58 protein-coding genes and 1 tRNA gene (2 of these 59 running past the window's edge) are annotated in these 54,849 nt (G+C 69.6%); 30 read left to right on the top strand and 29 right to left on the bottom strand.

Going from position 1 to position 54,849, the window contains the following annotated elements:
- Positions 1 to 137: the start of a GTP-binding protein gene (locus NE358_RS03010; RefSeq protein ID WP_103206694.1), read on the bottom strand. 859 nt of this gene lie to the left of the window's left edge; 137 of the gene's 996 nt are visible here — the first part of the coding sequence; its start codon is at positions 135 to 137; its stop codon lies off the left edge, out of view.
- A 79-nt stretch (positions 138 to 216) separates the two neighbouring features.
- On the opposite strand from NE358_RS03010, the gene ykgO reads away from it, so the two are divergent.
- The 3 genes from ykgO to NE358_RS03025 all read left to right on the top strand — a co-directional run bounded on the left by ykgO (position 217) and on the right by NE358_RS03025 (position 1,032).
- Entirely contained in the window at positions 217 to 339 is a 123-nt protein-coding gene (gene ykgO / locus NE358_RS03015; RefSeq protein WP_056226526.1) for a type B 50S ribosomal protein L36, read from the top strand.
- Between the two features lie 91 nt (positions 340 to 430).
- Positions 431 to 739 carry an ArsR/SmtB family transcription factor gene (locus NE358_RS03020; RefSeq protein ID WP_289941363.1) on the top strand — a complete coding sequence of 103 codons (309 nt, stop codon included), beginning with the start codon at positions 431 to 433 and terminating at the stop codon, positions 737 to 739.
- The gene (locus NE358_RS03025) at positions 736 to 1,032 is read left to right on the top strand and encodes a hypothetical protein (RefSeq protein ID WP_103206692.1); all 297 of its coding nucleotides are present in this window, start codon (positions 736 to 738) and stop codon (positions 1,030 to 1,032) included. The genes NE358_RS03020 and NE358_RS03025 overlap by 4 nt, the downstream gene beginning before the upstream one ends.
- An 89-nt stretch (positions 1,033 to 1,121) precedes the next feature.
- On the opposite strand, the gene NE358_RS03030 is transcribed toward NE358_RS03025, so the two are convergent.
- Entirely contained in the window at positions 1,122 to 1,346 is a 225-nt protein-coding gene (locus NE358_RS03030; RefSeq protein WP_115915837.1) for an RNA-binding S4 domain-containing protein, read from the bottom strand.
- A gap of 19 nt (positions 1,347 to 1,365) precedes the next feature.
- Positions 1,366 to 2,112: a DUF2071 domain-containing protein gene (locus NE358_RS03035; RefSeq protein WP_289941370.1), complete on the bottom strand. Its 747-nt coding sequence runs from the start codon at positions 2,110 to 2,112 to the stop codon at positions 1,366 to 1,368.
- A 66-nt stretch (positions 2,113 to 2,178) separates the two neighbouring features.
- Here NE358_RS03035 and NE358_RS03040 point away from each other — a divergent pair, with 66 nt between their 5' ends.
- Positions 2,179 to 2,517, top strand: coding sequence for a metalloregulator ArsR/SmtB family transcription factor (locus tag NE358_RS03040; RefSeq protein ID WP_103206690.1), 339 nt, complete (start codon positions 2,179 to 2,181; stop codon positions 2,515 to 2,517).
- A 10-nt stretch (positions 2,518 to 2,527) separates the two neighbouring features.
- On the opposite strand, the gene NE358_RS03045 is transcribed toward NE358_RS03040, so the two are convergent.
- The 6 genes from NE358_RS03045 to NE358_RS03070 all read right to left on the bottom strand — a co-directional run bounded on the left by NE358_RS03045 (position 2,528) and on the right by NE358_RS03070 (position 5,696).
- Positions 2,528 to 2,755, bottom strand: a complete 228-nt coding sequence (locus tag NE358_RS03045; RefSeq protein WP_141375124.1) for a ribonuclease HepT family protein — start codon at positions 2,753 to 2,755, stop codon at positions 2,528 to 2,530.
- 185 nt (positions 2,756 to 2,940) lie between these two features.
- Positions 2,941 to 3,411, bottom strand: coding sequence for a helix-turn-helix domain-containing protein (locus NE358_RS03050; RefSeq protein WP_218026306.1), 471 nt, complete (start codon positions 3,409 to 3,411; stop codon positions 2,941 to 2,943).
- A 55-nt stretch (positions 3,412 to 3,466) separates the two neighbouring features.
- A tRNA-Met gene (locus tag NE358_RS03055) sits at positions 3,467 to 3,539 on the bottom strand.
- 93 nt (positions 3,540 to 3,632) lie between these two features.
- A complete protein-coding gene (locus NE358_RS03060) occupies positions 3,633 to 4,334 on the bottom strand; it encodes a GntR family transcriptional regulator (RefSeq protein WP_103206688.1) in 702 nt (233 codons plus the stop codon).
- Positions 4,315 to 5,220 (bottom strand): DMT family transporter, encoded by a 906-nt coding sequence (locus NE358_RS03065; protein WP_289941376.1) that lies wholly within the window; start codon positions 5,218 to 5,220, stop codon positions 4,315 to 4,317. The genes NE358_RS03060 and NE358_RS03065 overlap by 20 nt, the downstream gene beginning before the upstream one ends.
- 38 nt (positions 5,221 to 5,258) lie before the next feature.
- Entirely contained in the window at positions 5,259 to 5,696 is a 438-nt protein-coding gene (locus tag NE358_RS03070; RefSeq protein WP_289941379.1) for a MarR family winged helix-turn-helix transcriptional regulator, read from the bottom strand.
- Positions 5,697 to 5,751: 55 nt separating this feature from the next.
- On the opposite strand from NE358_RS03070, the gene NE358_RS03075 reads away from it, so the two are divergent.
- Positions 5,752 to 6,120: a VOC family protein gene (locus NE358_RS03075; RefSeq protein ID WP_289941381.1), complete on the top strand. Its 369-nt coding sequence runs from the start codon at positions 5,752 to 5,754 to the stop codon at positions 6,118 to 6,120.
- Positions 6,121 to 6,340: 220 nt separating this feature from the next.
- On the top strand, positions 6,341 to 7,279 hold the full coding sequence (locus tag NE358_RS03080) for a hypothetical protein (protein ID WP_289941382.1): 939 nt from the start codon (positions 6,341 to 6,343) through the stop codon (positions 7,277 to 7,279).
- A gap of 3 nt (positions 7,280 to 7,282) precedes the next feature.
- Here the strand turns inward: NE358_RS03080 and NE358_RS03085 are convergent, their stop codons facing one another.
- Positions 7,283 to 7,690: a YccF domain-containing protein gene (locus tag NE358_RS03085; RefSeq protein WP_103206683.1), complete on the bottom strand. Its 408-nt coding sequence runs from the start codon at positions 7,688 to 7,690 to the stop codon at positions 7,283 to 7,285.
- Positions 7,691 to 7,828: 138 nt separating this feature from the next.
- On the opposite strand from NE358_RS03085, the gene NE358_RS03090 reads away from it, so the two are divergent.
- The 3 genes from NE358_RS03090 (at position 7,829) to NE358_RS03100 (ending at position 12,875) form a co-directional block, all read left to right on the top strand.
- A complete protein-coding gene (locus tag NE358_RS03090) occupies positions 7,829 to 8,305 on the top strand; it encodes a YflT domain-containing protein (protein WP_103206682.1) in 477 nt (158 codons plus the stop codon).
- 176 nt (positions 8,306 to 8,481) lie between these two features.
- Positions 8,482 to 10,917, top strand: a complete 2,436-nt coding sequence (locus NE358_RS03095) for an ATP-dependent helicase (protein WP_103206681.1) — start codon at positions 8,482 to 8,484, stop codon at positions 10,915 to 10,917.
- 863 nt (positions 10,918 to 11,780) lie between these two features.
- Positions 11,781 to 12,875, top strand: coding sequence for an SseB family protein (locus NE358_RS03100; protein ID WP_103206679.1), 1,095 nt, complete (start codon positions 11,781 to 11,783; stop codon positions 12,873 to 12,875).
- Between the two features lie 56 nt (positions 12,876 to 12,931).
- On the opposite strand, the gene NE358_RS03105 is transcribed toward NE358_RS03100, so the two are convergent.
- Positions 12,932 to 13,558, bottom strand: a complete 627-nt coding sequence (locus tag NE358_RS03105) for a DUF1684 domain-containing protein (protein ID WP_103206678.1) — start codon at positions 13,556 to 13,558, stop codon at positions 12,932 to 12,934.
- A 372-nt stretch (positions 13,559 to 13,930) separates the two neighbouring features.
- Positions 13,931 to 14,602 carry a LysE family translocator gene (locus NE358_RS03110; RefSeq protein WP_289941393.1) on the bottom strand — a complete coding sequence of 224 codons (672 nt, stop codon included), beginning with the start codon at positions 14,600 to 14,602 and terminating at the stop codon, positions 13,931 to 13,933.
- A 150-nt stretch (positions 14,603 to 14,752) separates the two neighbouring features.
- Between NE358_RS03110 and ligD the strand changes: the two genes are divergently transcribed.
- Entirely contained in the window at positions 14,753 to 15,778 is a 1,026-nt protein-coding gene (ligD, locus tag NE358_RS03115; protein WP_289941394.1) for a non-homologous end-joining DNA ligase, read from the top strand.
- On the opposite strand, the gene NE358_RS03120 is transcribed toward ligD, so the two are convergent.
- Positions 15,775 to 16,725 carry an ArsR/SmtB family transcription factor gene (locus NE358_RS03120; RefSeq protein WP_289941396.1) on the bottom strand — a complete coding sequence of 317 codons (951 nt, stop codon included), beginning with the start codon at positions 16,723 to 16,725 and terminating at the stop codon, positions 15,775 to 15,777. The two genes, ligD and NE358_RS03120, sit on opposite strands and share 4 nt — an antisense overlap.
- Before the next feature lie 55 nt (positions 16,726 to 16,780).
- On the opposite strand from NE358_RS03120, the gene NE358_RS03125 reads away from it, so the two are divergent.
- On the top strand, positions 16,781 to 18,058 hold the full coding sequence (locus tag NE358_RS03125) for an MFS transporter (RefSeq protein ID WP_289941398.1): 1,278 nt from the start codon (positions 16,781 to 16,783) through the stop codon (positions 18,056 to 18,058).
- A gap of 24 nt (positions 18,059 to 18,082) precedes the next feature.
- Here NE358_RS03125 and NE358_RS03130 read toward each other — a convergent pair whose 3' ends face one another.
- From NE358_RS03130 to NE358_RS03145, 4 genes are all read right to left on the bottom strand, one after another.
- Complete coding sequence (locus NE358_RS03130; RefSeq protein WP_289941400.1) at positions 18,083 to 19,126, bottom strand: ATP-dependent DNA ligase; 1,044 nt, start codon at positions 19,124 to 19,126, stop codon at positions 18,083 to 18,085.
- Between the two features lie 3 nt (positions 19,127 to 19,129).
- Positions 19,130 to 20,308, bottom strand: a complete 1,179-nt coding sequence (locus tag NE358_RS03135; RefSeq protein ID WP_289941402.1) for an AI-2E family transporter — start codon at positions 20,306 to 20,308, stop codon at positions 19,130 to 19,132.
- 262 nt (positions 20,309 to 20,570) lie between these two features.
- Positions 20,571 to 21,812, bottom strand: a complete 1,242-nt coding sequence (locus NE358_RS03140; RefSeq protein WP_141375153.1) for an acyl-CoA dehydrogenase family protein — start codon at positions 21,810 to 21,812, stop codon at positions 20,571 to 20,573.
- 504 nt (positions 21,813 to 22,316) lie between these two features.
- Positions 22,317 to 22,985 (bottom strand): TetR/AcrR family transcriptional regulator, encoded by a 669-nt coding sequence (locus NE358_RS03145; protein WP_116238625.1) that lies wholly within the window; start codon positions 22,983 to 22,985, stop codon positions 22,317 to 22,319.
- A gap of 123 nt (positions 22,986 to 23,108) precedes the next feature.
- On the opposite strand from NE358_RS03145, the gene NE358_RS03150 reads away from it, so the two are divergent.
- Positions 23,109 to 24,584, top strand: coding sequence for an FAD-dependent oxidoreductase (locus NE358_RS03150; protein WP_289941406.1), 1,476 nt, complete (start codon positions 23,109 to 23,111; stop codon positions 24,582 to 24,584).
- 139 nt (positions 24,585 to 24,723) lie between these two features.
- Here the strand turns inward: NE358_RS03150 and NE358_RS03155 are convergent, their stop codons facing one another.
- The 5 genes from NE358_RS03155 to NE358_RS03175 all read right to left on the bottom strand — a co-directional run bounded on the left by NE358_RS03155 (position 24,724) and on the right by NE358_RS03175 (position 32,542).
- The gene (locus tag NE358_RS03155; protein ID WP_289941408.1) at positions 24,724 to 25,356 is read right to left on the bottom strand and encodes a LysE family translocator; all 633 of its coding nucleotides are present in this window, start codon (positions 25,354 to 25,356) and stop codon (positions 24,724 to 24,726) included.
- Positions 25,357 to 25,739: 383 nt separating this feature from the next.
- Positions 25,740 to 27,305 (bottom strand): FAD-dependent oxidoreductase, encoded by a 1,566-nt coding sequence (locus NE358_RS03160; protein WP_289941411.1) that lies wholly within the window; start codon positions 27,303 to 27,305, stop codon positions 25,740 to 25,742.
- Complete coding sequence (locus NE358_RS03165; protein ID WP_289941413.1) at positions 27,298 to 29,541, bottom strand: molybdopterin oxidoreductase family protein; 2,244 nt, start codon at positions 29,539 to 29,541, stop codon at positions 27,298 to 27,300. Before NE358_RS03165 ends, NE358_RS03160 begins: the two co-directional genes overlap by 8 nt.
- A gap of 4 nt (positions 29,542 to 29,545) precedes the next feature.
- Positions 29,546 to 30,955 (bottom strand): MFS transporter, encoded by a 1,410-nt coding sequence (locus tag NE358_RS03170; RefSeq protein ID WP_289941414.1) that lies wholly within the window; start codon positions 30,953 to 30,955, stop codon positions 29,546 to 29,548.
- Positions 30,956 to 31,366: 411 nt separating this feature from the next.
- On the bottom strand, positions 31,367 to 32,542 hold the full coding sequence (locus tag NE358_RS03175; RefSeq protein ID WP_289941416.1) for an MFS transporter: 1,176 nt from the start codon (positions 32,540 to 32,542) through the stop codon (positions 31,367 to 31,369).
- Positions 32,543 to 32,986: 444 nt separating this feature from the next.
- On the opposite strand from NE358_RS03175, the gene NE358_RS03180 reads away from it, so the two are divergent.
- Positions 32,987 to 33,244: a nuclease gene (locus tag NE358_RS03180; RefSeq protein ID WP_115915798.1), complete on the top strand. Its 258-nt coding sequence runs from the start codon at positions 32,987 to 32,989 to the stop codon at positions 33,242 to 33,244.
- A gap of 48 nt (positions 33,245 to 33,292) precedes the next feature.
- Here NE358_RS03180 and NE358_RS03185 read toward each other — a convergent pair whose 3' ends face one another.
- Positions 33,293 to 33,619: a four-helix bundle copper-binding protein gene (locus NE358_RS03185; protein WP_258873310.1), complete on the bottom strand. Its 327-nt coding sequence runs from the start codon at positions 33,617 to 33,619 to the stop codon at positions 33,293 to 33,295.
- Positions 33,620 to 33,665: 46 nt separating this feature from the next.
- Entirely contained in the window at positions 33,666 to 34,475 is an 810-nt protein-coding gene (locus NE358_RS03190; RefSeq protein WP_116238617.1) for a hypothetical protein, read from the bottom strand.
- 784 nt (positions 34,476 to 35,259) lie between these two features.
- Here NE358_RS03190 and NE358_RS03195 point away from each other — a divergent pair.
- Positions 35,260 to 35,817, top strand: a complete 558-nt coding sequence (locus NE358_RS03195; RefSeq protein WP_116238616.1) for a type IV toxin-antitoxin system AbiEi family antitoxin domain-containing protein — start codon at positions 35,260 to 35,262, stop codon at positions 35,815 to 35,817.
- Positions 35,818 to 36,203: 386 nt separating this feature from the next.
- Here the strand turns inward: NE358_RS03195 and NE358_RS03200 are convergent, their stop codons facing one another.
- The 4 genes from NE358_RS03200 to NE358_RS03215 all read right to left on the bottom strand — a co-directional run bounded on the left by NE358_RS03200 (position 36,204) and on the right by NE358_RS03215 (position 38,315).
- Positions 36,204 to 36,842, bottom strand: coding sequence for a hypothetical protein (locus tag NE358_RS03200; protein ID WP_116238615.1), 639 nt, complete (start codon positions 36,840 to 36,842; stop codon positions 36,204 to 36,206).
- The gene (locus NE358_RS03205; protein ID WP_116238614.1) at positions 36,835 to 37,257 is read right to left on the bottom strand and encodes a RidA family protein; all 423 of its coding nucleotides are present in this window, start codon (positions 37,255 to 37,257) and stop codon (positions 36,835 to 36,837) included. The genes NE358_RS03200 and NE358_RS03205 overlap by 8 nt, the downstream gene beginning before the upstream one ends.
- A gap of 168 nt (positions 37,258 to 37,425) precedes the next feature.
- The gene (locus tag NE358_RS03210) at positions 37,426 to 37,794 is read right to left on the bottom strand and encodes a hypothetical protein (RefSeq protein WP_147301823.1); all 369 of its coding nucleotides are present in this window, start codon (positions 37,792 to 37,794) and stop codon (positions 37,426 to 37,428) included.
- 140 nt (positions 37,795 to 37,934) lie between these two features.
- The gene (locus NE358_RS03215; RefSeq protein ID WP_103206650.1) at positions 37,935 to 38,315 is read right to left on the bottom strand and encodes a nuclear transport factor 2 family protein; all 381 of its coding nucleotides are present in this window, start codon (positions 38,313 to 38,315) and stop codon (positions 37,935 to 37,937) included.
- 304 nt (positions 38,316 to 38,619) lie between these two features.
- Here NE358_RS03215 and NE358_RS03220 point away from each other — a divergent pair, with 304 nt between their 5' ends.
- From NE358_RS03220 to eno, 11 genes are all read left to right on the top strand, one after another.
- Entirely contained in the window at positions 38,620 to 40,125 is a 1,506-nt protein-coding gene (locus tag NE358_RS03220; protein WP_289941426.1) for a class I adenylate-forming enzyme family protein, read from the top strand.
- A gap of 40 nt (positions 40,126 to 40,165) precedes the next feature.
- Positions 40,166 to 41,995 carry a DUF3556 domain-containing protein gene (locus tag NE358_RS03225; RefSeq protein WP_289941429.1) on the top strand — a complete coding sequence of 610 codons (1,830 nt, stop codon included), beginning with the start codon at positions 40,166 to 40,168 and terminating at the stop codon, positions 41,993 to 41,995.
- Positions 41,992 to 43,431 (top strand): phytoene desaturase family protein, encoded by a 1,440-nt coding sequence (locus NE358_RS03230; protein ID WP_289941431.1) that lies wholly within the window; start codon positions 41,992 to 41,994, stop codon positions 43,429 to 43,431. Before NE358_RS03225 ends, NE358_RS03230 begins: the two co-directional genes overlap by 4 nt.
- Positions 43,428 to 44,717 carry a PucR family transcriptional regulator gene (locus tag NE358_RS03235; RefSeq protein WP_289941432.1) on the top strand — a complete coding sequence of 430 codons (1,290 nt, stop codon included), beginning with the start codon at positions 43,428 to 43,430 and terminating at the stop codon, positions 44,715 to 44,717. Before NE358_RS03230 ends, NE358_RS03235 begins: the two co-directional genes overlap by 4 nt.
- A 228-nt stretch (positions 44,718 to 44,945) precedes the next feature.
- Positions 44,946 to 45,152, top strand: a complete 207-nt coding sequence (locus NE358_RS03240; RefSeq protein ID WP_289941434.1) for a hypothetical protein — start codon at positions 44,946 to 44,948, stop codon at positions 45,150 to 45,152.
- Positions 45,153 to 45,415: 263 nt separating this feature from the next.
- Entirely contained in the window at positions 45,416 to 45,892 is a 477-nt protein-coding gene (locus NE358_RS03245; protein WP_289941438.1) for a universal stress protein, read from the top strand.
- A gap of 5 nt (positions 45,893 to 45,897) precedes the next feature.
- Complete coding sequence (locus tag NE358_RS03250; RefSeq protein WP_289942643.1) at positions 45,898 to 46,635, top strand: 2,3-bisphosphoglycerate-dependent phosphoglycerate mutase; 738 nt, start codon at positions 45,898 to 45,900, stop codon at positions 46,633 to 46,635.
- On the top strand, positions 46,632 to 47,135 hold the full coding sequence (locus NE358_RS03255) for a fluoride efflux transporter FluC (protein ID WP_002854165.1): 504 nt from the start codon (positions 46,632 to 46,634) through the stop codon (positions 47,133 to 47,135). The genes NE358_RS03250 and NE358_RS03255 overlap by 4 nt, the downstream gene beginning before the upstream one ends.
- Complete coding sequence (locus NE358_RS03260) at positions 47,132 to 47,503, top strand: fluoride efflux transporter FluC (RefSeq protein ID WP_289941446.1); 372 nt, start codon at positions 47,132 to 47,134, stop codon at positions 47,501 to 47,503. The genes NE358_RS03255 and NE358_RS03260 overlap by 4 nt, the downstream gene beginning before the upstream one ends.
- A 47-nt stretch (positions 47,504 to 47,550) precedes the next feature.
- A complete protein-coding gene (locus tag NE358_RS03265) occupies positions 47,551 to 48,036 on the top strand; it encodes an inorganic diphosphatase (protein WP_289941449.1) in 486 nt (161 codons plus the stop codon).
- A gap of 147 nt (positions 48,037 to 48,183) precedes the next feature.
- Positions 48,184 to 49,518, top strand: a complete 1,335-nt coding sequence (eno, locus tag NE358_RS03270) for a phosphopyruvate hydratase (RefSeq protein ID WP_289941451.1) — start codon at positions 48,184 to 48,186, stop codon at positions 49,516 to 49,518.
- On the opposite strand, the gene NE358_RS03275 is transcribed toward eno, so the two are convergent.
- The gene (locus NE358_RS03275; protein ID WP_289941453.1) at positions 49,503 to 50,429 is read right to left on the bottom strand and encodes a LysR family transcriptional regulator; all 927 of its coding nucleotides are present in this window, start codon (positions 50,427 to 50,429) and stop codon (positions 49,503 to 49,505) included. The two genes, eno and NE358_RS03275, sit on opposite strands and share 16 nt — an antisense overlap.
- A gap of 70 nt (positions 50,430 to 50,499) precedes the next feature.
- Between NE358_RS03275 and NE358_RS03280 the strand changes: the two genes are divergently transcribed.
- From NE358_RS03280 to NE358_RS03300, 5 genes are all read left to right on the top strand, one after another.
- A complete protein-coding gene (locus NE358_RS03280; protein ID WP_058749366.1) occupies positions 50,500 to 51,657 on the top strand; it encodes a TDT family transporter in 1,158 nt (385 codons plus the stop codon).
- Entirely contained in the window at positions 51,654 to 52,238 is a 585-nt protein-coding gene (locus NE358_RS03285) for a uracil-DNA glycosylase family protein (protein WP_289941459.1), read from the top strand. The genes NE358_RS03280 and NE358_RS03285 overlap by 4 nt, the downstream gene beginning before the upstream one ends.
- Before the next feature lie 140 nt (positions 52,239 to 52,378).
- Positions 52,379 to 52,981, top strand: coding sequence for a recombinase family protein (locus NE358_RS03290; RefSeq protein WP_002857200.1), 603 nt, complete (start codon positions 52,379 to 52,381; stop codon positions 52,979 to 52,981).
- 6 nt (positions 52,982 to 52,987) lie between these two features.
- Positions 52,988 to 54,382 (top strand): TnsB C-terminal domain-containing protein, encoded by a 1,395-nt coding sequence (locus NE358_RS03295; protein ID WP_289941468.1) that lies wholly within the window; start codon positions 52,988 to 52,990, stop codon positions 54,380 to 54,382.
- Positions 54,379 to 54,849 carry the 5' portion of an AAA family ATPase gene (locus NE358_RS03300; RefSeq protein WP_002857202.1) on the top strand. It continues 342 nt past the right edge of the window, so 471 of the gene's 813 nt are visible here — the first part of the coding sequence; it begins with the start codon at positions 54,379 to 54,381; its stop codon lies beyond the right edge, outside the window. Before NE358_RS03295 ends, NE358_RS03300 begins: the two co-directional genes overlap by 4 nt.

Raw genomic sequence — 54,849 nt, forward strand, 5'->3', positions numbered from 1 at the left:
AGGGGGAGGGTGTGAGACACGCGGAGGTCGGCGTAGCGCAGCAGATGGAGGGGCCGCGTCAGGGCGACGGCGGTCCGCTCCGCGTAGGTGCGGCGCTCGGGGGCGCACACGCCCATGATGGCGATCGTGCGGGGCATGGCATCCACCTCTCATTTGTCAGGGGAGTGCACACACTCTAGCTTGTTATTGATAATGCTTATCAACAAGGAGGATGCCATGAAGGTTCGAGCGTCGATCAAGTCCCTCAAGAAGCAGCCCGGCGCGCAGGTCGTGCGTCGGCGCGGCAAGGTGTTCGTCATCAACAAGCTCAATCCGAGGTTCAAGGGGCGTCAGGGGTGACGGCCGAGCCTCGGCGATAACGGAAACGAGAACCGTTCCCGAATAGGTGAACACATTGCAATCCGTGCATGTGTGTGGTGTTCTAACTGATGTGGACACGATCGCGGGGCTCGACGAAGCCGCCGAGCTGTTCAAGGTTCTCGGCAACGAGTCGCGTCTGGCGCTCGTCTGGCTGCTGAGCCGCGAACCGCTCACGGTCGGCGCGCTCGCGGAGCGCGCCGCACTCTCGCAGCCGCTGGTGTCGCAGCACCTGCGGACCCTGCGGCAGTCGGGGCTCGTCAGCTCGGAACGCGAGGGCAAAGAGATCCGCTACGCCCTCGCCGACCAGCACGTCGCTCATGTCGTGCTCGATGCGATCGCCCACGTCACCGAACCGAACGACCAGGGGAACGAACAATGAGCACCGCTGAGACCCACGCCGAGCACACCGTCGACGAGCACGCCCACGGCGACGACTGCGGCCACCAGAAGATCGAGCACGGCGACCACGTCGACTACGTGCACGGCACCCACCACCACGCTCTTCACGGCGACCACTACGACGAGCACGAGTCGAAGGCCGAGCACGGCGTCGACGAGCACCGTCACGGCGATGACTGCGGTCACGAGAAGGTCGAGCACGACGACCACGCCGACTACGTGCACGACGGCCACCGTCACGCGCTGCACGCCGATCACTACGACGAGCACTGAGTTCGAGCGGCATCCTGTGTCACGAGCTCAGGATGTCTCGAGGCCCGCTTCTCCCTCCGGGGTGGCGGGCCTCTCGCATTGCGTCGGGGTCAGGCCTGCACGCGGAACGAGCGCCCCTCGAACGTCACGACGTCGCCCACCTGCAGCTGGCGTCCGCGGCGGCGATCGACCTCGCCGTTGACCTCGACGTAGCCGTCGATGATCGCCTCTTTCACGTCTCCGCCGGAGTCGAGGATGCCGGCGAACTTCATGAACGGGCCGAGGCGGATGCCCTCACTGCCGATGGGCACATCCTGGGGCGCGGGGGAGGTCATGCTTCCAGTCTCGCAGGAGTCACGCGGCCGGCGCGGGTTCGGAAACGCTGCTCCACCGCGTCGGAACGTCGCGCATGAGGAGGGCGTGGTCGAACTCGGCGGCGCCGGCGGGGAGGGCCTCGAAGAAGGTCGACGAGAGGTCGATGACGGCGAGCGGCTCGACGCGCCAGGCGTCGGTGTCGAGCCGGAGCCCCTCGAGCATTCCCGAGCGCGTGGGCGACCAACCGACGGCATCCTTCTGGAAGAACGCCGACGAGTCCTCGAGGCTCTCGAAGAGGCGGCTGTGGAACGGGATGCCGGGACCCCGGCGGCCCGCGACGCGAACGCGCAGGTCGCTCGCGTCGACGCGGACCGCGAGGTCGTCGCGCGTGGCGTCGAAGGTGACCTCGGCGGGGGAGTGCGTGCCGGGGAAGACGCGGCCGCCGACGAGTCGCACGAGTCGGGAGGAACTGTGGCGCCGCGGGATGTAGACGCCGGTTCGCGGGCCGTCGGCGGTATCCCACTCGACCGCGATGCGGTGCGCGGCGTTGCGGCTGCGATGCCCGATGGCGGGTGCGAACCACGCGGGGCGGACGCCGGTGAGGTGGATCAGGCAGACGCCCGCGACGGCGCTGCCGGCGACGAGTTGAGGACGCAGGCTTCGGGGGAGCAGGGACCGGGTGACGTCGGGGTCGACGCGGTAGTTGACGAGGACGCGATGGGCGATCGTCGCGGCCATCGCCGGCACCGGGGTCGTGCCGCCTTCGGTGCTCGTCTGGGTGGTCATGGCGCCTCCTTCGCTATTTAGCGAAGAAGCTACACGCAATTTAGCTACAGTGCTAGATTGAATGCCGTGACCGACGCCGCATCCGACATCTTTGCCGCTCTCGCGCACCCGACGCGGCGCCAGATCCTGCAGGATCTCAAGAACGGTGAGATGGCCGCGGGCGAGATCGCCGCGCGGTTCGACGCGAGCGGGCCGACCATCTCGCGGCACCTCGGCGTGCTGCGCCAGGCCGGTCTCGTCACGGAGCGGCGCGATGCGAATCGCATCCTGTACTCGCTCGTCGGGGAACGGCTGGCGCTGTCGGTGGGCGACTTTCTATCGACGGTGTGCCCGGAGCAGATCGTGCTGCGCGAGGTGCGCAAGCGTCGGCCGGCCGTGCGCGGAGCGGTATCGGCTGAGGTGTAGTCGTGTGGGATCAGTCGGACGGGGGCTTCTCGCCGGCGCGCCGCCAGTCGGCGATGTACGGGGGGAGCTCGGTCGTCAGGGTCACCCAGAGGCGCTCATCATTCATCGCGCGATAGCCCGCGTGGGATGCGATATTGCGCATCGTCCGCAGGGCCGCGACGACCTCGGCGGGCGTGTTCGTGACGAACGGAGCGAACTCGTCGGTCTCGAAGAGCGCGGCGGCCCGGATGATCGCCATCGGGCCGGACGCGTACGAGGGGGAGGTGCGCTGGAAAGCGCTCCTCCCGCTCCCCACGGCATGGCTCAGGAACGCTTCGATGGCGTCGACGCTCTCGAGGAAGTTCGCCCGAGCATGGTCTGTGAGGGGAGGCTCTGTTCGTGGTGCCCGCGTGAAGCGCTTCGCCGGTTGTGGATCGGAAGCCCTCACAGGGCCGCCATCGCCGTCGAGTCGAGGAAAGCGGGACGCTGCTCATCGTCGACGATCACATCGACGGCGAACCCCGTGAGCTCTTCGACCGCGCTCGTGAAGGCGGCGATGTCGAAATACCCACGGCCGCCGTCGATGCGAGCGAGAAGGTCGATGTCCGACGTGAAATGGTCGGCGCCCGTCGCGATCGAGCCGAATACGCGGATGTCATGGAGTCCGTGCCGTCGTCCTGCCTCGACGATGGCCTCGGCGTTGTCTTCGAGGGCCAGGCTGGGTCGGTAGTCGGCGGCTCGAAGGAGCCGCTCGAGGGCGTCTTCGCTGGGGTTCCTCGTGCCGTTCTCTATGGCGGCGACATTCGGCTGGCTCATCCCGGCGGCGCGTGCCAGGTCGGCCTGCGACATGCCCCGGTCGAGTCGCGCGGCCCGAATGACGTGCGGGGCGCGGCTTCGATCGACGTGTCGGATCACGGGTATACCTCCGCGATATATCGTACCGACTCGGGTGCTGACCGGTCAGGCGTCGACGCGACGGCGGGAGTCGAACCCGCCACGCCTTCGGTTATGAGCCGAGGCCCGGGACCGCCCGGATCGCCGCGATGTGACCCCACGCTAACCCCGCGTGCGGCAGGGGCGAAGGGCCGTTGCGCGGCGTGACGCGATGTGTCGCCGTGTGGCATGTGCCCGGCTTGTCAGCCACGGCGCCCGTCGATGATCGCCCGCGTCGAGTGCTCGAGGTGCGCGCGGACGACCCGCTCCGGATCCTGCAGCGCGTGCTCGACGTACGCCCGGTGCTCCTGCGTCAGTGCCCCGGGTGCGTATGCCGGTCGCACGTGAGTGAGGAGCAGGCGCATCTCGCCGTCGAGACGGCGGTACTCCTCGGCGATGCGCGGCGATCCGGATGCGTCCACGAGCGCGAGGTGGACGCGCGCGTGGGCATCGAGCGTGGCGAGCCAGTCGCCCGCGGCCTCGGCTGTGGCCAGGTCGCCGAGCGCGGCGTCGATACCGGGGGGACGGATGCCGCGTTCGCGCACGATCCGCAGGGCCTCGGTCTCGAGGGCGCATCGCAACTGCTGCAGAGCGATCAGGGCGTCGTCGTCGAGCAGCGAGACGCGCACCCCGCGGTAGGGCTCGGCGGTGGCGAGCCGCTCGGCGGTGAGTGTCGCCAGGGCCGTGCGTGCGGTGTGCCGTGAGACGCCGTGCGCCGCGCTGAGCTCCTCCTCGCGCAACGCAGTGCCGGGCGCGAGTTCGCCCGACAGGATTCCGGCGCGCACGCTGTCGGCGACCGCGTCGGCGGTGCGGGGGCCGGGGGTGGAATTCGCCGAGCGGTGCGGGGCTGCACCGCCCGTGTCCGCTGCGGCGCCTTCGTTTCCGTCAGGCGTGGGCCGTGGCATCCGCAACCTCCTCACGACGACGAGACGGGACCGACACCACGGCGAGGCCCACCGCGATGAGGGCCAGGCCGATTCCGCTGACGAGCGTGAGCTGCTCGCGCAGCACGAACAGCCCCAGCAGGGTGGCGGCGAGGGGCTCGGCGAGGGTCAGCGTCGACACGGTGACGGCGCCCAGCCGCGCCAGGCCCCACCCGAAGAGCAGGTACGCGATCGCCGTCGTCACGACCCCGAGCCACAGGGCGAGTGCGAGGCCGTTCGGGGTGAGCAGCCACGACGTTCCGGCGAGAAGGAGCACGGGCAGGCTCGCGGCGGCGGCGACGCCGAACACTGCCCCCATGACGCGCGTGGAGGTCCACCCCCTCTCGATCAGCGCCTTGCCGCACACCGTATAGAGGGCGTACGACATTCCCGCGCCCGCCGAGGCGAGCAGGCCCGCCGGGGCGAGCGCGGTCGCGCCGCCGGTCACGCCCGAGACGAGAGCGACACCGAGGAGGGCGATGGCGGTCGCGACCATCCACCGCGGTGACGGGGCGCGGCGGAGGCGGATGGCATCCACGATCCCGGTCGCAATCGGTGCGGACCCGAGGGCGACGACCGTGCCGATCGCGACGCCGTTCTCGCGCGTGCCGAGGAAGAACAACGGTTGGTAGGCGAGGACTCCGGCCGCTCCGATGGCGATGAGTGCCGACGTCGACGTTCGAGAGCCGCGGTGCGGCCGCACGGGCGCGCGTTGCGCCAGGGCGAGAAGGCCCAGGATGCCACCACCCACCACGATCCGTGCCGCCCCGACCGCGAGCGGCGAGGCGTCGACGCCCGCGAGGGCCTGCGCCGTGCCCGTGGTGGAGAAACACAGCGCCGCGGCGAGGATCGCGAGGGCGGGAAGCATGCACAGATTGTTACACAATCTTCGCGTCGTCGTACGTCTCAGTCGCGGAGCGCCGTGACCATCGATCGCAACGCGTGCAGGGCGGCGGCCTGTTCGGCATCCGTCATCCCGCTCAGCATGCGCTTCTCGACGGACCGCACCGCCGCGCTCGCCGCCTCGAGCGACCGCCGGCCCTTGACGGTGAGCCGCGTGGGGAGGGCCTTGCCGACCGGCGGCGCCGCGGGACGCTCGACGATGCCGTCGCGCTCGAGGCTCTGCAGCAGCACGTTCATCGACTGTCGTGTGACGAAAGCGCCGCGCGCGAGGTCGGAGTTCGACAGGCCGGGCCGCTGGGCGAGCAGCTCGAGGCAGGAGTAGTGCGTGATCGTCATTCCGAGCGGGCGCAGCACGTCTTCCATTGCTGCGCGCAGAGCGCTCGCCGCTTCTTTCAGGAGGTAGCCGAGCGAGGTGTCCAGATCGATTGCCTCTTGCGCCATGTCAGTATTCTGACATACGCTCTTTGTCAGATAACTGACACGCAAGGAGCATGCCATGCCCGCCACCGGACCCGACTTCATCTCTCTGCAGGTGCGCGACCTCGCCGCCTCCCACGCCTTCTACGAGAAGTACCTCGGCTTGCGCCGTTCGCCCACCGGCCCTCCTCACGCCGTCGTCTTCGACACCGCACCGATCGCCTTCGCTCTGCGCGACCTCGCGCCCGGCACCGACCTCACCGGCGTGGACCAGCCGGGCGTCGGCGTCGCCGTCTGGCTCCACGCCACCGAGGTGCAGCAGATGCACGACGCCCTCGCCGCCGACGGGCACCGGATCGTCACGGCCCCGATCGACGGACCGTTCGGCCGCACCTTCACCTTCGCCGACCCCGACGGCTACCACGTCACCCTGCACGACAGGGCCTGAGCCCGGGGCGGTCCGGGACCGTCCTGCGGAGGCGAGGGGGGAACATCGCGATCGACGCGGCCGTCAGACGGCGTGTCGGCGGCACACTCCGCGGGACGGCGGGGCCCCGCCGTGAGAGGGGACCGGATGCCGGCACCCGGGGCGTGCGCCCGAATCCACCCGCCCCGATGCCCGCCGCCGGCCGGTCGGGAGCCCGGGAACGGACGGGTAACGTAGGTGCATGGCGACGACGGCGGGGCGAGGCATCCTGGCCCTCAGCATCGTCGCGATCCTCCTCGCCATCGGCACGGTTCTCGCCGTGCTGGTCGATCCGTTCACGCGCGAGCAGATGACGGTCGACCCGGCGGCGGAGTGGGTCGCCCGCGTCCTGCTCGTCCTCGGCGTGGTCTGGCTGCTGATCGGCGCGATCGCCGCTCGCACGCGTCTCGTCCGCCGACCCGGAGCGGCCGCCGCCCGCGCATCGTGGATCGCCTCCACCCGCCCCTGGCGCTCTCGAGAGTCCAGCCTCGGTCTGCTCCCGCTCGACCGTTTGCTCATGATCCTCGTGCCCGGCGCGCTTCTCGTCATGACGCGGGTCGTGCAGACGCCCCGCGACGGGCTGTGGGGGATGCTCATCGCCGTCGCCGGGTGGCTCGTGTTCGCCGCCGCCGTGCGTCTGCTGCTCGGACGCCGCTCGCCCTGGCCGATCATCGCGGCGGTGGGCGGGGCCCTCGTCCTGCGGTGCGTGGTGGCGCTGCTGGCCGTGTCGTTGTCGGGGCCGGAGGGCATCTGGTCGACGATCTGGGCGCAATCCTGGGTGCGGGTCCTTTACCTCGCGGTCGCTTTTGCTCTCGTGGCCTGGGTGTTCGTCGTGGCCGGTTGGTCGCTCTCGGCGCAGCTCGGTCGCCGTCGCGCCGCGGGCGTCGCCCTCGCCGGGATGGGCGTCGGTTACGCCCTCCCCGCGGCGACCATCGCGGTGATGGGGGCACGCGATGCCCTCCGCACCTGGAACGAGCAGATCGGCGTGCTGCCGTGGGATCTCGCGCGCTTCACCGGCGCGCGCGACGGGGCGTTCCCCCTCGAGATCATGACGACCACGGCCGTGATCGGCGGGGTCGCCCTGATCGTCGGCGTCCTGCTCGCTTTACCGCGCCGCGTGTACGTCCGCTCCGCGCGCTGAGAGTCAGCGTCCGGGGGTCTGGTCGAACGGACCGCCGCGACCGATCTCGCGTACCTCCTTGCCGAGGGGCATGAGCGACACCGGAACCAGTTTGAAGTTCGCGATTCCGAGCGGGATGCCGATGATCGTGACGCACAGCAGCAGCCCGGTGACGATGTGGCCCAGGGCGAGCCACCATCCGGCGAGGATCACCCAGACGACGTTGCCGAGGAACGATCCGACACCGGCGGAGCGCTTCGCGACGATCTCGCGGCCGAACGGCCACAGGGCGTACAGGCCGATACGGAACGAGGCGATCCCCCAGGGGATCGTGACGATGAGGATGCACAGCACGATCCCCGCGGCGAGGTAGCCGAGGAAGAGCCAGAAGCCCGAGAGGACGAGCCAGAGGACGTTGAGGATCAGGCGCATGCGTCCATCATGGCGACGTCGGCTGAACGGCATCCGAGGGTGACTCCCGGCTCTAACCCGGGCCGTCTCGGCGCGCAACCGCCTGCCTGCCGCGCGGAGTCGCCGTTAGCGTGGGCGCACCGAGGAAAGGGATTCGCCATGTCCGACATCACCCGTGCCACACCCGAACGCCGCGTCCTGTCGAGCTTCAGCGACTACACCGGGGCGCAGGCCGCCGTCGACCGGTTGTCGGACGCCGGTTTCCCCGTCGAGCACACCGCGATCGTCGGAACCGGCGTGCGCATCGTCGAGCAGGTGACCGGCCGCCTCACGCGCGGTCGCGCGGCCGGGCTCGGAGCCGCCTCCGGGGCGTGGTTCGGGCTGATGATCGGCGTACTGATCGGTCTGCTCAGCGTCGGGGGCTTCCTCGGTTTCGTCTTGCTCGGTCTCGTGCTCGGCGCCGCCTGGGGCGCCGTCTTCGGCTTCGTCGGCCACGCCTTCACGGGCGGCCGCCGCGACTTCTCGTCGGTGCAGGGGTTCGAAGCCGAGCGGTGGGATGTGACGGTGGATGCCGAGCACTTCTCCCGCGCGCAGTCGCTGCTGTCGTCGGGAGCGGCGGGCGAAGCGCGCGGCTGAGGTATCCGCGGGCGCCCGGGTGGGTGCCGGGGTCGGCGGTCCGGTCGTGTTGGGGCGTCGTGCGTGGCCCCGGGGCGTGTTCGGTTGCCCCGGGCCACGAGCGGGAGAAGCGCGACCCCCGGGTCTGACCGGCGACGGGGCCGATGTCGGAGGCCCCGCCTAGACTTGACCCCGCCATGACCGATGCCTCCACGCCCCTCATCTTCGATGGCCCTGTGCCGTCGTCGGCCCGACCCGACGCCGACCTCCTCGAGGGGCTGAACGGTCCGCAGCGCGAGGCCGTGACCTATCGCGGCCCGGCGCTGCTCATCGTCGCGGGCGCCGGTTCGGGCAAGACCAGCGTGCTCACGCGGCGCATCGCCTCACTGCTGCGCACCCGCGAGGCGTACCCCAGCCAGATCCTCGCGATCACCTTCACGAACAAGGCCGCGGGTGAGATGCGCGAGCGCGTGCACCAGCTCATCGGTCAGAAGGCGGACGGCATGTGGATCTCGACGTTCCACTCCGCGTGCGTGCGCATCCTCCGCCGCGAGGCCGAGCAGTTCGGCTTCACCAAGTCGTTCACCATCTACGACTCCGGAGACTCTCGTGCGCTCATCAAGCGCCTGGTGAAAGAGCACGAGGGAGACTCGTTCGGCCTGACCCCGGCCGGAACCCAGAGCCGCATCTCGAAGCTCAAGAACGAGCTGGCCGATGCCGAGTCCTACGCGCGGTCCGCCAACATGAGCGACCCGGCCGAGCGGGTGTTCGTCGAGATCTTCGGCTCGTACCAGCGCGAGCTGCAGCGTGCCAACGCCTTCGATTTCGACGACCTCATCGCCCAGACCGTGTACCTGTTCCGGGCATTCCCGCAGGTGGCCGATCGGTACCGCAAGCGGTTCCGGCACATTCTGGTCGACGAGTACCAAGACACCAACCATGCGCAGTACGCGCTCATCCACGAGCTCACCCGGCCTCCGGGGTCCGACGCCGAGCCGTTCTCGTCGGGCGGCATGATGATCTTCGACGCCGAGCCCGCCGGCGAAGATGCGGCGTCGCTCACGGTCGTCGGTGACTCCGACCAGTCGATCTACGCCTTCCGCGGCGCCGACATCCGCAACATCAGCGAGTTCGAGCGCGACTACCCGGGCGCCAAGGTCGTGCTGCTCGAGCAGAACTACCGCTCCACGCAGAACATCCTGTCGGCGGCCAACGCGGTCATCTCGAACAACTTCGACCGCAAAGACAAGAAGCTCTGGACCGACGTCGGTGCGGGCGATCCCATCATCGGCTTCACCGGCTACTCGCAGCACGACGAGGCCCAGTTCGTGGCCGACGAGATCGAAGCGCTGCACAAGAAGGGCGTCGACTATTCGGGCGTCGCGGTGTTCTACCGCACCAACTCGCAGTCTCGCGCGCTCGAAGAGATCTTCATCCGCTCGGCCGTGCCCTACAAGATCATGGGCGGCACGAAGTTCTACGAGCGCGCCGAGATCAAAGACGCGCTCGCCTACCTCGTCGCCGTCGCCAACCCCGCGGACTCGATGGCGCTGCGGCGCATCCTCAACCGTCCGCGCCGCGGCATCGGTGACGTCACCGAGACCGCCATCGCCCGCTACGCCGCCGAGCACGACATCACCTTTCGCGACGCCCTGGCCAACTCGGCCCAGATCGGCGTCGGCCCGAAGCTGCAGAAGGCCATCGACCAGCTCGACGCGGTGCTGACCGAGGCCACGGCGGTCATGCTCCCGGCATCCGGAGAGCTCGCCCCCTCCACCTCGGTCACCGAGGGTCTGACGCTGCTGCTGAACAAGAGCGGCTACTTCGACGCCCTGCGCGCGAGCAAAGACCCGCAAGACGAGGCGCGCCTCGAGAACCTCGACGAGCTCGTCGCCGTGACACGCGAATTCGCGCGCAACAACCCCGAGGGCACGATCATCGATTTCCTCACCGAGGTCACGCTCGTCGCAGATGCCGACGACCTCGACGACGCGTCGGGTTCGGTGTCGCTCATGACCTTGCACACGGCGAAGGGCCTCGAGTACGACGCGGTGTTCCTCACCGGCGTCGAGGAAGACCTGCTGCCGCACCGTATTTCGGCGAACGAACCGGGCGGACCGCAGGAGGAGCGCCGACTGTTCTATGTCGGTATCACCCGCGCCCGCAAGCGCCTCCACCTCTCGCTTGCGATGACCCGCGCACAGTTCGGCGAGGTCACGGTCGCGATGCCGAGCCGGTTCCTGCAAGAGATCCCGGCCGACCTCATCGACTGGCGGCAGTCGCCCGGCGACGTCAACGGTCGCGGAGGTTCGCAGTCGCGCGCGCTCAACGCACGCGGCCGACGCCCGGGTCAGCCGGGCAGCGGGGGTAATCGTTACGGTGACGACCTCGTGCCGCTGCCCAAGCGCGCGCCGGCCGACCCGAGCAAGTTCCCCAACCGCATCCCGGCGAAGGTTCGCGACAACGGCGACCTGGAACTCGCGTCGGGCGACCGCATCCGCCACGACGACTTCGGCGAGGGCCGGGTCGACGCCGTGACGGGCGAAGGCGCGAAGCGCGTGGCGCATGTGCGCTTCGACACCGTCGGACCGAAGAAGCTGCTCGTCAAGATCGCGCCGATCGCCAAGCTGTAGGGCCCGTCGCGCGGCGGTCCGCGGGCGCGGCCCGCATGGTGGCGTGCGGGTTCGGGTCGCGCGGCGGCGCGCGAGCTCTCGGTCCGGCCCGCTCGGCGTGAGCGCTCGGCGTGCCCGCTCGGCGCGAGACGCCGCCCGCGGGCGGGGTGCGGTGTGCGGCCCGGTATGGGCGGTCCTGCGGCGTGCCGCCCCGGTATGGGCGGTCCTGCGGCGGTGTGCTGCCCCGGTGTGCGTGGGCCTGCGGCGGTGTGCTGCCCCGGTGTGCGTGGGCCTGCGGCGGTGTGCTGCCCCGGTGTGCGTGGGCCTGCGGCGGTGTGCTGCCCGCGGCAACACGCATAAACGCTCTTTGCTCTCATAAACGCGCTGTGCGCGCGTTTATGAGAGCAGATCGCGTTTATCGCTGCTCAGTGCGGTCGGTTGTCCGCGTCTTGACCCGCCGGCCGGGCGCGTAAACGCGATCCCGCGGCGTGAGCGCGGTCTCGGCGCCCGCGGCGTGAGCGCTGCTCCGACCCGCTCCGCCCCATACATAAACGCGATTCCGTCGCATAAACGCGCTCTGCTCGCGTTTATGGGCGCGTATCGCGTTTATCGGCGCCTGGATGTGACCGGCCCGACCCGTGGGCGCGCCCCGCTGGCCGGCGGGCCCGGGTCGCGGGCGCCGGCCGAGGCGCACGCACGGGGCCACGCACCCGGCTGGACATGGGGCCACACACGGGGTCACGCACGGGGCTGCACCCGGGGCCACGCACGGGGCTGTGCGATGCGCCGGTGCGCTCGCTGTGCGCCTCCACGCCGAGCGGACGTGCGCCGCGCACCCGCCCTCGCGGACCCGGCCGCGTGAACGGCCCGGATAGGCTTGCGCAATGGCTCTCTTCTCGCGCCGCAAGAAGTCCGACTCCGACGACGCATCGGTCGACCGGCCCGACACCACGATCGAGCCGGGCGAACAGCCCGTCGATCCCGCAGGCCCGAGCGACGCCGCTCCTGTTGCAGAGGTCCCGGCCGAAGCCGCCCCGACCGTGGGCATCTCGATGTCGTCGTTCCGCGGCGTGGGCGCCGGCCCCGACGCGCCGGACCCCTCGTCGACGCCGCCCGTGGCGGCCCGCCCGTCGGCGCGGCAGCCCGGCGCGATGGAGGCCCCCGAGGCTCCCGAGACGGTGCCGGGTCTTCGCGACAACGTCCTGCTCGGTAACGCTCTCGCCGAGATCGAGGGGCAGCCGGAACCGACCCAGCTGCTCAACATCGCGCGGCAGCTGCTGCAGGGACACGTCTTCCTCCGCGTGAAGGGCGACGCCCGCGCGCTCCTCGCCGAGGGCAAGGACCTCCCGCTCGCCGTCGCCAACAACGGAGACGAGCAGCTCGTCCTCGCCTACAGCGGCGGCCAGGCCCTGCGCGCCAGCGTCGAGGCGGACGGCGACCGCGACACCTCCGCGATGGGCCAGCCCGTCATGGCCCTGCTGCGTCACGTGCTCGCGGGTCCCTTCGCGGGTCTCATCCTCGATCCCGCGTCCCAGCCGAACCGCGCCGTGCTTCCCAAGGCCCTCCTCGAGCGCATGGTCGCCGAGGTCGACCCCGAACTACGCATCAAGACCGCGCTGTGTGAGACTCGCGATGACTCCACGGCATCCACGATCGTCGATGCCATCGTCGCCGAGGCGCCCCTCTGGATTGGAGTGAACCGTTCCGAAGAGGGGGGCCCGATCGGCGTCGCCGAGTCGCGTTCGGCCACGGGTGAGCGCTTCCTCGAGGTCTTCACGCACCCGCTCGAGCTCCTCGCCCTCGGACGTGGCGACCAGCCGCTGCCCATCCAGCGCACCCAGCTCGCGAAGGCTCTCGCCGGCGACGCGGCGCTGACCGGCATCCTGATCGATCCTGCCGGCCCGTGGATCCGCATCGACCGCGACGAGCTCGCTCCGGTGATCGCTCTGGCGGAAGAGGGCTCCGAGCCCACCGCCTGATTCGATGACACGACGGCGGGCCGCTCCCTTTCGGGGGCGGCCCGCCGTCGTTCGTGTCAGACCCCGTACAGTTCGCCGACCGGCACCGCCACCGGAAGCACATTGCCCGCCGGTGCCAGCGGGCACGCCCACATCGGGTCGTACGCGCACGAGGGGTTGTACGCGAAGTTGAAGTCGATGACCAGGGTGTCGGGGGCGGCACCCCGGCCGAGGTCGGCCCCCTTGATCGTGTCGAGCAGGTAGCGCCCACCGCCGTACGTACCGCCGGGGCGGCCGGCCGCGGCATCCCGAACAGGGACGAACAACCCGCCCCCGTACGAGGTCAGCCGCCAGACGTCGAGAGACCCGGTGTCGGGCAGCTCGACGCGACCGATGCGTTCGAACCCCACCTCGCCGTCGGTGCCGGTCGTCGCGACGAACGAGGCCTCATCGGCGTCGAGCAGGGGTACCTCGAAGCGCCACGCGGCGTCGTACGGTGCGAGTGGCAGGCCGACGAACCCTTCGCGCTGCTCCGGGAGCAGGGGAGTGGCCGGGTGATCGGCGAACAGCGCATCTCGCTCGATGCGCCACAGCTCGTGGGCGTCTTCGGGGTCGTCGGCTTCGCGCACCGCGTCGTACAGGGCGAAGACGCGGCGGCGCCAATCGGCGATGTCGAGGGCGGTCCGAGCGGCTGCGGTGGTCATGTGTCGAGCGTAAGGGGCGGCCGGATGCCAGGACTCGGGCTGGACAGCGGGAGCGGTGAGACTGTGGGCGGGGCTGGCGGGCGGGCACCCCGGCGACCGGGACTTCGTGCGGACAACGTCGGGCTGCGAAACCGTAGGTTTCCGCCCCCGGAAATCGCCGTGGCGTGGAGGGGCGCTCCAGATTTCACCGATCGATCAGGTGAGTTGGTCGGCCACACCCTGCAGCTGGTCGGCAAAAGCGATAGACCCTGTTGAAGGACGAAAATCCCAACCGATCGACCCGCTCTATCTGGGCGGCTGGCCCGAGGGTGCGCCGGCAGATGCTGTTGATGTCGTGGAGTTCGGAAGACGAGATCGTCGGGACCGACGCGGTCACGCGTGTGCCCCCATATGAGGTCGTAGAGCTGAGCCTTCCAGGGCGACTCCTATGCCGAAGCCGACGAGAACCGTTCCCGTGACGCCATCGATGGTGCGAGACACTTTTCGGCGTCGAAGCCACCGGCTGGACTTCTGGGCGACCAGGGCGAGAGCCGTCGACCAGGCACTACCGATCAGCACGTGCACTCCAGCGAGCGCGAGACCCCACACGATGTGAGGTGCCTCTTCGGGGATGAATTGGGGGAGGATCGCGACGTAGAACGCGCCCATCTTCGGGTTGAGCAGATTCGTCAAAGCGCCTTGGCGCCATCCGCGGAAGAAAGAATCCCCGCTGACGGGGCCATCGTCACCCGCTCCGGCGGTGCCGGTCCCGCGGATCGCCGACCAGATCATCCGCCCACCGATCCACGCGAGGTATGCGGCCCCGACGAGACGGATGGCGTCGTAGAGCTGAGCAGAAGCCAGCAGGATCGCGCTGACGCCGATCGCCGCCAGGAAGCCCCACAGGAGGGTTCCTGTTTGGATACCGGCAATGACTCCGAAGGCTCGCCGCTTTCCGCTGACAGCGGCACTGCGGAGGACGAGGGCTGTGTCCAGGCCGGGGGTGACAGTGAGCAGGCCAACCACGAGGGCGAATGACGCGATCACCGAGACGGAGGGCAGCATGTATCGAGGGTAGCGTCGGGGTATCTCCCGGTTGATGTCCTGCCGCTCGACACACGTCGGCTTCGCATGAGGTTCGACGACCCGACCCGAACCCCGTCCCGCAGTGCAACCCGGCAGACACCACCGCCACCCGGGCGCTAGCGTCGGGACATGGCATCCCCCCGCATCACGCTGACCGTGCCGGGCCCCGAGGGTGATCGCGAGGTGGGCATCTCCAACCCCGATCGCGTGCTGTGGCCCGACGTGGGCATCACCAAGCGCGAGCTCGCTGAGTACCTCATCGCCGTCGCCGATCCCTTCATCGCCGCGAACGGGCACCGGCCGGTGTCGCTCGAGCGCTTCCCCGAGGGCGTGGGCGGCGAGGCGTTCTTCTCGAAGAACCCGCCGAAGGGGGCGCCGGACTTCGTCGAGGCCGTGACCGTGACGTACAACAGCGGGCGCCGGCATCCGCAGCTCTTCCTCGGCGAGATCGCGTCGGCGGTGTGGGCCGCTCAGATGAACACGATCGTGTTCCACCCGTGGGCCTCGCTCGCGAGCGACGCGGATCACCCGGTCGAGTTGCGCATCGACCTCGACCCGCAACCGGGCACCGGTATCGCCGAGGCGGTCACGGCGGCGCACGAGTTGCGGACGGTCCTGCGCGAAGCGGGTCTCGAGGCCTGGATCAAGACCAGTGGCAACCGCGGTCTGCACGTGTTCTGCCCGATCGAGCCGACGCATGAGTTCCTCGACGTCCGGCACGCGGTCATCGCCGCGGCGCGCGAGCTGGAGCGACGGATGCCGGATGCCGTGACCACCAGCTGGTGGAAGGAAGAGCGCGGAGAGCGGATCTTCGTCGACTTCAACCAGGCCAACCGCGACCGCACGATGGCCGGCGCCTACTCGCCCCGGGCCCTGCCGACCGCGACCGTGTCGACGCCGGTGTCGTGGGACGAGCTCGACGACATCGACCCGCTCGCCTTCACCGTGCGTTCGATTCCCGAGCGATTGGCATCCGTCGGCGATCCGTGGGCGGGATTCGCCGAGAAACCCGGACGCATCGACACGCTGCTGCAGTGGTGGCAGCGCGACCTCGACGACGGGCTGGGGGAGCTGCCGTTCCCGCCCGAGTTCCCCAAGATGCCGGGGGAGCCGCCGCGCGTGCAGCCGTCGCGGGCGAAGGCCCCTGGCGCTTAGGGGTTCAGCGCGTCGCCCGCGGCGCTGCGGTAGTAGAGCACCGCGCGTCCGTACCGCGTGCGGTTCAAGAGCCCCGCGCGTTCCATCACGCGCAGGTGCTGGTTGATCGCCGAGGTCGAGACCCCGAGTTGCAGGGCGAGATCGGTGGAGGATGCCGGCTCACCCAGCGCCACGAGAAGTGTCGCGCGCGTGCGACCGAGCAGGTCGACGACGGCGTCGGGTGCGGGCTGTGCGCTGGTGGACCACATCGCCCCCTGCCCGCGCGCGGGATACATCACCGTGGGCGGGAGGTCGTCGTCGATCGGCGTCGAGACGCGGACGGTGAAGATCGACGGGACGAGGGTGAGGCCTTCGCCGAGGACCGGTCGGCGGCGAATCTCGGGGTTCCACAGCCGCACGTCGAGGTGGCGTCCGTCATAGCGCGCGGCCTCCGACAGGCCGTTCAAGACGGTGCCCATGCCCGCTTGCGCGGCGATGCGTCCGCGGTAGGCGATGTCGGCGCGCAGCACCGCGCTCATGCGCGCCCAGTGCGGGGCGAAGCAGAGGTCCCACGTGGTGGCGAGCGCCCGCTGCAGGCGCGCGACGACCAGATCATGGCGCCCACGGAAGACCGCCGGCACCTCTCCGTGCACCCGCTCGAGATCTATATGCAGGCGCGACCGCGAGATGCGGCCGAGCTCGGCCAGTTCGTCGTCGAATGACGTGAGGGGCGAGGCGGGTCGCGGGTTGACGAAGTCGGCCGTCCACTTGCGGTCGTTGATCAGTGCGAGCAGGACGTCGAGATCCAGGAGCGGGCGCACGTCTGCGATCTGGCGGAGCCACGGAGCCTGCAGCGGGTACCCCTCCGGCTGCGACAGGGCGCGGAGTCCGAGGCCCAGCTCCGACAGCGGCGAGATGCCGAAACGGATCGCCGAGATGTCGGCGGCCTCCAACTCGTACCGGATCATGAAGCCCCACGCTACATCGATTGAACGGCGTCCCGGCGCCTGGATCAATGGAGACGTGACCAGCACGATCCCCACCGTCCCCCTGAAAACCCTCGTGCAAACGGACAAGACCCTGGGCCGCCTGCTCACGATCACCCTGGTCGACACCCTCGGACGCGGTGCCTTCTTCACCCTGACGACGCTGTACCTCACGCTCATCGTGGGGCTCGAGCCGGTGACGGTCGGCATCGGCCTGACCGTCGCCGGGGCGGTGGGCGTCGCCAGCTCGCTCGTTTTCGGCCACCTCTCGGATCGCTTCAGCGCGCGGATGATGCTGATCGTGCTGCACGTCGTGCAGGGCGCGGCGCTCATCGGGTACCTCTTCGTCGGCGACCTGCCCTCGCTCGTGATCGTCGCCTCTCTCGTCCTGCTCGCTCAGCAGGGCGGCGGGAGCGTTCGCTCCGCCGTCGTCGGACGGGCGTTCCGCGGAGACGACCGCGTACGCATCCGCGCGGCCATGCGCACCGTGACCAACGTCGGCATCGGGGTCGGCACCGCGGTCGCGGCGATCCCGCTCGCCCTCGGCACCCCGTTCGCTTTCCACCTGACCATGACGATCGCGGGCTCGTTCTTCCTCGTGTCCGCCGTGCTCGTCGCGGGGCTCGATCCTGCCCGCGTCGACCTCTCCGTCGCCGAACCCGCGCCGGATGCCCCCGCCGTCGTCGGTCGTAGCCCCTATCGGGACCCACGCTTCTTGTGGTTGACGGCTCTCATGGGGGTGTTCGGCATCCAGTTCGGTGTGTTCGAGATCGGTGTGCCGCTGTGGGTCGTCGCCCACACGATCGCGCCCGACGTCGTGGTGAGCCCGCTGCTCTTGGTCAACACGGTCGTCGTGGTCCTGCTGCAGGTGCGGATGAGCCGTGGGACCGGGACCTTCGCCGGGGCAGGACGCGCGATGAGCAGGGCCGGGTGGCTCATGGTCGCGGCGTGCGCGCTGTGGGCGGGCGCCGGATGGATCGGGGGCGAGGGAGGGGGTCCGGTGGCCGCGGTGATCGTGGTGCTGCTGGCCGCGGCGGTCGTGCACTCCCTCGCCGAGATCACCTCGAGCGCCGCGGGATGGAGCCTCAGCTTCGACCTCGCCCCGCAGGAGCGCATGGGCAGCTACCAGGGCGTCTACGGCACCGGATACGCGGTCGGCGCGATGATCGCCCCCGCCGTGGTGACGCTCACGGCGATCGATCTCGGCACGGGCGGGTGGGCGATCCTCGCCGCGATGTTCGCCGCGGCGGCTGCCGGGGTCGTCGTGATCGCACGTCGGGCCGAGCGGGAGAGGGGTGCCGCTCCCACCGACTGAGCGACAGTGCGGGAGCCGCCGGACTCAGTCGAGCACGTCGCCCAGGTCGTACGACGCCACCGTCTCGAGCTGTGTGAACGTGCAGGAGCGGGCATCGCGGTCGGGGCGCCAGCGGTCGAACTGCACGGTGTGGCGGAAGCGCATGCCCTCGAGCTGGTCGTAACGCACTTCGAGCACGAGCTCGGGGCGCAGCCGCACGAACGACACGTCTTTCGACGCCGAGAAGCGCGAGCGGTCGGTTTCGCCGACCACGGCGGCGCCGTCTTCGTCGCGCTCCACCAGCGGAGCGAGTTCGTCGATCAGCTCTCTACGGCGTTTGTCGGTCCAGGCGGAGACGCCACCGACGCCGTGCACGTGGCCCTCGTCGTCGTAGAGGCCGACGAGCAGCGATCCGACGCCCTCGCCCGATTTGTGGATGCGGTAGCCGAGTGCCACCACATCCGCGGTGCGGGCGTGCTTGATCTTGAACATCGTGCGCTTGTTCGGCGCGTACGGCTGGGCGAGCGGCTTGGCGATCACGCCGTCGAGGCCCGCGCCCTCGAACTCGGCGAGCCACCGGCGCGCGAGGTCGGGGTCGTCGGTCGTGCGGGTGACGTGGACCGGGTGCGGCACCGAGCCCAGCAGGTCTTCGAGCTGCGCCCGGCGCTCCGAGAACGGCTCGTTCTGCAGGTCGCGGTCGCCGCGCGCGAGCAGGTCGAAGGCGATGAACATCGCCGGCGTCTCTTCGGACAGCATGGTCACGCGCGACGCCGCGGGGTGGATCCGTTGCGACAGGGCTTCCCAATCGAGGCGCTGATGGCCGGCGGCGCCGCGGGCCACCACGACCTCTCCGTCGATCAGGCACGGCTCGGGCAGGATCTCGGCGAACGCCGCGACCAGCTCGGGGAAGTACCGAGTGAGGGGCTTGGCTCCGCGGCTGCCGATCTCGACGTCGGTGCCGTCCCACGACACCAGCGCGCGGAAGCCGTCCCATTTGGGTTCGTAGCTGAAGCCGCCCGCGACCTTGCCGTGCTCGGGCACCTCGGGCACCGACTTCGCCAGCATCGGCGCGGGGATGTCGTAGCCCATGGGTCAGTCCGTGCTCTCGCCCCCGGCCAGCGGCACGGGGTTGCGGCGCTTCTTGCGTCGCGCCCACTCCGCGGGTTTGTCGTCGCCGTTCCAGACGGTGATGATGCCCCACACGACGGCGGTCAGCGGGACCGCGAGCAGGGTGCCGAGGATGCCGCCGATCGCGGTACCGCCGGCCAGCACGACCAGCACGACGAAGGAGTGCAGCTTCATCGAGCGGCCCATGAGCACGGGCTGCAGGAAGTTGCCCTCGAGCTGGTTCACGAGCACGACGATGCCGACGACGATCAGCGCGACGACCCAGCCGTTGGTGACGAGGGCGACGAGCGCGGCCAGGATGCCGGCGGTGACGGCCCCCACGATCGGGATGAACGCGAGCAGGAACACCAGGACGGCCAGCGGAAGGGCGAGCGGGACCTGCAGGATCGCGAGACCGATGCCGATGCCGATCGCGTCGACGGCTGCGACCGAGGCGGTACCGCGGACGTACGAGCCGAGAACGGTCACGGTCTTGTCGCCGATGCGGCGCGCGCGGTCGTAGTCGCGACCGTGGAAGGGGCGGAGTACGAACTCCCACATGCGGGGTCCGTCTTTGAGGAAGAAGAACAGGATGACGACCATCAGGACGAAACCCGTGACGAACGAGGCGATCGCGCTGACGCCGGCGAGAGCTCCGGTACCGAACTGCGAGCTCGTCACGAAGTCTTGAATGCCTTGCACGGCCTGGTTGACCTGGTCGGGCGAGATGGCGAAGGGGAGCGTGTGGTACCAGTCCTGCGCCTGCTCGAAGCCCTTCTGCGCCTGCGAACTGAGGTACGGCCACTGGTCGATGACCGCGTTGACCACGAGCCAGCCCAGGGCGCTCAGCACCACGACGACAGCCAGCAGCGTCAGCAACGTCGCCAGCACCGCCGGCACGCCCTTGCGCCGCATCCACATGGTGACCGGACCGAACGCCGAGGCGAAGATGAGCGCCAGGATCAGGGGGATGATGACGAGTGTCACCTGCTGGATACCCCAGATGAGACCGGCGACCAGGATCACCACGACGATGATCTGCACCGCGCGAACGGCGAGGCGCCCGAACCCGTCGGCCCAGAGACTCTTCGGCGGCGCTTGGACCGCCTCGGCGACGGAGGTGACGGCGTCGCGCGGTGCGGGGTGACGAGAGAACAGGCCCATGAGCACACGGTAGCGGGGGCCTCCGACATGGCGACGGAGGTTGCGCCGTGCCGGGGTGCCGGATAGGGCGGCGGATGCCGGGAACCGCGCCGTTACGCGTGCCGCGGCCCCGCCGTTCACGGTCGACCGGGCCGCGACGTCGCCCGAGGCGGTGACCGGCGCCCGCTCGGAGGGGATCGGGGCGCCGCGTCCCGGCATCCGGGATCGCACGAGCTCGGTGAGGTCGATCGGATCAGGGGTGCCGGGGTTGCGGCATCCGGGATCAGACGAACGCGCTCATTCCGGTGATGTCGCGGCCGAGCAGGAGGGCCTGGACGCTCTCGGTACCTTCGTACGTGTGGATGGCCTCGATGTCGGCCATGTGCTGCATGACGCCGTTCTCGAGCAGGATGCCGTTGCCACCGAGCAGGTCGCGGGCGATCGCCGCGACCCGGCGCGCGGCGCGGGTGTTGTGGTACTTCGCGAGCGACGCCTGGGTGGGACGCAGGCCGCCCGACGACTCGAGGTCGGCGAGACGGCGGCAGTACAGCTGCATGGCGGTGAGCTCGTCGAGCATCTGCGCGAGGCGCTCCTGCACCATCTGGAACTTCGCGAGGGGCTTTCCGAACTGCATGCGCTCGGTGGCATACGTCCGCGCGATCTCGTAGCAGGCGGTCGCGTGACCGAGCGCCGACCAGGCCACACCCGAGCGTGTGGCGAACAGCACGACCGACGCGTCCTTGAAGGTGTGAGCGCCGGGCAGCACGGCATCCGCGGGAAGACGCACGCCGTCCATCGCGATGTGAGCCTGGTGGATGCCGCGGAGCGACACCTTTCCGGTGATGACGGTGCCCGTGTAGCCCGGGGTGCCCTGCTCGACGAGGAAGCAGCGAACGTTGCCGTGGTCGTCGCCGCCCTCGTTCTCGACGCGGGCCCAGACGAAGGTGATGCCGCCGGAGGCACCGTTGCCGATCCACTTCTTCGTGCCGCTGAGCGACCAGCCGTCGTCGGTGCGGGTCGCCGTGGTCTCGAGCGAGACGGAGTCGGATCCGTGGTCGGGCTCGGTCAGCGCGAAGGCGCCGAGCACGGTGCCGTCGGCGAGGGGCTTCAGCCACCGCTCCTGCTGCTCGGGCGAGCCGTAGAACGCGAGCGTCCGCAGCGCGAGTCCGCCCTGCACGGCGAGGGCTGTGGCGAGAGAGCCGTCGTGGCGCGAGATCTCCATGTTGACCAGGCCCGCGGCCAGCGGCGAGGTGTACGGGAGCTCGGGGTGCTCGATGCCGTCGGTGAACAGCTCGAGCTCACCCATGCGCTGCACGAGGTCGATCGGGTAGCTCGCGGCATCCCATTCGCCCTGCATGCGCGTGCCGACCTCGTCGGCGAAGGCCTTGGCGGTGTCCCAGACGGCGCGGTCGGCGTCGGGGATGTCGGCGAACACCGCGTAGTAGTCGGTGTCGCGGCGGCCGAGCAGGTCGTAGCGGGCGACGCGCTCTCCGGGGAGCGTGTGGGCATCGGCGTCGATGGTCATGGTTCCCAGTATCGCGCATGTTGGTACTGGGTGTCACACTTCGGAGTGGACTCGCGGCGAACGCTCGGATGGGTGCGCGGGTGGGCGCCCGGGTGCGCGCGGCGCCGTGTCGCGCGCCCCGCGATGACCGGGCCCGCTTCGACGTCGAGTGTCCACGACACCCGGAAGGTTTTTCGAGATGTCCGGGTGTTTTGGACACTCAACGCGGGGGTTGCGCCCCGCGATGGTGTTGGGTGATCGCGAGGTTGAGTGTCCACGACACCCGGAAGGTCTTTCGAGATGTCCGGGTGTTTTGGACACTCAACGCAGGGGCCCCGCCCCGCGATGGCGGTGCGTGATTGGACGTTGAGTGTCCACAACACCCGGACGATTTTTCGCAACGTCCGGGTGTTGTGGACACTCAACGGGGGGGGGCGGCGGGCGGGCACGCGAGGGCAGGGGCGGGCGGGCACGCGACGGGCGGGTGAGCGGGCACGCGAGGGACGGCCCCGCGAGCCCCGCGCGTCAGTCCCCGAGAGCCCCGCGCAGGCGCCGCGTGACCTCGGCGGCGGGCATGCGACGGGGGAAGGCTGCCACGATCAGGTCGTCGCCGGCCGCGTCGTCGCCGTCGGCGTGCACGCCGTAGCGGCGCAGCACGTCGTCGAGCGCTCGACGGAGAACGGATGCCGGCACCCGAGCCCCCCGCATCAGCCGGCGCAGCACGTGGTTGTGCACCGCCGTGACCGAGGCCGCGAAGCCGACGGCATCCAGGGGGTCGAGGCCGGGGAGTGCCTCGCGCAGGTATTCGTCGAAGAGGCGTTCGTAGCGGAACACGGTGACGATCTCGCGGTCGCGCAGGCCCGGGATCTGCCGCACGATCGCGTAACGGCGCCGCGCGACCTCGGGGTCGGCGGCGAAGTGCCGGAACACCCGCACCGATGCCTCGCAGACGGCGGCCCACGGGTCGTCGTGCGGTTGGTCGAGGTACGCGCGCGTCTCGGTGAGCAGCACCTCGTGGTCGGCGAAGACCACGTCTTCTTTGCCGCCGAACTGCCGGAAGAACGTCGACCGCGATACCCCGGCCGCCTGTGCGATCTGCTCGACCGAGGTCTGGTCGTAGCCGTGCTCGACGAAGAGGTCGATGGCCGCGGACACGACGGCCGTCCGGCTCGAGGGGGCGGCGCTGTCGGTCACGCCCCGAGCCTATCCGCGGCCCGCCGTCGCGCGGGGTCGGGTTACGCGGGGCGGTCCGTAGATGATCGGGGCGGCGGAGGCAACCGGATGCCGAGACCCCCACGCCCGCGATGGGATGAACGCATGATCTCCTCCCTGTGGCACAGAGACCAGACGTCCGTCGACGGGACGCCGTTCGAACCCGATGCCCGGCACGACGTCGTCATCGTCGGAGCCGGGATCACCGGCCTGTCGATCGCCGTGATGCTCGCCGAGGCGGGGGTCGATGTCGCGATCGTCGACGCGGGCCGCGTGGGGCAGGGGGCGACCGGGGCGTCGGTGGGGATGGCATCCCTTCTGCAGGGGACGACCCTCGCGGCGCTGCGCGCACACCACCCCGCCGGACTCGTGAAGGCGTACGTCGACGCGAACCGCGCGGGGCAGGAGTGGCTCGCCGAGCGTGCGGGAGCCGCCGCCGACCGCCGGACCGCGTTCACCTTCGGTCGGGGGCTCTCCACCGACCCCGCGCTCGACGCCGTCCGCGACGCCGCGCGCGAGGCGGGGCTGCCGATCCGTGAAGACGCCCCCGGCGACCTCGGCGGACGCACTCCGGTGCGGGCCCTCGCCCTCGACGACCAGCTCGCCCTCGACCCCGTCGCCCTCTCGCGCTCTCTCGCCGAGGCGGCACTCGCGGCCGGGGCGACGCTGCACACGGGCGTCCGCGTGACCGACGTCCGCGCTCTTCCCTCCGGCCGCGTCGACACCGACCACGGCACGATCTTCGGAGACACCGTCGTGCTCGCCACCGGCACGCCCATCACGCGCCGCGGCCTGTACGACCTCAAGACCCGCGCGCTGCGGTCGTGGGCGATCGCGTTCGAGATGGAGGGGGATGCCGAGGCCCCCGGCGGCATGTGGAGCGAGGTCGGCACCGACTGGCGCAGCGTCGTCGCCGCACCGTCGTCGTTCGGGCGCGGGGTGCTGCTGGTGACCGGGGCACGGCATCCGGTCGGCTCCGCACCCTCGGAGGTCGCGCTCGCCGAAGGCCTCGCCGCGTGGGCCCGTCGCACGCTCCCCGTGGGAGCCGAGATCGCCCGCTGGTCGGGACAGGACTACCAGTCGCACAACCTCGTGCCCTTCGTCGGAGGGATGCCGAGGGGCCTCGGACGCCTGCGCTTCGCCACCGGCTACGCCGGGTGGGGCCTGACCAACGCCCCGGCCGCCGCGATGCGGTTGAGCGACGAGATCCGCGGGGTGTCACGCAGCGACCGGCCGCAGTGGATGCGCACGATCGGCACGCGCATGACGGTCCCCGCCGATCTCGGCCGCGGCATCGGCGAAGCGGCACGTCGGGTGGGCGTGGCGGCGGGCGCGTTCGCTGCGGCGGCTCCCGCACCCGTCAAGCGGCCCGCCGAGGGCGCCGGGCTTGTGTCGCGGCAGGGACTACGGACCGCGGCGGTGTCGACGATCGAGGGAGAGACGCGCGCGGTGGTCGCCCCGACCCCGCTGACCTGGAACGACGCGGAACGCTCGTGGGACAGCCCCGTCGACGGCTCGCGCTACGCCCCGGGCGGGACGCGGCTCGAGGGCGCGGCATCCGCGGATCTGGGCGTGCGCTGAGGTCGCACGGGGTTCGGCTCGGCCGCGCCGAGACTGCATTTCGCTGACAAACCGGTTGCAGGCTGACGCGGGGTCATCAGCCAGTTGCCGTCCCGACGGCCACCACCTGGACGACCGCCCGAGTCAGCTCCTCGGCCGGTCAGCTCTTCGCGCCCGACAGCGCGAGCGCGCCGCCGAGACCGATCATCATGACCCCGCCGGTTCCCGACAGGGTCGAGATGCGCTTCGGCGACCGGGCGAACCACTCGCGGGCGGTGCCGGCGGCCAGGGCCCACACGCTGTCGCAGGTGAGCGCCATGATCTGGAACGTCAGGCCGAGAACGAGCAGCTGCAGCCACACCGCCCCCGCGTGCGGGTCGACGAACTGCGGCAGCACCGCGACGAAGAACGCGATCGTCTTCGGGTTGGTCAATCCCACGACGAAACCCTGACGCAGCAGGGTCCACGACGACGAGGGCCCGCGCGTCGCCCCGGCGACGTGAGCGTGGCGGTGACGGATGGCCTGGATGCCGAGCCACACGAGATAGATGGCCCCGACGATCTTCAGGATCGTGAAGGCGACGATCGACGACGCGACGATCGCCCCGACGCCGAAGGCCACCGCGAGCACCGCCGGCACGGTACCGAGCGCGTTGCCGACGACGCTCAGCACGCCCGCGCGGCGGCCGAGCGCGATCGAACGCCCGATCACGAAGAGCACGCTCGGACCCGGGATGACGATGATGATGACCGACGCGGCGACGAACGCCAGCAGGTTCTCGATCGGAGGCATGCGTGAACCGTACTGCCGTCGCGTTTCGGGACTGTATCGCGCGTGGCAGCGGGCGAAACTCCTGAGATTCGGGATGCCGGTGGGCGTGAACGCGCGCAGGGCGGGGTGGGCGCTCGGTTTCTCAGGAGTTTGGCCCGGCGGCTTCGCCTCGTCTCAGCCGGGTCCGGTATCGGCAGCCGGCGGGGCGGCGCGCCGAGGCCAGAATTCGTGCGCGCGTCTGTGGAGGTGGTGCGCGCGTCGCGGCGGGCCGAACTCCTGAGATTCAGGATGGCGGTGGCCGCGGACGCGTTCAGTGGGGGTGATCACGCGGTTTCTCACGAGTTAGGCCCGGCCGCCGCCGTGACCCGCCGCCGCCGAGGCCGCCGGACCTGGCGGCCGCGGCCTCACGCCGGGACGGACTCGCGAGCCAGCAGCTCCGTGATCCGGCCGACGCAGCCGCCGCAGCCGGTGCCGGCACGGGTCGCGGCCTTCACGCACGCGACCGTGGGTTCGCCCGCCGCGGCCGCCTCGCGAATCGCCCCGGCGCTGACGCCGTTGCACCAGCACACGGTGGCATCTGCGGCGAAGGGGTCGCCGACGGCGGGCATTCCGGCATCCGCGGCGTCGAGGCGCAGCAGCGACGAGCGGTCGGCGGGCAGCTCCGAGCCGCGCTCGAACAGCAGGGTCAGCTCGGCGCCGGTGCGCGGCATCCCGACCGCGACGAAGCCGGTCAGCACCCCCTCGACAGTGACGAGCTTCACGTAGGCGCCGCGCGCGGGGTCGGCCCAGAGCGTGACCTGGGGGCCGTGGCATCCGGGTGCGTGAAAGAAGGGGTCGGCGTCGACCGCGCCCCCGGCGACCACGTCGATCCCCTCGGCCTTGAGCATCACGACACCGGCGCGCTCGACCGGTGCGGGCGCCTCGACACCCGACGACAGCAGCGCCGCGAGTCGGTCGGCCTGCCGCCAACCGGGGCCGATGAGTCCGCTCGGTCCGCCGGGCACGCGTCCGTCGGGACCGGTGTCGGCGGGGTCGGCGACGTGCGCGCAGTCGCCGATCGCGAAGACGTTCGGGTCGGTCCACGAGCGCGACGATCCGTCGACGAGCACGCCGGCCGAGGTGGCGAGACCCGCGAGCGAGGCGATCTCCGTCCGTGCCCCGACCCCGCACGACAGCACGAGCAGGTCACCGGCGAGCACTTTGCCGTCGGCGCAGACGAGCCCGTCGAACCAGGCCTGACCGTGGTCGTCGTAGCGCTGCACGATGCTTTCGGCGCGCGCGTGGTGCATCATCTCGATGCCCACGGCGCTCGCCGCGGCGGCGAGCACGCGTCCGCCGTTCTCATCGAGCGTCCGGTTCATCGGCGCGGCGGAGTGATACGCCACGACCACCTCGGCGCCTGCCTCGGCGGCGGCGAGGGCGAGTTCCATGCCGAGCACTCCCGCGCCGAGCACGACGATGCGCTGACCCGCCGAGATCGCCGCGCGCACGTGCTCGGCGTCGGCGAGGTCGCGCAGGGCCACGACGCCCCGCGGCAATGCCGCCGCACCGTGGTCGAGTTCAGACGGCAGCGCCGGCCGCGTGGACCGATGCCGCTGCGCCCGCTCGAGTCCCGCGAGCGTCGGCACGTTCGCCCGCGCGCCGGTGGCGAGCACGAGTCGGTCGTAGGGAATCCGGATGCCATCGTGCAGGCGCACCACCCGGAGGTCGCGGTCGACGCCGACCACCGTCGTCCCGAGCACGAACCGGACCCCGGCATCTTCGGCGACGCGGCGATCGCCCAGGTCGAGCCCTTCTCGGTTCATGCGCCCGACGGCATATTCTGCGAGCAGCACGCGGTTGTAGACGTCGTGCTGTTCGGCGCCGATGACGGTGAGGTCGATCCGCCCCTCGCGCACGGCGGGCAGGAGCCCCTCGATCAACCTCGCCCCGACGGGACCGTAGCCCACCAGCACCACACGCTCAGACATGGGTCTCCTCCTCCGTGCTCGGCGACGGGGTGCTCGGCGACAGGCTGCTCGGCGACGGCGCGCTCGTTACTAGAACGCCCGGCGCCGCACCTCCCACGACTCCGACGAGCGCGGGAGCCACACCCGGGTGCTCCGCCACGACGACCGGCGAAGCCGTGGCGTGAGGGATCGGCGGGGTCGTGGCATCCGGGATCGCCTTCACTTGAACCCGCGTGCGCTTGAACTCGGGCATGGCCGACGTCGGGTCGACGATCGCCTCGGTCAGCCGGTTGGCGCACTCGTCGCCCGCGTAGTGGAACGGGAGAAAGACGGTGTCGTGCCGGATGTCGGTGGTCACCGTCGCCCGTGCCCGTACCTCGCCCCGCTCGTTCGACACGGAGACCAGCGCACCCTCGCGGATGCCGAGACGAGACGCCGTCGCCGGGTGGATCTCGAGCCGCGCCTCCGGCCGGGCACCGTTCAGCTCGGCGACCCGACGGGTCTGCGTGCCCGACTGGTACTGCTGCAGGTAGCGGCCCGTCGTGAGGGTCAGGTCGCCGCCGCGGTCGGTGGGCGTCGGGGGAGTGGCATCCACCGGCACGAGACGAGCGCGGCCGTCGGCGTGCGCGAAGCGCTGAGTGAAGGGCCGCGGCGTGCCCTCGGAGCGGTACGGCCAGTACGCCTCGATGCCCGTGTCGAGCAGGGCGTGCGAGAGGCCGGAGTAGTCGGCGACCCCACCCTCCGACGCGCGGGCGAGCTCGTCGAACACCTCGGCCGGGTCGATAGACCAGGTGGATGCGGCGCCCAGGCGCCGCGCGAGCTCCGACATGATCCACAGCTCGCTGCGGGCCCCCTCGGGGCCGGGCAGGGCCTGACGACGGCGGATGACCCGGCCCTCGAGCGAGGTCATCGTGCCCTCCTCCTCGGCCCACTGCAGCACGGGGAGCACGATGTCGGCGAGCTCCGCGGTCTCGCTGAGGAAGAAGTCGCACACGATGAGGGTGTCGAGGGCCTGGAGCCGATCCCGCAGCGCGTCGACGTCGGGTGCCGAGACGACGACGTTCGAGCCCGCGACCAGCAGCGTCTTCACCGGCCCACCGAGTTCGCCGAGCAGGGCGGTGGCGGGGATGCCGGCATCCGGGAGCTCGTGCGGCTCGATGCCCCACACCCCGGCGACGTGCCGGCGCGCCTCGGGGTCGCGGATGGAGCGGTATCCGGGGAGTTGGTCGGCCTTCTGGCCGTGCTCGCGTCCGCCCTGGCCGTTGCCCTGCCCGGTGAGGGTGCCGTAGCCCGAGCCCTCGCGGCCGACGAGTCCGAGCACGAGTGCGAGGTTGATCGCGGCGGTCGCGGTGGCGGTGCCGTCGACGTGCTGTTCGACGCCGCGCCCGGTGAGGATGTACGCGCCGCCCGCGGCGAGGCGCCGTGCGGTCTCGCGCAGCTGCGCGACGGGGACGCCGGTGGTCGTCGACGTGCGCTCGGGCCACCACGCCGAGACGCTGCGGCGGAGGGCATCGAAGCCGTTCGTGCGCTCCTCTATATAGGGACGGTCGGCGAGGCCTTCGGCGAGGACGATGTGCGTGAGCCCGAGCAGCAGCGGTAGGTCGGTGCCGGGGGCGGGCTGCAGGTGGGTGCCGGCGCCGTCTTCGGTGAGGCGCGCAGTGGCCGAGCGGCGCGGGTCGACGACGATCAGGCCGCCCGCGGCCCGGGCTCCGGCGAGGTGCGCGAGGAACGGCGGCATGGTCGCGGCGACGTTGGAGCCGAGCAGCAGGATGGTGCGGGCGTCGTCGAGGTCGGTGACGGGGAACGGGAGGCCGCGGTCCATTCCGAAGGCCCGATTGGATGCCGCTGCCGCCGACGACATACAGAACCGGCCGTTGTAGTCGATGCGCGAGGTGCCGAGCGCGACGCGGGCGAACTTGCCGAGCTGGTACGCCTTCTCGTTGGTGAGTCCGCCGCCGCCGAAGATGGCGTTGGCGTCGGGGCCGTGAGTGGCCTTCGTCTCGCGGAAGGCCCGGGCAACGGCATCCAGGGCTTCATCCCAGGTGGTCTCGGCGAGGGTTCCGTCGGGTTGGCGGAGGAGTGGCATCCGGAGTCTGTGGGGGGATGCCAAGAGCTCCGCCGACGTCCAGCCCTTCGCGCAGAGCCCGCCCCGGTTCGTCGGGAAGTCGCGGCCCGTGACCGTCGTTGCGCTGTCGTGCGTGACGGTCATGGCGCACTGCAGCGCGCAGTAGGGGCAGTGGGTGTCGGCGGAGCTCACGGCGTCAGATTCGGGTGCCGGACTTCTTCGACATGCGCAGGTACACGCCCGCGGTGAGGGCGAGGAAGGCGACGTACGCGAGCGCGAACCAGCCGAGGGCGGGGGTGTACGAGCCGAACGTCGTCTTCGAGAAGCCGAGCAGCTGCGGGATGAAGAAGCCGCCGTAGGCGCCGATCGCCGAGATGAGACCGAGGGCCGCGGCGGCCTTGCGCTGGGCGCCGATCCCGCCGTTCGCGCGCAGGGTGAAGATCGTCGGGATCATGCGGTACGTCGAACCGTTGCCCATACCGGCGGCGGCGAACAGCACCAGGAAGCACAGCAGGAAGATGGCGAAGTTCTGCATCGGCAGGGTCAGGATGACGCCCAGGATGCCGAGACCCATCACCGTGAACGCTCCCATGGTGATGACGGTGCCGCCGAAGCGGTCGGCGAGCTTGCCGCCGTAGGGACGGGCGAGCGAGCCGACGAGCGCGCCCAGGAACGCGAGCGTGACGGTGGCGGTGCCGATCGCGAAGCCCTTGAAGTCGGGGAACGTGTCGGCGAGCAGCTTGGGGAAGACACCGGCGAAGCCGATGAACGAGCCGAAGGTGCCGATGTAGAGAACCGCCATGATCCACAGGTGCGGCTCTTTCAGAGCGGCGAGGGATGCCGTGATGTCGGCCTTGGCGCTGGACAGGTTATCCATGCGGAGGTACGCGCCGACCATGGCGACGATGATGAGCGGCACCCAGATGAGACCCGCGAGCGGCAGGTTGAGGGTGGCGGCGGCGCCGACCGTGATGACGATGGGGACGACGAACTGCGCGACGGAGGCGCCGAGGTTGCCGCCGGCGGCGTTGAGTCCGAGGGCGTAGCCCTTCTGCGCGGCCGGGTAGAAGAACGTGATGTTCGCCATCGAGCTGGCGAAGTTGCCCCCGCCGAAGCCGGCGAACGCGGCGATCAGGAGCAGCAGGCCGAACGGGGTCGCGGGGTTGCTGACCGCGATGGCGAGACCGATGCTCGGGATGAGCAGCAGGCCGGCCGAGACGATCGTCCAGTTGCGACCGCCGAAGCGCGGAACCATGAACGTGTAGGGGATGCGCAGCGTCGCGCCGACGAGGCTCGGCATGGAGATGAGCCAGAAGATCTCACCCGTCGAGAGCTGGAAGCCCGCGGCCGGCAGTGAGACGACGACGACCGACCACAGCTGCCAGACGACGAACCCCAGGAACTCGGCGAAGATCGACCACCGCAGGTTGCGGGAGGCGATGGCCTTGCCTTCCTTGGCCCACTGCGTGGCGTTCTCGGGGTTCCAGTTGTCGATCCAGCGGCCGGGGCGGTGGACGAGCTGTGCCGCGGCTTCCGCGCTCGCGGCTTCGGCTCGGGTGGTGGGCTGCGCCGGCGTGGCTTCGGGGCGCGGGTCGGTGACGGTCACGGGGTCCTCCGGTGGGCGATGCGGGGGAGGTGCAGCGACCCGCATGGGCGGGACGTGCCGCCAGCGTAGGGAGCGGGCGTTACCCGGGACCGCGTCGGGAGGGGCGGGGAGGTAACGGTTGTCTCACCCGCGGAGGGGGTGGGGGAGAGGGGGAGTTTACGTGGGCGTTACACGGGAGGGGGCGGTGCGATGCGAGGAGTCAGGCAGCGGCGGCTGATATACGACCGACTATCGGTTGCGCCTCACGTTGGCCGATGACTGTTCGGGGGAGTGGTGTCTGGCGGCGCCTCCTCGGCAGGGTGACTCCAATGCGGCTACACGTAAGTAGTGTTCACAGCGACCCTTGGGGGGATTGTCAGACTGCGAGGATGGAGACGAGTGCCCACCCATCGGGCTCGGAGTGTCGAGGAACTATCTGCCTCTCGCTGCCCCTCGCTGCTCATCCCGGTACTCCTTGCCGATGCGATCAATGACCCAGGGAGCTAGTGCCGCGCCGCCAAGGATGACGACAGCGCAGGTGACGAATGCGGGGGCCCACCGGCCGTCGGCGGCGATGGCGCCCACGGCGACCACTCCGACTGCCGCGCCGATTGTGTCCGCGTTCGCCTGCAGGCTCATCCCGCGGGCCACCCGGTCGCCGCTCGCCTCTGAGACAAGGGTCTTCTGCAGCGGATAAAGGAGCGCCAGTGAGGCGGACATGATGATCCAGAGTGCGGCGATGAGGATCACGGGCGGTGAGAGGGCGAGCGTTGCTGTGCTCACAGCGGTCGCGAGAGAAGCTGCAATGTAAGCGGGTTTACGACCCCACCGCTCGACGAGACCGTGAAGGGGGCGCGGGAGTAGGGTCATCGCGATGCCGCCTGGCAGGTAGACCAGAGCGATTTGCCACACCTCGAGACCAGCCGCTTGCAGCTGGAGCAAGAGCGCCAATCCGACACCTGCCTCGGCGGCAGTGACGACGCCCCCAATCGTCATCAGAGGTGCGAGTCGGCGGGCATGTTCACGGATTCCGCCGGCGAGTTCCGTTCGCACGACGAGCGGTTCCTTAGGGGTGAGCAGCAAGCGCGCGCCGGCGGCGGCCGCCGCGACGGCAAGTCCGATGAAGACCGCCGAGTATCCGAACGCCCCGAGAAGGGCCATCGCTGGCCCCCAGAAGATCCACGATCCGAGAGCCTCTGCGGACATGAGCCCCGCGTATGTTCCCGAGTCGTCGGCGAGGTACTCCGCTGCTATCGCGCGCAGCGAGATCCAGAACAGAGGACCTGCAACCCCGCCGAGGAACGCCGCAATGAATGCAAGTGCGGGTGTATCTGCTATTGCGTAGATCACGCAGCTGAGGCTGAGGGCGAAGGCGCCGACCGCGGCAATTCGGGACCGTGCTCGTGTGTCGGCAAGATATCCGGCGAGGGGTCGAACGAGCACCGACACCACGAGCTCGGCGGCCACTAGCCATCCGATCGCGGGGGCGCCGAGCCCGAGCATCGCGCCCGCCCAGAGCGGGACGAGGAAGTCGAGCAGTTCGACAGGCCCACTCAGCAGGGTTGCCGATGTCCGTATCGCACGGCCGCGCACGGCATTCGTCGACATCTCACCACATTAAAGGAGGGCCCACCTCTACGCCCTGAATAAATCGCAGGGAGGACTCATCCCACTGCCGAGGCAGGTATGCGGGGCCGAAGCCGGTCGTGTCGTGCGCGGTTGCCGCGCGACGCCAGCGGTCCATATTAGGTGAGCGAAAGAGGTGTCAATCGGTTTCCCTCGTGCGGTTACCTGTCGACGCGGCAGGAGGTCAGCCCAGTGCGAAATCCAGACGTGTCAGTAAACTGACATAACTGTCTACTATCGGTTCGGCCGTTCCCGACCCGCCGCCATTGTAAGCGGGTTACCGCTGGAGCTGGCCGGTTGTTGCTGGTCGACCCCGCAAATGGCGGCACAAGCTTGCCTGATTACGCCCCACTACGCCCGAGATCGCCCGCCCCCACGGCATCCCGTAGCTTCATCTCACCAACCCCTCCGAAGGCAGGTGAAGCCATGTCCCGCACGATCTCGTCGACAGTCCACCCGATCCAGCGCTGCATGGCAGCCTCGAACCCCTCCGCGTGGTGGGATGGTCTCGTCATCGAGGCCGACGGATCGACCGCGACGCTCGCGCTCCTGAACGGCGCGACGGTTCAGCTGCGGATCGTGGGACCTGCGGTCGACATCGCGGTGGGGGAGCCGGTGGCGTTCCACCCGGTCGCCGAGCTGCTCAGCGCGTCGGCGATTCTCACGACCGCGCGCACCGCGTAGCCGAGCGGCCGCCGACGTAACGTCAGCGGCCGCGCGTGAAGAGAGAACTCAGGCGGTCATCGAGGACATCATGGCCTCGCACTTCATGACCATGTCGTCGCAGGCCATAGCGCAGTAGCGGCACATCTCGTCCATGTCGCCGTGCGCGCGGCACTCGGCGGCGCACGCCTTGCCCATGGTCATGCAGGCGGTCATCATGGCGCTCATCACGTCCATGTTCATTCCGGCCGGACGCATCATCATGTGCATCGTCGCCTGAGCCATCTCGACCATGTTCGAGCACATGGCGCAGCACGTGGCCATCTCGGCGCCGTGCATCATGTCGCTGCCGGCGCACATCGCCGCGGCCATCGCGCACGCGTTCAGGGACTGCATGCTTTCCTGCATGGCATTTAGCCCGAAACCGCAGCTGCTGACTCAGTCAGGACAAAGACGGGATGGTGGTGGGGCCGGCGAACCACTCTGGTGGGAGTTCCGGTGCGCGCGCAGCTTGGACGGTGACTTGCGCGGCGATCGCGGATCCCTTGACCTTCACCCACGTCGCAGCGACGAGCCCGTCTCTTTCCAGATGTTCGATGGTGGGCAAGAAGTGCGGGCTGGTCGTCGCGGTGAGTGACCCCACGGCACGGCCGTCGATTCGCACTTCGACTGTGTGCTTCACGATTCCGCGCGCACTCGTCGTCTCGACGCGATGGAGGGTGCCGATCGCGATGCTTTCGGAGCCCGGGTTGACGTGCGGTGAGATTGCCTCGAGGTGGTTCTCCTCCCCCGTCACCTGGACGGCGTTTCCCCACGGGAGGAGAGAGTAGGAAACGCTTGGTGGCTCATTTATAGGGTGAAGCAGATGCGGCTCATTCAGAGCGAGTGAGACCCGAGCATGCAATTTCTTGACTTCATCCCACCCGCGCCGTTGAACAGCCCAGAGCCGGGCGCGAGTCGTGGGCACGTACCCGGCTCGTTCGACTCGGCTGATGGCTGCGTGATAACGGTCGGCGTCGTCTCGCGCGAGATAACCGACGTGTGAGCCCTCGACGACGACCATGATGGCGCGACGGTGGTAGCGGTTCTCGGGCTCCGTTCGCAGTACGGCGGGGACGTCGGGAATCTCGACCTCGTGATCCAGGCGGAGGGCTCGACCGGTCAAAGTCTTGACCACGGCGGCGATCTCGGAGGTCCTGGCGAACTCTCCCTCGACTTCCGTTGACTTGTACTTGTCGCTGCCGAGCAGCATGTAGGAACCGCGGTTCGACGTCGGCAGAGCTTCGCGTGGCGCGGATGGGGGAGGGGTGGGGCCGGCGCCACGAGCGACCATGCCGTTGGCCCCCGCTTTGTTCGCCGCAGCAGCGGCGCGAGCTTCGGCGCGGGTCGCGTACGAGGTGCGATTGGACCGATCTGCGTCTACGCGAGGCCCAAGGGGTTTCTCGGAGTGCGTGGGCGCTACTCGCGGTAATTCCGCGCGGGCGGGCTGATCGGCTTGGACACTGTTCCATGCTCGGCTGGGCGGCGCAGTCGTCTTAGCGCGTCGACGGAGAATCATCGACCAGATGATCGCGCCTATCGTGAGGAGCGGGGCGAGGAAGATGCCCGCCAGGAACCATCCGGCGGCGGCGGAGAATCGACCCGGAGTTCCTGACGGTTGGCTCGTGTCGACGCCCACCAAGATCACGAACACGATGAGTGCCGCGACATGGATCCCCACCATGATGAGGAGCGGCGTCCTCGGTTGCAGAGATGATCTCGACATTGAGTTGTCGCCCTTCGTTCTTCCGCTCTCGCGCGCCTGAGTCGTTGGTGCTGCGGCCGTGATGCTTTCGGGCGATCGTATAAGCGGGATCGCGGTCGATGCACCGTGCGGGCGGCGGAGAGTCGAAGGTGAACGCGTGACGGTTCCTGCGGTGGGGCTGTGGCTGCGGCCTTGGATCAGGATGCGCGAGGATTCCCTCTTACGAACCTGTGAGACGGATCGTTACCAGGTAATATTACCTGTATACGTTTCGTATCACCGAGGAGGAGCAGTGCAACTTGTCACGCCGAACTCGGCTACGCGCGCGAAGGGCAGCCGCAGCGGCTTCTACCGCAGCGCGAACAGGGGAGCATGGGTGCGGATCGCTCGAGGCGTCTATCTCCCCGAAGGCGCGCCCGCAACGGACTGGGACCAGCTCGAAGCATCGGCCCGACGTCCTGAGGCGACCATCTGCCTCGTTTCGGCGCTCGCCTACTACGACCTCACTGATGTCATACCCGACGCACTCGACGTTGCTATTCCTCGTGGTACCCGCGCTCCCGCGTCAGAAAGTGCCATCCAGTGGCATCGGTTCGATGCGGGCACCTTCTTGTTGGAGCGAGAGGAAGTCGTCATCCCCGGCAGCACTCAGCGGATCGGCATCTACACGCCCGAACGAACGATCGTGGACTGCTTCCGCTTACGAGCCGACACGGGTTATGAGATTCCGCGCGACGCGCTGAAAGAGTGGTTGCGACGCGGAGGGAAGCCCGCGACCTTGATGAAAGTGGCTCGAGCCCTTCCTCGGAGCACCAAGCCTGTACGCGACGCACTCGAGATTCTCGCGTGAGCGGTGTTGAGGTTTTCCGAGCGGTGCGGGCGTTCGCGCGTTCGGGTGCCAGGAACGGCGCTCCGGTGGCGACGCAGGAGTATCTTCTCCGGCACGCACTCGAATCCTTTCTCGCCAGGCTCACGCAAACGAAGGCCATGCATCATGTCGTTGGTGGCGCAAGTCTTTACCGTCCGTCTACCAACGCGGCGACGGATGGATCGAGGTAAAGGCTCGCTGGGCGGATCTCGCTTGAGAACTGCTGGCCCTCAGCTCCCCGCGCTGGAGGGGCCGGGGGAGTTCGTGCGCGATCTGCGGGAGGGGTTGGCGGCGGTGCTTGCGGCGTCGCGGAGAGGTGCCACGAGCTCGGCCGTGCCGCTGCCCCCCGGACGGCATTCGGCCCGCCGTTAGGAGGAAATGTCCGTCGCGACGACGTCCGAAACCGGACGAGCACGTCGCGCCCGCGCCACGAGCACGAGTATCCCCAGACCGCCGGTGATGCCCACCCAGACGACGAGCAGCCCGGTGGCTATCAGCGCCGTGAGCGGGAAGACGGAGAAGGCGACGTCCACTCCTACCGAGCCGGAGTTCGGGGCCCAGGTCGCTCCCGCGGTGAGAAAGGCGTACGCGAGGGCGGTTGACGTGAGCCAGGCGCCTCGCACCCGGCGGCCGCGACGCACCATCGTCGTGGTTCCGCCCACGAGGCCCGCGATGATGGCAACGCTCACCGCCACCAGGGCAACCCACGGCATCGCGGAAGCCGCGAAGCCCCCCATCACGTCGCGGCAGAAGAATGCCCTGTTGTTGCCCCAGCTGGTGCCCGCATGATGGCACTCCGCGCCCAGAAAGGCGATGGAGAAGAGGACGGTTGTGCCACTCGCCACGATCGCGCCGAGGCTGAGGATGAGCCAGCCCCAGCCGAAGCCTGAGCGCGGCCATCGCCCCTTTCCCCTGATCCCCACGTTGTCAGTGTGGCATTTCCCGTGGAAGGTGACCGAGTGTTCTCCGGATGCCGAGGCGTCGATGGGTGCGGTGGGGTCAGTCACGCGGACCGGAGTCGACCACCGCAGCCACCGTCTCGATCTCCACAAGCTGGTCGTCGTACCCCAGCACGGTGACACCGAGGAGTGTGCTCGGCGCGTCATGCTCGCCGAACGCCTCCCGGACGACCTCCCACGCCGACACCAGGTCGGCTTGGCGAGTGGAGGCCACCAGAACACGCGTACTGATGACATCCGTCAGACCTGCGCCCGCCTCGCGAAGTGCGATCGTCATGTTCTCGACGCACGTGGCCGCCTGGGCTGCGTAATCGCCGATGCCGGCGGTCGTGCCGTCGAGGTTCAGCGGGCAGGAACCGGCGAGGAAGATCAGCCGCGCCTCAGCGGGAGCGGTGGCGGCGTACGCATACTCCGCGCGGCCGGAGAGGGCGGTCGAATGGATGAGCGTGACGGCGGAGGGCATCTTCTGACCTTTCGAGGGCGGGCTCAGACGGTGCGGGTCATGAGCACGATCGGGGCGTCGAGCGTCTCGGGGACGGCGACGATTCCGAGCGACTGCACGCCTCTCACCGTAGACCGGGCCGCTGCCGTCACCGCAGGATCCGCTGACCCCTCGGCATCCGGGCGCACGTCATCGCGCCCAGCGTTCCCGCTCCGGCACCGAAGACCACGGCCACCTCTCCTCGGTCCCCGCCTCCACCGGCTTGTACGCCGGCCGGCCGCGAATACACAGTCCGTACAACCAGGTCGTTCCGCACGCGGCGCACTGCGCGAAGAGGACGATCGTGTATTTCAGGTCGGATTCCGCCAGCGGCATCATGTCGCGGAGGGGGACGTCGGCGCGGAGGACGTGCATGCGCCCGTCATCCAGTCGCTCGGCGAGCCGGTCCTCGGTGACGCGAATGTCCAGCTCGCGCTGGCCGTAGCTCATCCGGTACTCAGCGACCGACGTGCAGACGTCGCAGTCGGGGAGTGGGGGATCGGGCGAGAGAGGTGGCATCCCTTGATTCTGCCTGCGCCGTGAAGAGCGGTATGCCTCCCGCGACCGGCCGAATCACGTCGGCGGTGTGCCCGAACGACCTCGCGGATACATCACCGCTCCGATCGTGATCACTGCGCTTCCGATGAACAACACCCGACTCACGGCACCGGTTGGACGCTGCCGGCGACGACCTGCCACCGCCCATCGATGATCGACCAATAGCGGAGGTAGCTCATCTTTCCTTCGATGCGGTGACCGTCGTCGATCAGCCGTGCGTCGACCAACGAGTCGACCCGAGCCCTCCCCGCGTGCTCTCGCGTCGATCGGTGCAGTTCGAGTATCTGCTCGAAGCGCACCGCTCCGGTCGAGTGGGCGTTGAGGTCGGCTTCGCGGTCGGTCACCGAGCCATCAGGAAGCTCGAATGCCAGACCCTCGAAGAGCACGTTCCGCAAGGCATCCGTGTCGCTGCGTCGCATGGCTTCGTGGAGGGCGTCTTGGGCCTCGTCGACGGAGCGCCCCGACGCATCGCGCGTGGTCATGCCCCGAGGCTAGCGCGGGAAGAAATGGCTCGGGACGCGCTTTGCGACGGGCCCGACGGGGTTGTGCTCGTCCGCCCAAGAACGACGACCACCCTCCCGACAGCGCGAAGCCGACGGGCCGGGATTCCTCCCCGCCAACCAACCGCGGCATCCGTGCACCGTGCACACTCTGCGGTGTGAAGTCCGCCACCCGCGCCACTGTGCTGCCCGGCCGACCTTTCTAGCGTGAGGGGAGCGCGAAGACGCGCACCAGAACGCTCGAATCGCGTCCGACGCAGCCGTCGACGCGGGGAGGTGAACGACGATGTCTCTCGACGAACTCGACACGCGCACCACGACACCGCTCTCGGTGCCCGGCCTCGCGCACCTGCCGTGGCGGAGCCCCTCAGCCGGGACCGGTCGGCCCGCTGTGCGCGACGTGACCGAAGAACTCAGCTATCGCGGCCTCGAACGGCGTGCGGCCGCGTGCGCGGAGCAGTTCGCCGCGCGCGGGATCGGGCGCGGCGACGTTGTGGCCATCATGCTGCCGAACTCTGTCGCGTTCCTCGCCGCGATGCTGGGCGCCTGGCGCGTGGGTGCAGCGGTCACGCCGGTGAACCCCACGTTCACGGAACGGGAGCTGCGCTACCAACTCGACGACTCGGGTGCGCGCCTGCTCGTGACGACCGGCGCCCCCGCGGTCGAGGTCGAGACGCTGGCGCCGGCGGATCTCGCGCGCATCCCCGACGGATCCATCGACGATCCGCCTATCACCCCCGACACGCTGGCCCTGCTCGTGTACACAAGCGGCTCGACCGGCCAACCCAAGGGCGTCATGCTCGATCACGCCAACCTCAGCGCCATGGCCGCCTCCCTCCGCCGCCACATCGAGCTCGGACCCGACGATCAGGCACTGCTCGTCCTGCCGCTCTTCCACGTCAACTCGCTCTGCGTGAGCTTCCTCGCCCCCATCAGTGCGGGCGGCAGCGTGTCGATCCTGGAACGTTTCGCCCCGGGCACGTTCCTCGACGCGGTCCAGCGCTATCGACCCACCTACTTCTCGGCGGTGCCGGCGATCTTCGCGAGACTGACCGAGGTCCCGCGGGAACAGATTCCGCGCCTGCCCTCGCTGCGCCTAGCGATCTGCGGTGCCGCACCGGCCAGCCCCGAGCTCCTCGCCCTCAGCGAGAAGCGATTCGGCATCCCCATCCTCGAGGGCTACGGCCTCACCGAAGCCACGTGCGCTTCGGCGTGCAACCCCCTGTGGGGCGAGCGCAAGCCGGGCACCGTCGGTCGCGCCCTCCCCGGCCAGCAGATCGCCATCCTCGACGACGAGGGCCGTCTCGTGCCGCCGGGCGTGCGGGGGGAGGTCGCGATCCTCAGCCCCACGGTCATGCGCGGGTACCTCGGACGACCGGATGCCACGGCAGAGGTGATGCGCGGAGGATGGCTGCGCACGGGCGACATCGGCATCCTGGACGAAGACGCCTATCTGACGCTCGTCGATCGGGCCAAGGACATGATCATCCGCGGTGGCGAGAATCTCTACCCCAAAGAGATCGAGGGCTTCCTCGCCATGCACCCCGCGGTGCTCGAGGCCGCGGTCATCGGTCGTCCCGACCCCGTGTACGGCGAGGTCCCCATCGCCGATGTCGTGCTGCACCCCGGCGAGGTCGTCACCGAGGATCAGCTCCGCGCCCACTGCGCCGAGGGCCTGACCAAGATCAAGGTGCCCGCCGAGATCCGCATCGTCACGGATCTCACGCGCAACCCGGTCGGCAAGGTCGACAAGCCCGCCATGCGCCGCGCACTCGCCGCGGCCACCGCCTGACCTCTTCGCTTCCCCCATCCCGTCACCGAAGGAGTTGATCATGGGATTCAAAACCGCGGAGTTTCCGCCCGTCGACACGAGCACATTCCTGCACCAGCCACTGCGCGAGCGGATCAAAGCCCTGACCCTGCACTGGGTGGAGTACGGCTTCGGATCGCCCCGCATGATCGCCGCGACCTACCTCGTGAAGATCGCCGTGCTGTGGCTCCTCATCGGCAGCATCGTCATCACGGCGACGAGCGGCGTGGGATGGTTCTGGCAGGTCGACCAGTGGTGGAACCAGCCGATCGTCTACCAGAAGGCGATCATCTGGACCATGCTGCTCGAAGCGATCGGCCTCGCCGGATCGTGGGGGCCGACGGCGGGCAAGTTCAAGCCCATGACCGGTGGCATCCAGTTCTGGGCGCGACCGGGCACGATCCGGCTACGACCGTGGGCCTGGGTGCCGGGAACGGCCGGTGACACGCGGACCGTGTTCGACGTCGTCGTCTACCTCGGGTTCCTCGCGGCGCTCGCCACGGCGCTCGTGCTCCCCGGCACGGTGACCCCTGCGCTCGCCGCGGCGCTTCCCGAGAACACGAGCGGGTTGGTGCAGACCACCCCCGTGATCGTCGCGATCGCGCTGCTGGTGATCGTGGGCGTGCGCGACAAGACGATCGCGGTCGCTTCGCGCATCGAGCAGTACCTGCCGGCGCTGGTGTTCTTCTCGGTGCTGTCGTTCGTCGACATGATCATCGCGCTGAAGCTGCTCATCGTGGCCGTGTGGGTGTGCGCGGGCATCTCGAAGTTCGGAAAGCACTTCGTCAACGTCATCCCGCCGATGCTCAGCAACACCCCGTTCTGGCCGCCGAGATGGCTCAAGCGCGCCCTGTACCGCGACTTCCCTCGGGACGTGCGCCCGTCGAAGCTCGCGCACTTCATGGCGCACGCGATGGGGACCACGGTCGAGATCGCCGTTCCGCTCGTGCTTCTGTTCTCGCAGAACTTCTGGGTGACGCTCGCGGCGGTCGTCCTCATCGTGGGCTTCCACCTCTTCATCTTCTCGACCTTCCCGCTCGCCGTCCCGCTGGAGTGGAACACCCTGTTCTGCTACGCCGCGGTGTTCCTCTTCCTCGGCTTCCCCGCGCAGGCGGGGTACGCGGTCACCGACTTCTCGAACGGGTGGCTGCTCGCCGGGATCGTCGCGGCCCTGCTGTTCTTCCCCGCGCTCGGCAACCTCCGCCCCGACAAGGTCTCGTTCCTGCCGTCGATGCGTCAGTACGCGGGCAACTGGGCGTCGGCGCTGTGGACCTTCACGCCGGGGGCGGAGCAGAAGCTGGATGCCGTCATCCGGCCCACGTCGAACCAGGTCGATCAGCTCGTTCAGCTGGGTTACGCCCCCGAGATCGCCGAGATCACGATGCAGCAGACGCTCGCGTGGCGCTCGATGCACAGCCAGGGTCGCGGACTCTTCTCGGTGCTCTACCGGGCGCTGCCCGACATCGAGACCCGCACGATCCGCGAGGGCGAATTCGCCTGCAACTCGGTGATCGGCTTCAACTTCGGCGACGGCCACCTGCACGACGAGTCGCTCATCCGTGCCCTGCAGAGCCGCTGCCACTTCGCGCCCGGGGAGTTCGTGGTGGTATGGGTGGAGTCCCAGGCCATCCACGCGGACTTCCAGGAGTACAAGGTGATCGATGCGGCCCGTGGTGTCATCGAGCGGGGAAGATGGCGCGTCGCGGATGCCGTGGCCGCCCAGCCGTGGCTCGCGGACGGCCCCATCCCGCTCGAGCGCTCCTGGAGGGCTGACGCGAAAGCTCCGACGACCGATGTGACGAACAGCGTCCGCACGGTCTCGCGCAGGCGAGGAGAGCGGGTCTCGAAATGACGCGCGCAGTGGTCGTCGGCAGCGGTCCCAACGGGCTGGCCGCTGCCGCGATCCTGTCGGCCGCGGGCCTGGACGTACACGTCGTCGAGGCGGCGGACGAACTCGGGGGAGGGGCGCGCAACAGCGAGCCCCTCCTCGCGGGGCTCATCCAGGACCACTGCGCCGCGGTCCACCCGATGGCGGCCGGCTCGCCGTACTTCGCCGACCTCGACCTGCCGGAATCGCCCTGGGTCCTCCCCGAGATCGACTGCGCCCACCCGCTCGACGACGGCGACGTGGTGTTGCTCCGTCGCTCGATCGTCGAGACCGCGGCCGGCCTCGGCGCCGACGGATGGCGGTGGCAGACCCTGTTCGGCCCCTCGTCGCGCTCGTTCGCGGCGCTGTCGGAAGACATCCTCCGCCCCCTCGTCGGCATCCCTCGTCACCCCCTGCTTCTCGCGCGGTTCGGCGCCGCTGCCGCGCTGCCCCCGGTGTGGACCGCGCGTGCCTTCGCCGAGGAGCGAACCCGTGCTCTGTTCCTGGGCGTCGCGGCCCACGCGTTCCAACGCCTCGACCAACCGCTCGTCGGCGGGATCGGCGCGGGCATCATCACCGCCGGACACGCCGTGGGGTGGCCCGTCGTCGCCGGCGGAACCGGAACGCTCACCGCAGCCGTCATCTCCCGGCTCCGCGAGCGAGGCGTGACGTTCGAGACCGGCCGCCGCATTCGTTCCCGGCGCGATCTGCCCCCGCACGACGTCGTCATGCTCGATGTGCACCCGCATGCCGTGGCCGAGATCCTCGGGGGGAGCCTGCCCCGTCGCACCGCCGAGGCGTTCCGCCGCTTCCGTCCCGGCCCCGCCGCCTTCAAGGTGGAGTTCGCGGTCGCCGGCGGCGTGCCGTGGCGCGCGGAAGAGACCGGTCGTGCCGGCACCGTGCATCTGGCGGGCTCTGCGCGCGAGATCGCGGCGGCCGAGCGCGCCGTCGCCGAGGGGCGGATGCCGGAACGCCCGTTCGTGCTCGTCGGTCAGCAGCACGTCGCCGACCCGCAGCGCTCGGTGGGCGACATTCACCCGCTGTACGCGTACGCCCACGTGCCCGCCGGATACTCCGGGGACGCCACCGACGCTCTGGTCTCGCAGATCGAGCGGTTCGCCCCGGGATTCCGCGATCGCATCCTGGCGACCCGGGTGATCACCGCGACGGAGTGGAGCCAGCGGAACCCGAACTTCGTCGGGGGCGACATCCTCACCGGCGCCAAGACACCGCTGCAGTTCATGCTCGGCCCGCGAATCTCGGCGCAGCCGTACGATACGGGGGTGCCGGGCTTCTACCTCTGTTCCGCTGCGACGCCGCCGGGGCCGGGAATCCACGGACTGTGCGGCGTGAACGCCGCCCGGCGCGCGCTGCGGGGCCTTGCGCCCGCGAGACGGGCCAGGGAGGCGCAGCCCGCGTGACGACGGCATCCGGTTCCGCCGAAGAGCACACGGGCGACGTTTCCGAGCTCCTCGCGCTCGTCGCGCGGCAGCTCGACCTGCGCATGCCCGAGATCGTCCGCGAGATGCGAGACCTGTTGGCATCCCGCATCGACGACCTGGGCGGCGACCCCCAGCTGGTCGAGATGCTGCAGGCGAGCATCGAGGGCAACGTCACGACGATCTGCCACATCCTCGCGAACGGCATCGATCTGGATAGCCTGCAGCCGACCACGGCCGCCGTCGAGTACGCGGCGCGTCTCGCGCAGCGCGATGTGCCCCTGGCGGCACTGACGCGCGCCTACTACCTGGGTCAGAGCATGTTCCTGCGGCTCGGCATGGACGAGGCCGAGCGCCTCGGCGTGAGCGATCGCGTCAAGATCGACGTCGTCCGCGACATCGCCGACGTCGTGCACCGTTACATCGACTGGATCCTGCAGCTCGTGACCGGCGTGCACGAGCAGGAACGTCGGCGCTGGTGGAGCACCCGAGCGACCCTCAACGCGAGCATCATCCTCAAGGTGCTGCGCGGAGACTCCCTGCCGATCCGCGGGTTCGTCTCGGAGACCGGATACACGCTCGCACAGACGCACCTCGGGGTGATGGCCTGGTCCGACGTGGATGCCGAAGACGCGGCGCGCCAGCACGAGATCGACCTCCTGCTGCGCCGACTGGCCACGGCGGTGCACTCGTCCGCCGCGCCGCTCATCACCGTGGTCGATCGATCCACGGCCTGGGCATGGTTCGGCGGGGCTCGGCTCGACGCAGGAGCACTGGCACGGGTGGAGGAACTCGTGGCGACGGTGCCCGGCGTGCGGACCGCCCTCGGCGAGCCGGGCCACGACGTCGAGGGTTTTCGCCGAACGCACGAGCAGGCCGCGATCGCACGGCTCGTGGCGCTGTCGTCGCCCCGCTACCGGGACCGAGCGGTGGTGTCGTACGCCGACCCCCAGGTCGCGCTGGTCCAGCTGCTGACGAAGGATGCCACGGCGACGGCGACGTGGGTGCGCGAGGTTCTGGGCGACTACGCCGGTGCCGGCGAGCAGGCGCGCGTGATGCGCGACACCGTCGCGGCCTACTACGCCGCCGACAAGAACGCGGTGCGGGCGGCGGAGCACCTCGGCGTGCATCGCAATACCGTGCGGCAGCGCGTCGATCGGTTCGAGAGCTCGGTCGGAGCGCGCGGGGCGGATCCTCTGCAGGTGGCGCTGGCCCTCCGGATCTACGATGACCTTCTGCTCGAGGGAGCCGACGCGCCCCACACGTGACGGGCGTTGCGCCGCTCGGCGTGTCCATGCGCCTTCGACTTTCGCCACCAGCGTGCTCCTCGGCGTGCTCCCCAGCCTCCCGGGTGTCGGTGGTGGGAGCTATCGTCGTGATCGCGAGGGCGACGTGGTCGCTGAACGGTGTGCGGCAAGGACGACGGTGAGCCCGCCGGCCCGGTCGCGAGCCGCGGGCTTTGTCACGGGAACACGACGCAGACGGAGAGGATCGACTTGGGAAAGCGCAAGACTCCGGAGGAAAGAGCCGACGAGGAGCGCCGGTACGCGCGGGCGTCGGCGGCGAGTTCCGATGACGAGTTCGAGCCGTTCTTCACCGATCCGAACCAGGCAATCCGCAACGTCGCCGCCCTGAATCCGAACGCCAGTGCTGCCGTGCTGGATCGTTTCGCCGACGACCGTTTCTGGAGCGTCAGGATGTGAGCAGCTCCGCTCAGTGTCGCCCTTCAAGCTTCTCTCCCTGTCGTCCCGCGTCACGAAGCGGACCGGTTCTCGAGGTGCGGAAGATCGTCGGTGCGGGCATGGGGTGGTGGGTGCATACTGGTGGTGTCTTCGGACCCGGCAGTGGGGCTTGCCGGACCCAACCTCGACACTCGTCGACAACAGTCCCTATCTCAGCTGGTTGCGCTTCTGTGCGCCTGAGGTAGGGAGATGTCATGGTCGAGTCGAGCACTGCCGGTGTTGTCGTGGTCGGTGTGCAGTCCGGGCAGGGGCACGACGTCGTCGGTGTCGCGGCTGCCGTCGCTGAACGCTTCAGCGCCCGCCTGGTGTGTGTGGTCGTCGATCCGGCGCTGCTGTCAGCGGGGGTGCGTGCGGACGGGTCGGAGATCATCGAACCGATCGACCCGGACACGGCGGACAGCGACCCGCAGCAGCTCCCCGACGAAGACATGCGGGTCATCAGAGATCTTGCTGCGGCGCGATCGGTCGACGTGGACTTCGTCTCCCGCGTCGGGGACCCGAGTCACGCACTCGCTGCGGTGGCTGAGGAACGTGACGCGGTGATGATCGTCGTCGGATCCCAGGCTGGCCGACGCCGGATAGCGGAACTGCTCACCGGGTCCGTCGCCGCGCACCTGACGCATCAGCAGCACCGGCCGATACTGGTCGTCCCGCACGACCCGGTCGGCGCCACCGTCCTCCTCCCGTCGGAAGCCCCGTGACGGGCATGCTGACGCTCCTGCGGCATGGGGAGAGCACCGCGAACGAAGCCGGCACCTTCACCGGGCTCCTCGACGTCCCGCTCACGCACCGCGGCGAACGGCAAGCATCCGCAGCCGGACAGCTCCTCCGGTCGAACCACATCACGCCGGACGTCGTGGTCACCTCCACATTGCGCCGTGCCGTCCGCACCGCCGAACTGGTCTGCGACGCCCTCGGGACACAGCTGCCCACGGAAGCGGTGTGGCAGCTCAACGAACGCAACTACGGTGCCCTGACCGGGATGACGAAGACCGACGCCCGTCGGATGCTCGGTGACGACGAGTACGTGCGGCTCCGCAGGTCCCGTACCGGCACACCGCCACCGATGTCGCTGCACCTGTGGGAGGAACTGCGGTCGAGCTCCGCGCTGCGCGGCCTGCCCGACGGCGCCCTCCGACGCACCGAGGCACTCTCGGACGTCATCAAGCGGGTCCGCCCCGTCTTGCACGACCGGCTCCTGCCGATGGTGCGGTCAGGGCGGAGCGTCCTCGTCGTCGCGCACGGGAACTCGCTCCGCGCACTCTGCGCATGCATCGACGACCTCACCGACCCGGAGCTCGAGCAGCTCAACCTGCCGACCGGGCAACCCGTGCAGTACCACCTCGCCTCGACGGGTGCTCTCGTCCCGCGGGGTGGGGCGTTCCTGGATCCGGTAGCAGCACAGCACGCCGCGGCGCTGGTCGCGGCAGAAGGCGGAACATGACCACCCGAACGGACACCCCGATGCCCGACGACCAGCTCCCTCCCGACCCGGACGTCGACGTCTCCGACCCGGCAACGACCATGCGGCCGGTGCATCTGCGGTGGCGGTACGTCGGCCTCGTTGCCGTCGGTGGGGCCGGCGGTACTGCCCTCCGCGACGTCATCAGTAGCGTGCTCCCTGCCGATGGCGGGGTGAGTTGGTCGATCTTCTGGATCAACATCACCGGGGCGCTGGCCCTCGGTGTGCTGTTGGAAGCGCTCGCGCACCGTGGGCCCGATGCCGGTCGCCGGAGGGTGCTGCGGCTGCTCCTCGGGACAGGGGTCCTCGGCGGGTTCACCACCTACAGCACCCTCGCCGAGTCCACCGCCGCCCTGTTCCTCGACGGGCACGGACTCGCCGGCACCGGCTACGCGCTCCTGACCGTCTTGTCCGGCGCGATCGCGACCGCCTGCGGTCTCGTCGTCGCCGGCTGGTTCCGACCCCGAACGGAGGAAGCATGAGCCCGTTCCTGGTCCTCGCCGTCGCCCTCGGTGGCGGTGCCGGCGCTGCCGGCCGGTTCCTCCTCGACGGGCTCATCAACACCGGCCGAGAGTTCCGGCTCCCGGTCGGCACGTTGACGATCAACATCACGGGGTCGCTGCTGCTGGGGATCATCGTCGGCACCGCCACCCACCTCGGCGCGGTACCGGTCGCGGTCCTCGGCACCGGGGTGATGGGCGGCTACACCACGTTCAGCACCGCCAGCTTCGAAACCGTCCGCCTCGCCCGCAGCGGCCGGATCACCGCCGCCGCGATCAACGGTCTCGGGATGCTCGTCGTCTCCGTCGCCGCCGCGACCGCCGGCATCCTCCTCGGCGGCACCCTGTGACCACCCCGCCCACGGACCACACACCCGCTCCAGAACCGGAGGCGCTGATGCTCTTCGACGTCACGATCGAGATTCCCCGCGGCAGCGGCAACAAGTACGAAGTCGACCACGCCACCGGCCGGATCCGGCTCGACCGGGCGGTGTTCACCAGCATGGTGTTCCCCCAGGACTACGGCTCCATCGACAACACCCTCGGCGATGACGGCGACCCCCTCGACGCCCTGGTGCTCCTGCCCCGTCCCACGTTCCCCGGCGTCGTCATCACGGTCCGGCCGGTCGGGATGCTGCGCATGGTCGACGAAAACGGCGGCGACGACAAGATCCTCACCGTTCCCGCTGGCGACGACCGCTTCGCGCAGCTGCAGGACATCGGCGATGTGCCGGAGCACACGCTGGCGGAGATCGAGCACTTCTTCTCCCACTACAAGGAAATCGAGCACGGCAAGCACGTCACCACCAACGGGTGGGCCGACCGTGCTGCTGCCGAAGCCGTCATTCGCACCGCGCAGGAAGCCCACACCCGACACCTGTGACCCACGGGTCCACAGACTGCCGCGGGGAGGCACTGGCGCTGAGTGAACGCCAGCAGGTCGTCCCTCCGCCTCCCCGCGGCTTTCCCTTCCAACCACACCCCAGCTCGACGCATGAACCGAACCGAACCGAACCGAAGGAGCGTCACCGTGAACGACTACATCAGCGGCATCCACCACCACGGAGCCCATCAGGGCGAGTACGTCACTCACCACGACCACCCGATCACCATCGACGCTGTGCACGGCGCCCGCATCCTCGACTCCCGCGGCTACCCGACCGTCCGCGTGTCCCTCGAGCTGGAAGACGGCCGCACCGTCACGGGGGACGCCCCCGCGGGCGCATCCACCGGCGCCCACGAAGCCGTCGAGCTCCGTGACGGCGGTTCCGCGTTTGGCGGCCGTGACGTCACTCAGGCGCTTCACCTGATCGACACCGACATCTCAGGGCTCCTCACCGGCCGGTCTTGGTCGGCGATCGGGCGGATCGATGCCGCCCTTGCCGAACTCGACGGCACCACCGGGTACCGCCGGCTCGGCGGGAACAGCATCGTCGCGACCTCGATCGCCGCCTCCCGGGCTCTTGCCCATGCCGCGGACCTGCCGCTCTGGCAGTGGATCGCCGAGATCACCGGAAGCACGCCGCGGATGCCGGTCCCGCACTTCAACGTCCTCAACGGCGGCGCGCACGCAGCGAACAAGCTGGACTTCCAGGAGTTCATGATCGCCCCCGTCGCAGCGACGTCGATGGCCGACGCCGTCCGCATCGGCGCGGACGTCTACCATGCTCTCGCGGCCCTGGTTCAGGACCGGTTCGGCAGCCTCGGCCTCGGCGACGAGGGCGGCTTCGCACCGTCGATTGCCGCCCCGGAGGAAGCGCTCGACCTGCTGGTCGCTGCGATCCGTACCGCCGGCTACGAGCCGGGCGTCGATCAGGTGGCGATCGCGCTCGATCCGGCAGCGAACGAGTTCTCCCAGGGCGACGGCTCCTACCGGGTGCTCGACGAAAGCCTCGACCGGGACGGGCTGGTCGACTACTACCGGCATCTGGTCGACGCATATCCGATCCGGAGCATCGAAGACGGGTTCGCGGAGGACGACCATGAGGGGTTCCGCCGCATGCAAGCGGCGCTCGGAGACCGAATCCAGATCGTCGGCGACGACCTCTACGTCACCGACCCACAGCGGATCCGCGACGGCGGCGAGCAGCAGCTGACGAACGCGGCACTGATCAAGCCGAACCAGATCGGGACCGTCTCCCAGACCCTCGGCGCGATCGCCACCGCCAAGAGCATCGGGATGGCCAGCATGGTCTCCCACCGTTCTGGGGAGACCACGGACACGTTCATCGCGGACCTCGTTGTCGGGACCGGCACCGGGCAGATCAAGTCCGGTGCACCCGCCCGCGGGGAACGCGTCGCGAAGTACAACCGGCTCACCGAGATCGCCGAGCAGCACCCGGAGCTGCCCTACGGACTGATCTGACCACCGGTACTCGAGCTGCGGACGGTGTCCAGGAACGCCGTCACAGCGGTGCCCGGGCGGCCTGACCAGATCGCTCGCAGCGGCCGGATCAGTGGCGGGCCGAGCAGTAGCGCCCGGACGAGGGCACCGTCTTCGAGGTCAGTGTCGACGGTGCGGAGACTCATCACCGCGGGCGCGATGCCCGCTCGAGCGTTGGCGCGGATGATGCCAGTCGTTTCCAGCACTGCAGCCGGCGGGACCAGGGTCAGACCCGCGTCGTCGAGCCACGCTTCGACCGTGGAGCGGGTGCCGGACCCTTCCTCACGGAGCAGCAGGGGCGTCTCCGCGAGGTCATCCGAGGTGATGGCCGAAGCGCTTGCCCAAGGATGGTGCGGAGCGACGACGACCACGAGTTCGTCCTCATCGACCACCAACGATGAGAGGCCAATCGGCGCAGCAGGAGTCTCCGTGAACCCGACGTCGGCAGCGCCGGAACGGACGAGGTCGGTCACGTCGGCGGAGTTCCCCGCGATCAAACGCACCGACGCATCCGGCGCGGCAGCACGGTGGGTGAGCAGCCATCCGGGCAGCAGGAGTTCGGCGATCGTCTGCGACGCTGCGACCACGAGGGATCCCGCCGGTTCCCGCAGCGCGGCGACGCCTGCTTCAAGCCGCCGGGAGGCCTCCAACACCGGGACGGCGAGACCGAGCACCACCCGGCCGGCGTCGGTCAGCGCGGTCCCGGATGCCGTCCGGTGCGCCAGCGGCTGACCGGTCGCCTGCTCCGCGGCACGCAAGCGCGCAGACACCGCCTGCTGTGTCACCCCCAACACCTCGGCCGCGCGGGTCAACGACCCGGTCTCCGCGACGCGGACGAGGACCTCGAGGGTGTCGAGGTCCAGGATCCGGTCCGTCAACCGCCGCAGTGCCACAAGTAACCATTGTGCCCTGCCAACGAGTTCGCCGTTCCCGAACCACGGGGCACACGCGCACGATGGGTGCATGTCCGCTCACCTCGCCCACGCACCCGCAGCCTCTGAGCACGGTGTGCGCGACCGGCGGCTGTTCCGGGAGCTGGAGCGGCCCGGCCTGATCGTGTCGAACCTGACCCCGAACTGGTTCGCGTCGATCATGGGGACCGGGATCGTCGCCGTCGCGGCCGCGTCGTTACCGCTGCAGTTCCCCGGTCTGCGCACGGCGGCGACGGTCGTCTGGGCGATCGCGGCGGTCCTGCTCGTCGCCCTCACCATCGCGACGGTCCTGCACTGGGTCCGCTACCGGAGCACCGCAGCGAAGCACCACCTCAACCCGGTGATTTCCCACTTCTACGGCGCACCGCCCATGGCGTTCCTCACCGTCGGCGCCGGCACGATCCTCCTCGGCAAGGACTGGATCGGCCTCCCCGCCGCCGTCACCGTCGACTGGGTCCTCTGGACCATCGGCACCATCGGCGGCCTGCTCACCGCGGTCCTGGTGCCGTACCTGGCGTTCACCCGCCACGAGAACACGCCCGAATCCGCGTTCGGCGGCTGGCTGATGCCGATCGTCCCGCCGATGGTGTCCGCCTCGACCGGTGCGCTCCTCCTGCCGTATGCCCCCGCCGGGCAGGCACGGGAGACCCTGCTGTGGTCCTGCTACGGCTTCTTCGGCCTCAGCCTCATCACGTCCCTGGTCGTCATTACGCTGATCTGGAACCGTCTCGCGCAACACAAGGTCGGTGCCGCCGGTATGGTGCCGACCCTGTGGATCGTCCTCGGACCGGTCGGACAGTCCATCACCGCGGTAAACCTCCTCGCATCGAACGCCCCCGCCGTCGTCGACGCGTCGACCGCCCACGCACTGCTGGTCGTGGCGCTGGTGTACGGGTTCGCGATGCTCGGCTTCGCGCTGCTGTGGACCGTCATCGCCCTCGCCATCACCATCCGCACCGCCCGCGAACATCTGCCGTTCAGCCTGACCTGGTGGTCATTCACGTTCCCCGTCGGCACCTGCGTCACCGGCCTGAACGGCCTGGCCCTGCACTCCGGACTCACCGTCGTCGCCGTCCTCGCAGTCGTCTACTACGTGGGCCTCGTCGCCGCGTGGATCACCGTTGCCGTCCGCACCTTCCACGGCTCCGTCATCCGCGGCACACTCCTCGCACCACCACAGCCGGCATGAGCACCCCCGACGAACTCGCGGACGAGGTCGCGGACGTTCGATCCCTGAACGCCCTCGCCGAGGCATGGCGCACCGCACCCGACGGTTCACGGCGGTTCGTCCCGAACTTCGACCCGAGATCCGGCGGCACATCCAGCCGCGTCCTGGTCCTCATGCAGTCGCCCGGCCCCCAGACGATCGCCACAGCGCACACGGCGATCTGCAGCGAGGACAACCCGGGCCCGACCGCGGCCGCGTTCCGCGCAGCCCGCATCGAGTCCGGACTCGCACGCAACGACTACCTCCGCTGGAACCTCATCCCGTGGGAGATCCTCGGCCGCGTCCGACCTGTGGACATCGACGAGGGGCGACACGCCCTCGAAACTCTGCTCAAGGTGCTCCCCGTGCTCGATGCCATCGTCACGTACGGTACCGCCGCCCTCGACGGAGTCATGCGGCACCTCACCCTGGACGAGCACCCCCGACTCGTACCCGTCATCGCGGCACCACACCCCTCTCCGGCCAACGGCCGCCATCGCGCGGAACAACAACGACGTTCCGTCCAAGCGCTCCGGCTCGCGGCGCTGACTCACCGGCTGTAGCAAATACGAACGACTCCGCTACAACTGCCCGTGCCGACGGTTCGGCAGCGTGTGAGGCGGCGTGTCTTGTAACGGAACCCAATCCCGGAATCTACGTGCCGCCACTACCCCTCCTGGTCGAGTTTCGCTACGTTCTCTCCATGGGTCACCTCCTCGGGTACGCGCGCGTGTCCACCACCGACCAGGACGCGTCGCTACAGATCGACGCGCTGGGCGCCGCCGGCTGCTACCGCGTGTTCGTCGACACCATGTCCGGGTCGCTGCAACACCGGCCCGAGCTCGACAAGCTCCTCGACCAGCTCCGCCCCGGCGACACTCTCGTCGTCTGGCGACTCGACCGGCTCGGTCGATCCATCCGGCACCTCATCGACCAGCTGCACGCACTCGCCGAACGCGGCATCGGGTTCCGGTCGCTGCAGGAGACCATCGACACCACCTCACCCGGTGGCCGGCTTGTGTTCCACGTCTTCGCTGCGCTGGCGGAGTTCGAACGGGACCTCATCAAGGAACGCACCAACGCCGGCCTCGCCGCCGCCCGAGCCCGCGGCAGAACCGGCGGCCGACCATCTCGGCTCTCCGCGGACCAGGTGCGCACCGCACGCCGGCTCTACGAACAGCAGGACATGACCGTCGCGCAGATCGGCGATGTCCTCGGCGTCAGCCGCACCACCATCTACCGGACGCTCGCGAAGCACGCCGAACCTGTCGCCCGCCGACGCGCAAAGCCCTCACCGACGATGTAGCCGGTCATGGACGCGAGCGAGCGGTGGCGAATCCTTCGACTGCACGTCGAGGACGCAATCCCGCTTGCCACTCTGGCCCGCAGCACGGGCGTCACCGAGCGCACCCTGCAACGCTGGCTCGCCCGCTACCGGACAGGCGGATACGCCGCCCTCGCCGACGACGCTCGCGCCGACCATGGCGTCCGACGCACAGCACCGGAACTCGTCCGCCTGGTCGAAGGGCTTGCGCTCACCAAGCCGCGGCCGTCGATCGCCACCATTCACCGTCAGGTTGGCGTCCACTGCGCTGAACGGGGACTGCCGTCGCCGTCGTACTCCGCCGTGCGGTCGATCGTGAACGGGCTCGATCCCGGAATGGTGACGCTCGCACTCGAGGGGCCAGCGTCATACCGTGACAAACACGAGCTGCTGCTCCGACGTCGCGCGGACCGCCCGAATGCGATCTGGCAGGCGGACCACACGATGCTTGACCTGCTCATCGTCGGGCCCGACGGCAATCCCGCACGGCCGTGGTTGACGGTGATCCTCGACGACTACTCCCGCGCGATCTGCGGGTACATGGTGTTCCTCGGTGCCCCGTCAGCGGCGAACACCGCGCTCGCGCTGCGCCAAGCGATCTGGCACAAGCCGGAACCGGACTGGCCCGTCTGCGGGATCCCGGACGTGCTCTACACGGACCACGGGTCCGACTTCACCAGCCATCGTCTCGGCGACACCGCCGCTGTGCTGCACCTCCGCATCATCCACTCGCAGGTCGCCCGGCCCCAGGGGCGCGGAAAGATCGAGCGGTTCTTCGGCACGATCAACACCGAACTGCTCCCAACGCTCCCCGGCCGCCTCGCAGCCGGATCCTCGGCGCCGACGCCGGCGCTGGATCTCGGCGGCGTCGACAGTGCCATCAGCACGTTCATCCGCAGCTACAACGCCCGCACCCACCGCGAGCTCCGGACGAGCCCACTGCACGCGTGGATTGCAGACGGGTGGCTGCCACGGCTCCCGGAGTCCCTTGAACAGCTCGACGGGTTCCTGCTCACCGTCCCCACGACGCGGGTCGTGCAGCGCGATGGCATCCACTTCGAGGGCCTCCGCTACACCGCGGCCACTCTCGCGCCGTTCGTCGGTAGCACCGTGAGTGTCCGGTACGACCCACGCGACGTCACCGAGATCCGCGTCTTCCACCGCGACGTGTTCCTCTGCACCGCGATCAGCACCGAGCACCAGACCGAGACGATCAGCCTCAAGCAGATCCAAGCCGCCAGGAACGCTCACCGCCGGGCTTTACGCGGGCAGATCCACGAACGCATCGCGATCGTCAATCCCAAACTCGACGACACCACCACACCGGCAGCCGTCGAGACGGATCGGCCGCGACTGAAGACCTACGAGGAGGACCGGTCATGACGAGCCAGTTCATCGTCACCAAGGAGCACCGCCGGTTCGCAGAGTTTGCCGACGCGGTCCGGAAGCAGAACACCATCGGCGTCTGCTTCGGGCCCGCCGGCGTCGGCAAGACCCTCTCAGCGCGCCGCTACGCGCACTGGGACAGCATCGGCCCGTTCATCGCCAGGTGGGCCGCACGCAGTGAAGACGACACCAAGATCTATGCCGCGGCCCACCGCGCCCGGACCGTCTTCTACACGCCCGAGGTCTCCGCGACGATGCGCGCCCTGCAAGAGGACCTCCGGCACGACATGATCCGCACCGAACGCTGCATCGAGGAACACCTCGTCCTCCACGGCGGCCACGTCGACCACGCGCACGGCCCCAACCCGTCACTGCTCGAGCTGATCATCATCGATGAGTCCGAACGCCTCACCGGCAACGCCATCGAGTGGCTCCGCGACCAGTACGACCGAACAGGCATCGCG

The sequence above is a fragment of the Sphingomonas sp. G5 genome (assembly GCF_052660795.1).

Excerpts from the sequence above, each read along its gene's own strand:
- ykgO (WP_056226526.1), top strand. The coding sequence starts at position 217 with ATGAAGGTTCGAGCGTCGATCAAGTCCCTCAAGAAGCAGCCCGGCGCG.
- NE358_RS03025 (WP_103206692.1), top strand. The coding sequence starts at position 736 with ATGAGCACCGCTGAGACCCACGCCGAGCACACCGTCGACGAGCACGCC.
- NE358_RS03030 (WP_115915837.1), bottom strand. The coding sequence starts at position 1,346 with ATGACCTCCCCCGCGCCCCAGGATGTGCCCATCGGCAGTGAGGGCATC.
- NE358_RS03035 (WP_289941370.1), bottom strand. The coding sequence starts at position 2,112 with ATGACCACCCAGACGAGCACCGAAGGCGGCACGACCCCGGTGCCGGCG.
- NE358_RS03045 (WP_141375124.1), bottom strand. The coding sequence starts at position 2,755 with ATGGCGATCATCCGGGCCGCCGCGCTCTTCGAGACCGACGAGTTCGCT.
- NE358_RS03060 (WP_103206688.1), bottom strand. The coding sequence starts at position 4,334 with ATGCCACGGCCCACGCCTGACGGAAACGAAGGCGCCGCAGCGGACACG.
- NE358_RS03065 (WP_289941376.1), bottom strand. The coding sequence starts at position 5,220 with ATGCTTCCCGCCCTCGCGATCCTCGCCGCGGCGCTGTGTTTCTCCACC.
- NE358_RS03070 (WP_289941379.1), bottom strand. The coding sequence starts at position 5,696 with ATGGCGCAAGAGGCAATCGATCTGGACACCTCGCTCGGCTACCTCCTG.
- NE358_RS03075 (WP_289941381.1), top strand. The coding sequence starts at position 5,752 with ATGCCCGCCACCGGACCCGACTTCATCTCTCTGCAGGTGCGCGACCTC.
- NE358_RS03080 (WP_289941382.1), top strand. The coding sequence starts at position 6,341 with ATGGCGACGACGGCGGGGCGAGGCATCCTGGCCCTCAGCATCGTCGCG.
- NE358_RS03085 (WP_103206683.1), bottom strand. The coding sequence starts at position 7,690 with ATGCGCCTGATCCTCAACGTCCTCTGGCTCGTCCTCTCGGGCTTCTGG.
- NE358_RS03090 (WP_103206682.1), top strand. The coding sequence starts at position 7,829 with ATGTCCGACATCACCCGTGCCACACCCGAACGCCGCGTCCTGTCGAGC.
- NE358_RS03095 (WP_103206681.1), top strand. The coding sequence starts at position 8,482 with ATGACCGATGCCTCCACGCCCCTCATCTTCGATGGCCCTGTGCCGTCG.
- NE358_RS03100 (WP_103206679.1), top strand. The coding sequence starts at position 11,781 with ATGGCTCTCTTCTCGCGCCGCAAGAAGTCCGACTCCGACGACGCATCG.
- NE358_RS03105 (WP_103206678.1), bottom strand. The coding sequence starts at position 13,558 with ATGACCACCGCAGCCGCTCGGACCGCCCTCGACATCGCCGATTGGCGC.
- NE358_RS03110 (WP_289941393.1), bottom strand. The coding sequence starts at position 14,602 with ATGCTGCCCTCCGTCTCGGTGATCGCGTCATTCGCCCTCGTGGTTGGC.
- ligD (WP_289941394.1), top strand. The coding sequence starts at position 14,753 with ATGGCATCCCCCCGCATCACGCTGACCGTGCCGGGCCCCGAGGGTGAT.
- NE358_RS03120 (WP_289941396.1), bottom strand. The coding sequence starts at position 16,725 with ATGATCCGGTACGAGTTGGAGGCCGCCGACATCTCGGCGATCCGTTTC.
- NE358_RS03130 (WP_289941400.1), bottom strand. The coding sequence starts at position 19,126 with ATGGGCTACGACATCCCCGCGCCGATGCTGGCGAAGTCGGTGCCCGAG.
- NE358_RS03135 (WP_289941402.1), bottom strand. The coding sequence starts at position 20,308 with ATGGGCCTGTTCTCTCGTCACCCCGCACCGCGCGACGCCGTCACCTCC.
- NE358_RS03140 (WP_141375153.1), bottom strand. The coding sequence starts at position 21,812 with ATGACCATCGACGCCGATGCCCACACGCTCCCCGGAGAGCGCGTCGCC.
- NE358_RS03150 (WP_289941406.1), top strand. The coding sequence starts at position 23,109 with ATGATCTCCTCCCTGTGGCACAGAGACCAGACGTCCGTCGACGGGACG.
- NE358_RS03155 (WP_289941408.1), bottom strand. The coding sequence starts at position 25,356 with ATGCCTCCGATCGAGAACCTGCTGGCGTTCGTCGCCGCGTCGGTCATC.
- NE358_RS03160 (WP_289941411.1), bottom strand. The coding sequence starts at position 27,305 with ATGTCTGAGCGTGTGGTGCTGGTGGGCTACGGTCCCGTCGGGGCGAGG.
- NE358_RS03175 (WP_289941416.1), bottom strand. The coding sequence starts at position 32,542 with ATGTCGACGAATGCCGTGCGCGGCCGTGCGATACGGACATCGGCAACC.
- NE358_RS03180 (WP_115915798.1), top strand. The coding sequence starts at position 32,987 with ATGTCCCGCACGATCTCGTCGACAGTCCACCCGATCCAGCGCTGCATG.
- NE358_RS03185 (WP_258873310.1), bottom strand. The coding sequence starts at position 33,619 with ATGCAGTCCCTGAACGCGTGCGCGATGGCCGCGGCGATGTGCGCCGGC.
- NE358_RS03190 (WP_116238617.1), bottom strand. The coding sequence starts at position 34,475 with ATGCTGCTCGGCAGCGACAAGTACAAGTCAACGGAAGTCGAGGGAGAG.
- NE358_RS03205 (WP_116238614.1), bottom strand. The coding sequence starts at position 37,257 with ATGCCCTCCGCCGTCACGCTCATCCATTCGACCGCCCTCTCCGGCCGC.
- NE358_RS03210 (WP_147301823.1), bottom strand. The coding sequence starts at position 37,794 with ATGCCACCTCTCTCGCCCGATCCCCCACTCCCCGACTGCGACGTCTGC.
- NE358_RS03215 (WP_103206650.1), bottom strand. The coding sequence starts at position 38,315 with ATGACCACGCGCGATGCGTCGGGGCGCTCCGTCGACGAGGCCCAAGAC.
- NE358_RS03220 (WP_289941426.1), top strand. The coding sequence starts at position 38,620 with ATGTCTCTCGACGAACTCGACACGCGCACCACGACACCGCTCTCGGTG.
- NE358_RS03225 (WP_289941429.1), top strand. The coding sequence starts at position 40,166 with ATGGGATTCAAAACCGCGGAGTTTCCGCCCGTCGACACGAGCACATTC.
- NE358_RS03230 (WP_289941431.1), top strand. The coding sequence starts at position 41,992 with ATGACGCGCGCAGTGGTCGTCGGCAGCGGTCCCAACGGGCTGGCCGCT.
- NE358_RS03250 (WP_289942643.1), top strand. The coding sequence starts at position 45,898 with ATGCTGACGCTCCTGCGGCATGGGGAGAGCACCGCGAACGAAGCCGGC.
- NE358_RS03255 (WP_002854165.1), top strand. The coding sequence starts at position 46,632 with ATGACCACCCGAACGGACACCCCGATGCCCGACGACCAGCTCCCTCCC.
- NE358_RS03260 (WP_289941446.1), top strand. The coding sequence starts at position 47,132 with ATGAGCCCGTTCCTGGTCCTCGCCGTCGCCCTCGGTGGCGGTGCCGGC.
- NE358_RS03265 (WP_289941449.1), top strand. The coding sequence starts at position 47,551 with ATGCTCTTCGACGTCACGATCGAGATTCCCCGCGGCAGCGGCAACAAG.
- NE358_RS03280 (WP_058749366.1), top strand. The coding sequence starts at position 50,500 with ATGTCCGCTCACCTCGCCCACGCACCCGCAGCCTCTGAGCACGGTGTG.
- NE358_RS03285 (WP_289941459.1), top strand. The coding sequence starts at position 51,654 with ATGAGCACCCCCGACGAACTCGCGGACGAGGTCGCGGACGTTCGATCC.
- NE358_RS03290 (WP_002857200.1), top strand. The coding sequence starts at position 52,379 with ATGGGTCACCTCCTCGGGTACGCGCGCGTGTCCACCACCGACCAGGAC.
- NE358_RS03295 (WP_289941468.1), top strand. The coding sequence starts at position 52,988 with ATGGACGCGAGCGAGCGGTGGCGAATCCTTCGACTGCACGTCGAGGAC.